Annotated in this window: 55 protein-coding genes, 1 tRNA gene and 1 pseudogene (1 of these 57 cut by a window edge); 32 read left to right on the forward strand and 25 right to left on the reverse strand. The window is 64.5% G+C overall.

Annotated features, from left to right (window positions below; genetic code table 11):
- Positions 1–350: 350 nt before the first annotated feature.
- Positions 351–1235, reverse strand: coding sequence for a TIGR00730 family Rossman fold protein (locus OO12_RS19110; RefSeq protein WP_034160338.1), 885 nt, complete (start codon positions 1233–1235; stop codon positions 351–353).
- 91 nt (positions 1236–1326) lie between these two features.
- The gene (locus OO12_RS19115; RefSeq protein ID WP_443024582.1) at positions 1327–1992 is read right to left on the reverse strand and encodes an extensin family protein; all 666 of its coding nucleotides are present in this window, start codon (positions 1990–1992) and stop codon (positions 1327–1329) included.
- Between the two features lie 162 nt (positions 1993–2154).
- On the opposite strand from OO12_RS19115, the gene OO12_RS19120 reads away from it, so the two are divergent.
- From OO12_RS19120 to OO12_RS19135, 4 genes are all read left to right on the forward strand, one after another.
- Positions 2155–3318: a phosphoserine transaminase gene (locus OO12_RS19120; protein ID WP_034160340.1), complete on the forward strand. Its 1164-nt coding sequence runs from the start codon at positions 2155–2157 to the stop codon at positions 3316–3318.
- A 110-nt stretch (positions 3319–3428) separates the two neighbouring features.
- Positions 3429–5006 (forward strand): phosphoglycerate dehydrogenase, encoded by a 1578-nt coding sequence (serA, locus tag OO12_RS19125; protein ID WP_034160341.1) that lies wholly within the window; start codon positions 3429–3431, stop codon positions 5004–5006.
- Between the two features lie 59 nt (positions 5007–5065).
- On the forward strand, positions 5066–6172 hold the full coding sequence (locus tag OO12_RS19130; RefSeq protein ID WP_034160342.1) for an ATP phosphoribosyltransferase regulatory subunit: 1107 nt from the start codon (positions 5066–5068) through the stop codon (positions 6170–6172).
- 9 nt (positions 6173–6181) lie between these two features.
- On the forward strand, positions 6182–7471 hold the full coding sequence (locus OO12_RS19135) for an adenylosuccinate synthase (RefSeq protein ID WP_034160343.1): 1290 nt from the start codon (positions 6182–6184) through the stop codon (positions 7469–7471).
- Between the two features lie 42 nt (positions 7472–7513).
- On the opposite strand, the gene OO12_RS19140 is transcribed toward OO12_RS19135, so the two are convergent.
- The 3 genes from OO12_RS19140 to OO12_RS19150 all read right to left on the reverse strand — a co-directional run bounded on the left by OO12_RS19140 (position 7514) and on the right by OO12_RS19150 (position 11201).
- Positions 7514–7723 (reverse strand): hypothetical protein, encoded by a 210-nt coding sequence (locus OO12_RS19140; RefSeq protein WP_034160344.1) that lies wholly within the window; start codon positions 7721–7723, stop codon positions 7514–7516.
- Positions 7724–8372: 649 nt separating this feature from the next.
- Positions 8373–9110 (reverse strand): energy transducer TonB, encoded by a 738-nt coding sequence (locus OO12_RS19145; RefSeq protein WP_034160345.1) that lies wholly within the window; start codon positions 9108–9110, stop codon positions 8373–8375.
- A gap of 6 nt (positions 9111–9116) precedes the next feature.
- Entirely contained in the window at positions 9117–11201 is a 2085-nt protein-coding gene (locus tag OO12_RS19150; RefSeq protein WP_235364885.1) for a TonB-dependent receptor domain-containing protein, read from the reverse strand.
- 204 nt (positions 11202–11405) lie between these two features.
- On the opposite strand from OO12_RS19150, the gene OO12_RS19155 reads away from it, so the two are divergent.
- The gene (locus OO12_RS19155) at positions 11406–12125 is read left to right on the forward strand and encodes a DUF4198 domain-containing protein (RefSeq protein ID WP_235364887.1); all 720 of its coding nucleotides are present in this window, start codon (positions 11406–11408) and stop codon (positions 12123–12125) included.
- Positions 12126–12156: 31 nt separating this feature from the next.
- Positions 12157–12669: a hypothetical protein gene (locus OO12_RS19160; protein ID WP_235364888.1), complete on the forward strand. Its 513-nt coding sequence runs from the start codon at positions 12157–12159 to the stop codon at positions 12667–12669.
- Between the two features lie 43 nt (positions 12670–12712).
- On the opposite strand, the gene aroC is transcribed toward OO12_RS19160, so the two are convergent.
- The 8 genes from aroC to OO12_RS19200 all read right to left on the reverse strand — a co-directional run bounded on the left by aroC (position 12713) and on the right by OO12_RS19200 (position 21630).
- Positions 12713–13780: a chorismate synthase gene (gene aroC / locus OO12_RS19165; RefSeq protein ID WP_034160347.1), complete on the reverse strand. Its 1068-nt coding sequence runs from the start codon at positions 13778–13780 to the stop codon at positions 12713–12715.
- Complete coding sequence (locus tag OO12_RS19170) at positions 13777–14148, reverse strand: VOC family protein (protein WP_034160348.1); 372 nt, start codon at positions 14146–14148, stop codon at positions 13777–13779. Before OO12_RS19170 ends, aroC begins: the two co-directional genes overlap by 4 nt.
- Positions 14145–14972 (reverse strand): enoyl-ACP reductase FabI, encoded by an 828-nt coding sequence (fabI, locus tag OO12_RS19175; RefSeq protein ID WP_082006657.1) that lies wholly within the window; start codon positions 14970–14972, stop codon positions 14145–14147. The genes OO12_RS19170 and fabI overlap by 4 nt, the downstream gene beginning before the upstream one ends.
- On the reverse strand, positions 14969–15931 hold the full coding sequence (locus tag OO12_RS19180; protein WP_034160350.1) for a YihY/virulence factor BrkB family protein: 963 nt from the start codon (positions 15929–15931) through the stop codon (positions 14969–14971). The genes fabI and OO12_RS19180 overlap by 4 nt, the downstream gene beginning before the upstream one ends.
- A gap of 8 nt (positions 15932–15939) precedes the next feature.
- The gene (locus tag OO12_RS19185; protein WP_034160351.1) at positions 15940–16887 is read right to left on the reverse strand and encodes a DnaJ C-terminal domain-containing protein; all 948 of its coding nucleotides are present in this window, start codon (positions 16885–16887) and stop codon (positions 15940–15942) included.
- Between the two features lie 76 nt (positions 16888–16963).
- Positions 16964–17854 (reverse strand): transglutaminase family protein, encoded by an 891-nt coding sequence (locus OO12_RS19190; protein WP_034160352.1) that lies wholly within the window; start codon positions 17852–17854, stop codon positions 16964–16966.
- A gap of 118 nt (positions 17855–17972) precedes the next feature.
- Positions 17973–20456: a circularly permuted type 2 ATP-grasp protein gene (locus OO12_RS19195; RefSeq protein WP_034160353.1), complete on the reverse strand. Its 2484-nt coding sequence runs from the start codon at positions 20454–20456 to the stop codon at positions 17973–17975.
- Between the two features lie 592 nt (positions 20457–21048).
- On the reverse strand, positions 21049–21630 hold the full coding sequence (locus OO12_RS19200) for a TetR/AcrR family transcriptional regulator (RefSeq protein WP_082006658.1): 582 nt from the start codon (positions 21628–21630) through the stop codon (positions 21049–21051).
- Between the two features lie 70 nt (positions 21631–21700).
- On the opposite strand from OO12_RS19200, the gene OO12_RS19205 reads away from it, so the two are divergent.
- The gene (locus tag OO12_RS19205; RefSeq protein ID WP_034160355.1) at positions 21701–23131 is read left to right on the forward strand and encodes an 8'-apo-carotenoid 13,14-cleaving dioxygenase; all 1431 of its coding nucleotides are present in this window, start codon (positions 21701–21703) and stop codon (positions 23129–23131) included.
- 240 nt (positions 23132–23371) lie between these two features.
- Positions 23372–23761 carry a VOC family protein gene (locus tag OO12_RS19210; protein ID WP_034160356.1) on the forward strand — a complete coding sequence of 130 codons (390 nt, stop codon included), beginning with the start codon at positions 23372–23374 and terminating at the stop codon, positions 23759–23761.
- An 87-nt stretch (positions 23762–23848) separates the two neighbouring features.
- Here the strand turns inward: OO12_RS19210 and ligD are convergent, their stop codons facing one another.
- The gene (gene ligD / locus OO12_RS19215; RefSeq protein WP_034160357.1) at positions 23849–26341 is read right to left on the reverse strand and encodes a DNA ligase D; all 2493 of its coding nucleotides are present in this window, start codon (positions 26339–26341) and stop codon (positions 23849–23851) included.
- A gap of 102 nt (positions 26342–26443) precedes the next feature.
- Positions 26444–27307 (reverse strand): non-homologous end joining protein Ku, encoded by an 864-nt coding sequence (gene ku, locus OO12_RS19220; protein WP_034160358.1) that lies wholly within the window; start codon positions 27305–27307, stop codon positions 26444–26446.
- A gap of 111 nt (positions 27308–27418) precedes the next feature.
- Between ku and pdxH the strand changes: the two genes are divergently transcribed.
- The 3 genes from pdxH to OO12_RS19235 are packed head-to-tail and all read left to right on the forward strand — an operon-like array spanning position 27419 to position 29743.
- Positions 27419–27997 carry a pyridoxamine 5'-phosphate oxidase gene (gene pdxH, locus OO12_RS19225; RefSeq protein WP_034160359.1) on the forward strand — a complete coding sequence of 193 codons (579 nt, stop codon included), beginning with the start codon at positions 27419–27421 and terminating at the stop codon, positions 27995–27997.
- Positions 27994–28938: a cation diffusion facilitator family transporter gene (locus OO12_RS19230; RefSeq protein ID WP_034160360.1), complete on the forward strand. Its 945-nt coding sequence runs from the start codon at positions 27994–27996 to the stop codon at positions 28936–28938. Before pdxH ends, OO12_RS19230 begins: the two co-directional genes overlap by 4 nt.
- Positions 28939–28948: 10 nt before the next feature.
- On the forward strand, positions 28949–29743 hold the full coding sequence (locus OO12_RS19235; RefSeq protein WP_034160386.1) for a PhzF family phenazine biosynthesis protein: 795 nt from the start codon (positions 28949–28951) through the stop codon (positions 29741–29743).
- A 19-nt stretch (positions 29744–29762) separates the two neighbouring features.
- On the opposite strand, the gene OO12_RS19240 is transcribed toward OO12_RS19235, so the two are convergent.
- Positions 29763–30866, reverse strand: coding sequence for a serine hydrolase domain-containing protein (locus tag OO12_RS19240; protein WP_034160387.1), 1104 nt, complete (start codon positions 30864–30866; stop codon positions 29763–29765).
- Positions 30867–30891: 25 nt separating this feature from the next.
- On the opposite strand from OO12_RS19240, the gene OO12_RS19245 reads away from it, so the two are divergent.
- Positions 30892–31233 (forward strand): hypothetical protein, encoded by a 342-nt coding sequence (locus OO12_RS19245; protein ID WP_034160361.1) that lies wholly within the window; start codon positions 30892–30894, stop codon positions 31231–31233.
- 9 nt (positions 31234–31242) lie between these two features.
- On the opposite strand, the gene mnmA is transcribed toward OO12_RS19245, so the two are convergent.
- Positions 31243–32352: a tRNA 2-thiouridine(34) synthase MnmA gene (gene mnmA / locus OO12_RS19250; RefSeq protein ID WP_034160388.1), complete on the reverse strand. Its 1110-nt coding sequence runs from the start codon at positions 32350–32352 to the stop codon at positions 31243–31245.
- A gap of 140 nt (positions 32353–32492) precedes the next feature.
- Between mnmA and OO12_RS19255 the strand changes: the two genes are divergently transcribed.
- From OO12_RS19255 to OO12_RS19265, 3 genes are all read left to right on the forward strand, one after another.
- A complete protein-coding gene (locus OO12_RS19255) occupies positions 32493–32723 on the forward strand; it encodes a hypothetical protein (protein ID WP_034160362.1) in 231 nt (76 codons plus the stop codon).
- A gap of 104 nt (positions 32724–32827) precedes the next feature.
- On the forward strand, positions 32828–33127 hold the full coding sequence (sciP, locus tag OO12_RS19260) for a CtrA inhibitor SciP (protein ID WP_034160363.1): 300 nt from the start codon (positions 32828–32830) through the stop codon (positions 33125–33127).
- 94 nt (positions 33128–33221) lie between these two features.
- Positions 33222–33467 carry a GlsB/YeaQ/YmgE family stress response membrane protein gene (locus tag OO12_RS19265; RefSeq protein WP_034160364.1) on the forward strand — a complete coding sequence of 82 codons (246 nt, stop codon included), beginning with the start codon at positions 33222–33224 and terminating at the stop codon, positions 33465–33467.
- Positions 33468–33526: 59 nt separating this feature from the next.
- On the opposite strand, the gene OO12_RS19270 is transcribed toward OO12_RS19265, so the two are convergent.
- Both OO12_RS19270 and OO12_RS19275 read right to left on the reverse strand, forming a co-directional pair.
- Positions 33527–34246 (reverse strand): SIMPL domain-containing protein, encoded by a 720-nt coding sequence (locus OO12_RS19270; RefSeq protein ID WP_034160365.1) that lies wholly within the window; start codon positions 34244–34246, stop codon positions 33527–33529.
- Between the two features lie 94 nt (positions 34247–34340).
- Entirely contained in the window at positions 34341–34601 is a 261-nt protein-coding gene (locus OO12_RS19275) for a GlsB/YeaQ/YmgE family stress response membrane protein (protein ID WP_034160366.1), read from the reverse strand.
- Between the two features lie 238 nt (positions 34602–34839).
- Here OO12_RS19275 and OO12_RS19280 point away from each other — a divergent pair, with 238 nt between their 5' ends.
- The 3 genes from OO12_RS19280 (at position 34840) to OO12_RS19290 (ending at position 40534) form a co-directional block, all read left to right on the forward strand.
- The gene (locus OO12_RS19280; protein WP_034160367.1) at positions 34840–36021 is read left to right on the forward strand and encodes an efflux RND transporter periplasmic adaptor subunit; all 1182 of its coding nucleotides are present in this window, start codon (positions 34840–34842) and stop codon (positions 36019–36021) included.
- A gap of 5 nt (positions 36022–36026) precedes the next feature.
- Positions 36027–39185: an efflux RND transporter permease subunit gene (locus tag OO12_RS19285; RefSeq protein WP_034160368.1), complete on the forward strand. Its 3159-nt coding sequence runs from the start codon at positions 36027–36029 to the stop codon at positions 39183–39185.
- Positions 39186–39253: 68 nt separating this feature from the next.
- Complete coding sequence (locus OO12_RS19290; protein WP_034160369.1) at positions 39254–40534, forward strand: DUF445 domain-containing protein; 1281 nt, start codon at positions 39254–39256, stop codon at positions 40532–40534.
- 86 nt (positions 40535–40620) lie between these two features.
- On the opposite strand, the gene OO12_RS19295 is transcribed toward OO12_RS19290, so the two are convergent.
- Complete coding sequence (locus OO12_RS19295; RefSeq protein WP_235364890.1) at positions 40621–41304, reverse strand: HAD family hydrolase; 684 nt, start codon at positions 41302–41304, stop codon at positions 40621–40623.
- 62 nt (positions 41305–41366) lie between these two features.
- Between OO12_RS19295 and OO12_RS19300 the strand changes: the two genes are divergently transcribed.
- Genes OO12_RS19300 through OO12_RS19315 form a run of 4 tightly spaced genes read left to right on the forward strand, consistent with a single transcriptional unit; the run spans position 41367 to position 44891 of the window.
- Positions 41367–42476: an MlaE family ABC transporter permease gene (locus tag OO12_RS19300; RefSeq protein ID WP_034160370.1), complete on the forward strand. Its 1110-nt coding sequence runs from the start codon at positions 41367–41369 to the stop codon at positions 42474–42476.
- The gene (locus OO12_RS19305; protein ID WP_052216065.1) at positions 42473–43333 is read left to right on the forward strand and encodes an ABC transporter ATP-binding protein; all 861 of its coding nucleotides are present in this window, start codon (positions 42473–42475) and stop codon (positions 43331–43333) included. Before OO12_RS19300 ends, OO12_RS19305 begins: the two co-directional genes overlap by 4 nt.
- Positions 43333–44301, forward strand: coding sequence for an MlaD family protein (locus tag OO12_RS19310; RefSeq protein ID WP_034160371.1), 969 nt, complete (start codon positions 43333–43335; stop codon positions 44299–44301). The genes OO12_RS19305 and OO12_RS19310 overlap by 1 nt, the downstream gene beginning before the upstream one ends.
- Positions 44302–44309: 8 nt before the next feature.
- Positions 44310–44891, forward strand: coding sequence for an ABC-type transport auxiliary lipoprotein family protein (locus tag OO12_RS19315; RefSeq protein WP_034160372.1), 582 nt, complete (start codon positions 44310–44312; stop codon positions 44889–44891).
- Between the two features lie 3 nt (positions 44892–44894).
- On the opposite strand, the gene OO12_RS19320 is transcribed toward OO12_RS19315, so the two are convergent.
- Entirely contained in the window at positions 44895–45758 is an 864-nt protein-coding gene (locus OO12_RS19320; protein WP_034160373.1) for a peptidylprolyl isomerase, read from the reverse strand.
- 100 nt (positions 45759–45858) lie between these two features.
- Here OO12_RS19320 and OO12_RS19325 point away from each other — a divergent pair.
- Positions 45859–45949, forward strand: a tRNA-Ser gene (locus OO12_RS19325).
- A 105-nt stretch (positions 45950–46054) separates the two neighbouring features.
- Here OO12_RS19325 and OO12_RS19330 read toward each other — a convergent pair.
- Positions 46055–46969, reverse strand: a complete 915-nt coding sequence (locus OO12_RS19330; protein ID WP_034160374.1) for an AbiTii domain-containing protein — start codon at positions 46967–46969, stop codon at positions 46055–46057.
- Between the two features lie 143 nt (positions 46970–47112).
- Here OO12_RS19330 and OO12_RS28940 point away from each other — a divergent pair, with 143 nt between their 5' ends.
- A complete protein-coding gene (locus OO12_RS28940) occupies positions 47113–47736 on the forward strand; it encodes a hypothetical protein (RefSeq protein ID WP_200887517.1) in 624 nt (207 codons plus the stop codon).
- Positions 47737–47764: 28 nt separating this feature from the next.
- On the opposite strand, the pseudogene OO12_RS28190 reads toward OO12_RS28940, so the two are convergent.
- The 3 genes and pseudogenes from OO12_RS28190 to OO12_RS19345 form a co-directional block, all read right to left on the reverse strand.
- A pseudogene (locus OO12_RS28190) lies at positions 47765–47872 on the reverse strand (P-type conjugative transfer ATPase TrbB); the annotation flags it as partial.
- A 301-nt stretch (positions 47873–48173) separates the two neighbouring features.
- Positions 48174–49067 (reverse strand): carboxylating nicotinate-nucleotide diphosphorylase, encoded by an 894-nt coding sequence (nadC, locus tag OO12_RS19340; RefSeq protein WP_443024583.1) that lies wholly within the window; start codon positions 49065–49067, stop codon positions 48174–48176.
- A gap of 128 nt (positions 49068–49195) precedes the next feature.
- Positions 49196–49759 carry a carboxymuconolactone decarboxylase family protein gene (locus OO12_RS19345; protein ID WP_235364891.1) on the reverse strand — a complete coding sequence of 188 codons (564 nt, stop codon included), beginning with the start codon at positions 49757–49759 and terminating at the stop codon, positions 49196–49198.
- A 73-nt stretch (positions 49760–49832) separates the two neighbouring features.
- Here OO12_RS19345 and OO12_RS19350 point away from each other — a divergent pair, with 73 nt between their 5' ends.
- The 8 genes from OO12_RS19350 to OO12_RS19385 all read left to right on the forward strand — a co-directional run.
- Positions 49833–50165: a winged helix-turn-helix transcriptional regulator gene (locus OO12_RS19350; protein ID WP_034160377.1), complete on the forward strand. Its 333-nt coding sequence runs from the start codon at positions 49833–49835 to the stop codon at positions 50163–50165.
- Positions 50166–50372: 207 nt separating this feature from the next.
- Entirely contained in the window at positions 50373–51002 is a 630-nt protein-coding gene (locus OO12_RS27085; RefSeq protein ID WP_052216067.1) for an energy transducer TonB, read from the forward strand.
- Positions 50999–51712, forward strand: coding sequence for a secretin and TonB N-terminal domain-containing protein (locus OO12_RS28695; protein WP_052216068.1), 714 nt, complete (start codon positions 50999–51001; stop codon positions 51710–51712). The genes OO12_RS27085 and OO12_RS28695 overlap by 4 nt, the downstream gene beginning before the upstream one ends.
- Positions 51713–51759: 47 nt before the next feature.
- Positions 51760–52305 carry an RNA polymerase sigma factor gene (locus OO12_RS19365; RefSeq protein ID WP_034160378.1) on the forward strand — a complete coding sequence of 182 codons (546 nt, stop codon included), beginning with the start codon at positions 51760–51762 and terminating at the stop codon, positions 52303–52305.
- Between the two features lie 58 nt (positions 52306–52363).
- Positions 52364–53344 (forward strand): FecR family protein, encoded by a 981-nt coding sequence (locus OO12_RS19370; protein ID WP_160296850.1) that lies wholly within the window; start codon positions 52364–52366, stop codon positions 53342–53344.
- Between the two features lie 73 nt (positions 53345–53417).
- Positions 53418–53840 carry a helix-turn-helix transcriptional regulator gene (locus OO12_RS19375; RefSeq protein WP_034160380.1) on the forward strand — a complete coding sequence of 141 codons (423 nt, stop codon included), beginning with the start codon at positions 53418–53420 and terminating at the stop codon, positions 53838–53840.
- Positions 53841–54282: 442 nt separating this feature from the next.
- Positions 54283–55881 (forward strand): ShlB/FhaC/HecB family hemolysin secretion/activation protein, encoded by a 1599-nt coding sequence (locus OO12_RS19380; RefSeq protein WP_034160381.1) that lies wholly within the window; start codon positions 54283–54285, stop codon positions 55879–55881.
- Positions 55881–56770 carry the 5' portion of a DUF2341 domain-containing protein gene (locus tag OO12_RS19385; protein ID WP_052216069.1) on the forward strand. The gene runs 856 nt beyond the window's last position, so only the first 890 of its 1746 coding nucleotides appear in the window; the start codon lies at positions 55881–55883; its stop codon lies beyond the right edge, outside the window. Before OO12_RS19380 ends, OO12_RS19385 begins: the two co-directional genes overlap by 1 nt.

Consider the following 56770-nt stretch of genomic DNA (forward strand, 5'->3'; position numbering starts at 1 on the left):
ATATTATATGGCGCGAGATCGAGGCGGCGGCCTGAATAAGCGACATGGATATGTTACATACCGGTGTAACATATCTCCTCCCGCCCCTTCCCGGCAATGCGGTCGCCGGCGGCGATTCAACCGTCACTCGGGGTGGGGCATGTCATCCCGTGCCGGAATACCGGCGCGTTCTTTCTTATCGTCCGAAACAGGAGTGCCGCGGCGTCAGCGGCGTCAGCGGCGTCAGCGGCGTCAGCGGCGTCAGCGGCGCCACCGGCTCGCGCATGATCGGCGCAAACAGCGCTTCGACGGCCCCGGATCTGGTCCGGGGCCGTCGAAGCGAGGTAATTCCCCTAAAAATGCTGCTGCCGCTAGTCGAGCACCACGCCGGTCTCGGGCCGTTCGCGATAGAAGTCGCGAACGACCTGCCAGCCTTCTTCGGCGGTTTCGACGAATTTGAAGATGCTCATGTCGCGCGGCGACACCACGCCTTCCTCGACCAGCGCCTCGAAATTGACCACCCGGTTCCAGAAGTCCCGGCCATAGAGCAGCACCGGGATCGGCTGGATCTTGCCGGTCTGGATCAGGGTGAGCAGTTCGAACAGTTCGTCGAACGTGCCGAACCCGCCCGGGAAGGCGGCGAGCGCGCGGGCGTGGAGCAGGAAGTGCATCTTGCGCAGCGCGAAATAATGGAACTGAACGCTCAAGGATGGCGTCACATAGGGATTGGGCGCCTGCTCATGCGGCAGGACGATGTTGAGGCCGATCGATTCCTGGCCGACATCGGCGGCACCGCGATTGGCCGCTTCCATGATCGACGGGCCGCCGCCCGAGCAGACCACGAAATGGCGCTTGCCCTCGGTATCGCGAGGAAACTGGCTGGCTTTGGCGGCGAGTTCGCGCGCGACGTCGTAATATTTCGACTTGGCGATCAGGCTCTCGGCGATACGGATCGCCTCTTCGCCCTGCGCCAGTTCGAGCAATGCCTGTGCCTTGGCCGGTTCGGGGATTCGCGCCGAGCCGTAGAAGACGAAGGTTGAGGCGATATTGGCCTCGTCGAGCACCAACTGGGTCTTGAGCAGCTCAAGCTGGAAACGGACCGGACGCAAATCCTCGCGCAGCAGGAAATCAAGGTCCTGGAAGGCGAGCTTGTAAGCCGGATTTTCGGTTTGCGGGGTGCTGATGCCGGTCTTGGCGGTTTCGGCATCCTGGCGGGCGCGCGGAAAGACCCGCGACGGTACATGTGTATCACTCATCCCGGCACTTTAGAGCAAAGTGGCGGAGGTTAGAAGCGTTGTAGATTTGCCGGGTCGGATTCAGCCAAGGGCGTCGCCGCCAAAAACCAACTCAGCGGCAGAAGTTGGCGTGATCATCCTCGAGGTGCAGATGGTTGTAGTGCACCGCATTATAATCCGGGCTGAGCACCGTGCCGAGCCGCTTGCAGGCGGAGGCGCGGACCGTGCGCAGGAACGCCTGCACATCGCGGTCGTCCGATCGCCAGCCCTGCTCGATGCTGATGCGCCGCCCGTCGCGCAGCACAAAGGCCGAGACATCGACCGCATTAGCGATGGCGTGGCCCGATAATCGGCTGCTATTGCCCGCGCTGCCGACGATCTTGCGGCAGGCATAGGTGCCATAGGTTTCGATCTTCACCAGGTCGCTGCCGAGCATTTGCCGCGCGGCGGGCGCGACGCCATTGCGTGCCCAGCCGACAAAGGCCAGGGCAAGGCCGCAGCGCATGCCCTTTATGCCGGTCACCGGTACGCCGATATCGATCAGCTGCACCGTGCCGACCATGTTGCAGCCGCCGCCAAAGTCGCGATCGGGCAAGGGGCTGAACTGGATATTGTCGCGCGACAGATCCGCATAGCAGGCGCGTGTCTCGCGCGACGTCGGGAGGTCTACCCTCGCCGGCTGCGTGTCGCGCCGCGGTGCCGGGCGATCGTTGTCGCCGCCGCCGAACAGGCAGCCGGACAGCAATAGGGGGAGGAGCAGAACGAGCGCGCGATTCACTCGATTCGGCATAGCGCCGGCGCGATAAACGTCCAGCGGTCGAAGCGCTGTAATCGTTGTGCGGTGCGGAAAGTCCGATTGACACAAGACGCCACATCGCTAGGGCCGTCGACGGGCCACGCGGTCCCAACGCCGCGCGTGCTCTCTGTAAGGAGAGACTACATGACTGAGTTACCTGCGCACACTGCGCATGCTACGCTTGCGCAACCCGAACAGCCCGCTGTTCTCCCTGCGCGTCCCTATTTTTCCTCCGGTCCCTGCGCCAAGCCTCCCGGCTGGGCCGCCGCCAATCTGGCCACCGAATCGCTTGGGCGCTCACATCGCTCGAAGATCGGCAAGACCCGGCTGCAATATTGCATCGACCTGATGCGCGAACTGCTCAAGCTGCCCGACACCCACCGTATCGGCATCGTCCCCGGCTCCGACACCGGCGCGTTCGAGATGGCGATGTGGACCATGCTCGGCGCGAAGCCGGTCACCGCGCTGGCTTGGGAAAGCTTTGGCGAAGGCTGGGTGACCGATGCGGTCAAGCAGCTCGGGCTCGATCCCACCATCGTCCGTGCCGATTACGGCCAGCTGCCCGATCTGGGTCAGGTCGACTGGTCGAATGACGTGCTGTTCACCTGGAACGGCACCACGTCGGGCGTGCGCGTGCCGAATGGCGACTGGATTGCCGACGATCGTGCGGGTCTGAGCTTCGCCGACGCGACCAGCGCGGTGTTCGCTTATGACATTCCGTGGGACAAGATCGATGTCGCGACCTTCTCGTGGCAGAAAGTGCTGGGCGGCGAAGGCGGTCATGGCGTCCTGATCCTTGGTGCCCGCGCGGTCGGGCGGCTCGAAAATTACACGCCGAAATGGCCGCTGCCCAAGGTCTTCCGCCTGGTGTCGAAGGGCAAGCTGACCGAAGGCGTGTTCAAGGGCGAGACGATCAACACCCCGTCGATGCTCGCGGTCGAGGACGCCATTGCGGCGCTCGAATGGGGCAAGTCGGTCGGCGGCGCCGAAGGGCTGATCGCGCGGTCGGATGCCAATGCGGCGGCGCTCGACAAGATCGTGTCCGAGCGTTCATGGCTTGGCCATCTTGCTGCGGACGAAGCGTCGCGGTCGAAGACCAGCGTCTGCCTGACCGTCGAAGGTGCCGATGAGGCGATGATCAAGGCGTTCGCCGGCCTGCTCGAAAAGGCCGGCGCGGCCTATGACATCGCCGGCTATCGCGATGCCCCGGCCGGCCTGCGCATCTGGTGTGGTGCGACCGTCGACACCGCGGACATCGTCGCGCTCGGCCCATGGCTCGACTGGGCCTACGCGACCGTCACTGCCTGATCCTTCCCGTCATTCCCGCGAAAGCGGGAATCCCGCTGCCTTTCCCCGGACCGAAGAAGCGGGATCCCGCTTTCGTGGGGATGACGAAGACACAGAAAGCTACCCAAACCATGCCTAAAGTCCTCATTTCCGACCAGATGGATCCCAAAGCCGCGCAGATCTTCCGCGAACGCGGCGTCGAGGTCGACGAGATCACCGGCAAGACCCCGGAAGAACTGATCGCGATCATCGGCGACTATGATGGTCTTGCGATCCGCAGCTCGACCAAGGTGACCAAGGCGATCCTCGCCGCGGCGAAGAACCTCAAGGTGATCGGCCGTGCCGGGATCGGCGTCGACAATGTCGATATCCCCGCCGCGTCAGCGCAGGGCGTCGTCGTCATGAACACCCCGTTCGGCAATTCGATCACCACGGCGGAACATGCCATCGCGCTGATGTTCGCGCTTGCCCGCCAGCTGCCCGAAGCCGACGCGTCGACTCAAGCGGGCAAGTGGGAGAAGAACCGCTTCATGGGCGTCGAGCTGACCAGCAAGACGCTCGGCCTGATCGGTGCGGGCAATATCGGCTCGATCGTCGCCGATCGTGCGCGCGGACTGCGCATGAAGGTCGTCGCGTTCGATCCGTTCCTGACCCCGGAGCGCGCGATCGAAATGGGCGTGGAGAAAGTCACGCTCGAGGATCTGCTCGCGCGCGCCGATTTCATCACGTTGCACACACCGCTGACCGACCAGACGCGCAACATCCTGTCGGCGGAGAATCTGGCGAAGACCAAGCCGGGCGTGCGCATCATCAATTGCGCGCGGGGCGGACTGATCGACGAAGTGGCGCTGAAAGCGGGACTCGATTCGGGCCATATCGGTGGAGCGGCGCTCGACGTGTTCGTGACCGAGCCGGCCAAGGAAAGCCCGTTGTTCGGCACGGCGAACTTCGTGTCCACGCCGCATCTCGGCGCGTCGACCAATGAGGCGCAAGTCAATGTCGCGATCCAGGTCGCCGAGCAGATGGCCGATTATCTGGTGTCGGGCGGCGTGACCAATGCGCTCAACGTCCCGAGCCTGTCGGCTGAGGAAGCGCCGAAACTGAAGCCGTACATGGCGCTGGCCGAAAAGCTCGGCAGCCTGATCGGGCAGCTGGCGCACGGCGCGCTGTCGGGCATCGCGATCGAGGTCGAGGGCGCTGCCGCGTCGCTTAACCAGAAGCCGATCACCAGCGCCGTGCTCGCCGGGCTGATGCGCGTCCACACCGACACGGTGAATATGGTCAATGCGCCCTATCTGGCCAAGGAGCGCGGGATCGACGTGCGCGAGGTACGCCATGACCGCGAAGGCGATTACCACACGCTGCTGCGCGTGACGGTGAAGACCGATGCGGGCGACCGGTCGGTCGCGGGCACCTTGTTCGGCGATGCCGCGCCGCGTCTGGTCGAACTGTTCGGCATCAAGGTCGAAGCCGATCTCGCCGGCAATATGCTCTATGTCGTCAATGAGGACGCGCCCGGCTTTATCGGCCGGCTCGGCTCGCTGCTCGGCGAGGCGGAGGTCAATATCGGCACTTTCCACCTCGGTCGGCGCAATGCCGGCGGCGAGGCGATTCTGCTGCTGTCGGTCGACGAGCCGGTGACGCAGGACCTGCTTGCCAAGGTACGCGGCCTGTCGGGCGTGCGCACCGCAATGGGGCTGTCCTTCTGAACCTCAACCGGCATTCCGGCTTTGCGCCGGAATGCCGGTTAGTGCAGAGGGCTTCCGACATGACCCACGCACTGCTTCCCGAAGGTTTTCGTGACCGGCTGCCGCCGTTCGCCGATGCCGCCGCGCGTCTCGAACAGGCGATCCTCGGGGCGGCGCATTCCCATGGCTATGAGCGTGTCGATCCGGCGCTGGCCGAGTTCGAGGCAGGGCTGGCCGGCCGGCTCAAATCCGCACGGACCCAGGACGCGGTGCGCTTCGTCGATCCGGTCAGCCAGGCAACGCTGGCGATCCGCCCCGACATGACGGCGCAGATCGGGCGAATCGCGGCGACGCGCATGGGCCATCATCCGCGCCCGGTGCGGCTCGCTTATGCGGGGCCGGTGCTCAAGCTGCGTGCATCGCAGCTTCGTCCCGAGCGTGAACTGCGCCAGATCGGCTGCGAGCTGATTGGACTCGATACCGTCGCCGCGGCGCGCGAGATCGTCGAGGTCGTGGTCGAGGCGCTGGCCGCGGCAGGGGTCACTGGGGTGTCGATCGATTTCACCTTGCCCGACCTGGTCGATGTCCTTGCCGCCGGACCATTTCCGGTCGATGCGGGGCAGATCGATGCGTTGCGCGACCGGCTCGATGCCAAGGATGCCGGCGGCGTCGCGGCGATCGCGCCGGCCTATCTGCCGTTGATCGAGGCGGCTGGACCGTTCGAGGCGGCGCATAATCGGCTTTGCGCGTTCGACGCGGGCGGGACATTGACCTCGCGACTCGATGGATTGTGGAGCATCGCCGGGGGGCTCAAGGGCCGCGTCGCGCTGACGCTTGACCCGACCGAACGGCACGGGTTCGAGTATCAGACCTGGCTTGGCTTCTCGATCTTCGCCGATGGCGTGCTTGGCGAGATCGGGCGCGGCGGCAGCTACACCATCGTTCATGAGGACGGCGCCGAAGAAGCGGCGATCGGTTTCTCGCTCTATGCCGATGCGATCGTTGCGGCCGGGCTTGGCGATATCGATCGCCGCCGCCTGTTCGTTCCGCTCGGTACCGATCCTGCGCTGTCCGCCGCAATGCGTGGCCAGGGCTGGGTCGCCGTCACCGCGCTCGAAGCCGGCGATACGCCGGAAGCGCAACTCTGCACTCACATACTGGTCGGCAGCGAAGCCCGCCCACTCTAAGGATCTACCATGGCAAATGTAGCGGTCATCGGCGCCCAATGGGGCGATGAAGGCAAGGGCAAGATCGTCGACTGGCTGGCCGAGCGTGCCGATGTCGTGGTCCGTTTCCAGGGCGGGCACAATGCCGGCCATACGCTGGTCGTTGGCGAGAAGGTCTATAAGCTGTCGCTGCTGCCTTCGGGCATTGTGCGCGGGACGCCCTCGGTGATCGGCAATGGCGTGGTGCTCGATCCCTGGGCGCTCAAGGCCGAAGTCGAGAAGCTTGCCGGGCAGGGCGTGACGATCACCCCCGACACGCTGATGATCGCCGACAATTGCGCGCTGATCCTGCCGTTCCACCGCGATCTCGATTCGCTGCGCGAGGATGCGAGCGGCGCAGGCAAGATCGGCACGACGCGGCGCGGCATTGGCCCGGCCTATGAGGACAAGGTCGGCCGGCGCGCGATCCGCGTCTGCGACCTGGCGCATCTCGATGCGCTCGATGCGCAGCTCGACCGGCTCACCGCGCATCACGATGCGCTGCGTGCCGGGTTCGGCGAGCCGCCGATCGATCGCGCCGCGCTGGTCGAGGAACTGCGCGCGATCGCCGATTTCGTGCTGTCCTTCGCCAAGCCGGTATGGCGCAATCTCAACGAGGCGCGGTCGCGCGGCAAGCGCATCCTGTTCGAAGGCGCGCAGGGCGTGCTGCTCGATGTCGATCACGGCACCTATCCGTTCGTCACCTCGTCGAACACGATTTCCGGCACGGCGGCGGGTGGATCGGGGCTTGGCCCCAGCGCGGTCGGTTTCGTGCTCGGCATCGCCAAAGCTTATACGACACGAGTCGGTTCGGGGCCGTTCCCGACCGAGCTGGAGGACGAGACCGGCGAGCGGCTGGGCCAGCGCGGGCATGAATTCGGCACCGTCACTGGACGCAAGCGCCGTTGTGGCTGGTTCGATGCGGTGCTGGTGCGGCAATCTGCGGCGGTCGGCGGCATCACCGGCATTGCGCTGACCAAGATCGACGTGCTCGACGGCTTCGACGAAGTGAAGATCTGCACCGGATACCGGCTCGGCGAAGAGACACTGAACTATTTCCCGGCGCATGCCGCCGACCAGGCCCGGGTCGTGCCGATCTATGAGAGCATGCCGGGCTGGAGCGAGACCACGGCGGGTGCGCGCAGCTGGGCCGATTTGCCGGCGCAGGCGATCAAATATATCCGCCGCATCGAGGAGTTGATCCATTGTCCGGTGGCTCTGGTCTCGACCAGTCCGGAGCGCGAGGACACGATCCTGGTCCGCGATCCCTTCGCGGATTGAAACGTCCGGTCCTTCACATCCTCCGTGAAGGACCGGAAAAGCCTATTTCGGTTCGGTGCCGTTCGGCGCCGGAGTGGTCGGTCTGGTGGCAGCGTTGTCCATCGGCATGTCGTTGGTCATCGGCGTTTCGACTATCGCGTTGTTGGTTATGATGTTGTTGGTGGTCGACTGGCCTGGTGCGGTGGTCATGTTGGCCAGCGCGGCGGTCGACAGGCCAAGAACGGCCACACTCATCATCGTGGTAATACGCATAGGTCCAGCTCCCGTTATACCCTCCTGATCGAGGGATCTGGAAAGGAACGGCCCGGGTCGGGATACGGTCCGGTGTGGTGCTCGTCCTGTCGTAAGATTCGAACAATTTTCCCGTGAGGCAACTGCTTTTTCGGCTATATTGAGCCGAGCGTCGCAATTTCTGATCGACGCCACCTGGATTGGCAGGCGTCATTCGATCGGCGCGGCGAATTCGATACGACTCCAATGTTGATGGAAAGCGTACCTCAACGTTGGCAGGCGCGGTCATCCAGTGTCAGCGTTAGGCCACGTATCGACGCGTGAACCGTATCGCCCACGCGGCAGTTGAGGCGCGCAGCCAAAACGGATTTTGCTCCGAGGATGCCATTCTGACTTCGCGCTGTGACCACCACTTCGTCGGCATCCCATTTCGGGTTTATTTGCGGCGCAATACTGACCACGACCGCCCAAGTCTCGCGTTTCGGCTGTTCGGAGCAGGCCGTTAAAGCAAAGGTCCCTGCCAGCAGACTTAGTCGAACCGTTCGCATGGCCCATAGTGAGTGGTTTCGGGAGCGTCCGCAACTGTCCAATCGCGGCTGCGACCCGTTTCTGGAAAAGGGCTCTAGCGTGGGCGAACGGCAGGATTCGAGCCGCCTTCTGCCCGGCCAGTTTAAGTCGGTAAACGCCATTCCAGCGGTACGGTGAATTCGATGCGGGTGCCCGGCACTTCCTGCGGGGCGGCGGGATAGGGGGAGGCGCGTGACAGCATTGCTTGTCCCTCTTCGTCGAGCGCGGGAAAGCCCGAGCGTTCGATCACCCGGCCCTCGAGCAACTGGCCCTGGCGATCGAGGGTGAAGCGGACCCGCACCACGCCTTCCTCCCGCCGCATGCGCGAGCGGCGCGGATAGGTCTTGTGCGCGTAGAGCCAGGAGCGAATCCTGGCGGCATAGCTGCGGCTGTTGCCGGCCGGTGCGCTGCTGTCGAAGCTGTCCGCTGCGCCCTTGCGCGGCGGCGGTGCGGTGCTCGCCGCGGCGTCTGCCGATGCTACCGATGCCGCCGGGGCGGGTTCGGATACCGCGGCGGGTTGTGCCGCGGCATGGGCGGCCACGACCGACAGGGCGGGCGGGGTGACTGGCAGTGGCGGGGCCGGCAGAATGGCCTTGGCGTTTGGGAGAGGTACGGGCGGCGGAACCGGAGCGGCGGGTTGCGGCTGCTCCTGTTCCGCCTGCTGGTCGTCTTGCGCGTCTTCCGCCCCTAACGGCACGGCCAGCGACATGACCGTCAACGCGGCCGCCTCCTTGCGCGCGCGCTGCTGGCCGATGCCGAGTTGCAGCAGCCCGAGCAGCAACAGCCCGTTGACCGCCAGCGAACAGATGGCGGGAAGGCCAAGGTGGAAAGACCCCTTCATCGCCCGCTAGAAGGTCTTTGCGACCGTGAACTTGAACGTCTGTCCCTCGGCTGCGAGCGACGACAGATGGCGTCGGAACGCCTTGTCGAAGACATTGTCGGCGGCGATGCGGAATTCGAACCCTTCGGCCGCGCCGCTCCGCGGCTTGAATGCGAAGAACAGGTTGTGGACGTTATAGCCCGGCGTCGCCAATCCGGATCCCGCCGATGAGAAAGCCCCGGTGTTGACCTTGTTCTGGCGTTCGGCGAACTCGCCGGTCCAGCCGCCCGACAAGCCGGTTCTGGCATCGGCATAACCGAGCGTCAGGCGATAATCATTGGCCGGGATGGTGTTCAGATATTTGCCCGTCAGCCGATCCTTGCCGTTGATGAAGGACATGTTGCCGCGCGCGAAGAAACCGCCAATGCCATATTCCGCCTCGACCTCGACGCCGGTGAAGCGCGAGCGGCCGACATTGGTGAAATAGGGTGTTCCGGCGACCCCGGCGGCGTTGATGATCAGGTCCTTCACATTGTTGCGGAAGACCGTGGTCTTCAGCCGCAGCTTGTCGGTTCGTCCGGCCAGTCCGTCGAACGACAGCGTGAAGCCCGCTTCGTAATTGTCGGACGTTTCGGGGCGCAGATCGGGGTTCGACGGGCGCGTCGCGCTGCGCGTGAAGATCTCGTCGATATTGGGCATGCGCACCGTGCGTGCGGCCGACCCGAAGACACCGAGCCAGTCAGTGAGCGAATAGATCGCCGCGATCTTGGGCGACACGCCGCTGTCCTTCACGCGCCTGGTCAGCACGGTGCCGCCGACGACCGTCGCGCCGGGCTTCAGGTCGGTCCAGTCGACCCGTGCGCCGGGGATGATCATCAGTTTGTCCGACCAGGAAATTTCGAGCTGCGCGAACAGGCCGTATTTGGTCATATCGCCTTCGGGATGCGTGCCCGCGCCCGGCGTCACCGTGCCGTTGAAGGCCACGCGCGGGTTGCGGCGCTGCTGTTCGTTCCATTGCGCACCGACGATCAGGAAGCTGGTCCAGTCGCCGCCCAGGTCGAACTTGCTGGTGTTCTGCAGCCTGCCCTGCCAGCCCTTATAGGAAAAGTCGGAATGATCGAGATTGGCGCCGAGGAACGTCGTCTCGGTCTGGTGCACCAGCGTATTGGTGTAGGACAGCTGCGCCTCGACATTGAGCAGCTTGCTGCCGTCGAAATCGTTGACATAGCCAAGCACTGCGGTCTTGTCGTGGACGCGGCGGCGCATCAGCGAACTGCCGGTCGCGGCCGAAATCTGGTCATAGACTTGCGGCCCGTCGCTCACCCAGTCCTGATAGGAAGCAAAGATCGCATGCTTGCGATTGCCGCCGATCGAGACGCGGCCCTTGAGCAGGAAATTGTCCGACTGGGCGGAGGAGGCTGGCACGACCTTGCCGTTGCCGTCCTTGTAATCCTTGCTGCGCCGGTAGTTGTAATTGCCCAGCAACTCTACGCCGCTCAGTGGCTCGACCGCGACGATGCCCGACAGGGTATGACCTTCGGCATTGGTTTCGGTCGCGGCCTTCAGCCTGACCGCGAGCGGGTCGCCATCCTTGAGAAAGTCCGACGCGTCCTTGGTGGTGAAGTTGATCACTCCAGCCAAGGCGCCCGCGCCGTACAGCGTGGAGGAGGCCGGGCCACGCAGCACCTCGACCCGCTTGTACAGTTCGGGCTCGCTGAAAAAGGCGCCCATGCGATATTGTTCGTAGAATTTGGTCACGCCATCGACCGTGATCAGGATGCGATTGTCGGAATCGCCGATCGCGGTGCCCATGCCGCGAATGTTGAAGCCCTGTCCCAGCGCGCCGACGCCGCCTTGGACATTCACGCCCGGTATTCCTTCCAGCAGGTCGCCCATGGTGCTTGCCTGGGTCTGGTCGATATCGTCCTGATCGAGCACGGTGACGGCCTGGGGCGTGTCGATCGCGACCTTTTCGGCGCCAGCGGAAATGACGAGGCGGTCGAGCGAGAGCTGAGTGGTCTCTGCATCCGCAGCCGCGCTGTCCTGTGCATGAGCGGGCGCTGCAAGTGTCAGCAGTGCGATGCCCGCGAGAAGCGGCGCTTTCCTGTTCATCATCATTGGTCCCCGGATCGTCCGGGCCGTTGGTTCGACCCGGACCGCGGCGCTCACCTACAGGGAAAATACGATATTGCAAGTGATTCTCAATATCGATATTGAGCAGGCCGAAGGGGATATTTCATGAAGCCGTTGATGAATTCCGTCGCCTTGGCCGCAATGGCCATGGCAGTTTTTGGGGGCGCCGCCGCTAGCGCCCATATGCCCTATGTTCTCCCGACGTCGTTCGATGTGGGTAAGGGCGATCACGTAACGGTTGAATCATCCTTCGCGGAGGATGCGTTCGTGCCGGAAGTGGCGATGCGCGACGCGCCCTTCCATCTGCTCGGGCCGGACGGCGCACGCGGTGATGTCGGACCCGTGACCTATTTGCGCGACCTGTCGATCTTCGAGGCGGACCTCAAGCGCGACGGCACTTACCGCATCACCACCGGGCAGCGCGCGGGTCGCAAGGGCACGATGTATCGCGAGGGCGAGAAATGGGTGGTGCGCGGTGAAGGCGGCGGCGCGGTGCCGAACGGCGTCACGCTGGTCGAGGTGCAGAGCATGACGCTGGCCGATGCCTATGTGACACGCGGCCAGCCGACCCAAGCGGCACTCAAGCCGATCGGGGCTGCGCTGGAAATCCAGGCGGTGACTCATCCCAACAGCATCAGTGCGGGCGCTGCGGCCAGTTTCGTGCTGCTGTTCGACGGCAAGCCGCTGGCCGATGCCGATGTGACCTTGTTCCGCAGCGCGGGCGTGCATGACGGCCGCAAGGTCGCAGCGCAGACCAAGAGCGACAATGCCGGCCGCTTCACCCTCAAGCCCGACGATGCCGGCACCTATCTGATCCTGGTGCGCCACCGCAGCGCGGCGCCGGCCGGGGCTGAAACGCCCTGGCGCAGCTACACCTATACACTTGCCTTCGATGCGGCCTGAACCGCGCGCCCTTTTCACAGGAGTCATGACAATGAAATCGATCTTCACCGCGGCGGCGGTCGCCACCGTCATTCTTGCCGCACCGCTCGCCGCCGCGCCGCATGACGGCAAAAACTTCATCGCCGACTATGATATGAATGGCGATGGCCAGGTGACTCGCGCTGAATTCGATGCGGTCCGCACCGCGCGGTTCAATGCCACCGACAGCAACAAGGATGGCTGGGTTTCAGATGCGGAGTATCTCGCCGAATATTCCGCGCGGCTCGAAAAGCAGCTCGCCGCGTCTACGCTCAGCGAGGAGAAGAAGACCGAAGAGCGTCAGCGCCAGATCCGCCAGACCCATGTCCGCTTCGGCGTGCTGGACAAGGACAAGGATCAGAAAATGCAGAAGGCGGAATATGACGCGTCGGGTGAACGCTCCTTTGCAGGAATGGACGATGACAAGAATGCCGTGGTGACGGCCACCGATGTCGCGGCCGTGGCGTCCAAACAGGCCGCCCGCGACGCCGCACGGGCCACAGCCGATGGTGCCACCACCGGGTGATGCCGGCTCCCCGGTCCGGGCCGGGGAACAGCATCCTATCGCTTCAGCCGCATTGGGCGCGGTGGAGCAATTTCTGGTCGGCCAGCACCAGCGCGACCATTGCCTCGACCACCGGGGCGCCGCGAATGCCGACACAGGGATCGTGGCGGCCCTTGGTGGCGATTTCGGTCGCTTCGCCATTGCGGTCGATCGTTTCGACCGGCGTCAGGATCGAGCTGGTCGGCTTGAATGCGACGCGCAGGCGCACCGGCTGGCCGGTCGCGATCCCGCCGGCAATGCCGCCGGCATGGTTGGCGAGGAATTCGGGGCCGTCCGGGCCGGGGCGCATGGCGTCGGCATTATCCTCACCGCGCAATTTCGCCGCATCGAAGCCGTCGCCGATCTCGACGCCCTTGACCGCATTGATGCTCATGCATGCCGAGGCGAGTTCGGCATCGAGCTTGGCATAAAGCGGCGCGCCCCAGCCGGCGGGAACGCCGGTCGCTTCGCACGCGATCACCGCGCCGAGCGACGATCCCGCCTTGCGCGCGCCATCGACCAGCGCTTCCCAGCGCGCCGCAGCGGCAGCATCGGGGCAGAAAAAGGGATTGGCGTCGATCTGGTGCGCATCGAAATTGGCCGGGTCGATCGCGTCGCCGCCGATCGCCTCGACCCAGGCGCGAATCCGGACTTCGGGGATGACCAGCCGCGCAACCGCGCCGGCGGCGACCCGCGCCGCCGTCTCGCGCGCGGAGGATCGTCCGCCGCCGCGATAGTCGCGAAAGCCGTATTTCGCATCATAGGCATAGTCGGCATGGCCCGGGCGATAGGCCAAGGCGACGTTGGAATAATCCTTCGAGCGCTGGTCGACATTCTCGATCATCAGGCTGATCGGCGTGCCTGTGGTCCGGCCCTCGAACACGCCGGACAGGATGCGGACCTGATCGGGTTCCTGACGCTGCGTGGTGAAGCGCGAGGTGCCCGGGCGGCGTTTGTCGAGGAAAGGCTGGATATCCGCCTCCGACAGGCTCAGCCCCGGCGGGCAGCCATCGACCACCGCGCCGAGCGCGGGTCCATGCGATTCGCCCCAGGTGGTGAACCGGAACACCCGACCGAAGGTATTGAAGCTCATGCGCTGGTTCCGGTATCGATCAGTTCGAGCCGATTGCCGAACGGATCTTCGGTGAAGAAGCGCCGATGGCCGCCGACGGGCGAGTCAGTACGGATGGGATAGCCGGCAGCCGTCAGTCGCGCCTCGAGCACGGCAAGATCATCCGTGGCGAGCGCGATATGCGCCTTCTTCGCTGCCGTGAAGTCCGGATCGACGCCAAGATGAAGCTGCTGGTCGCCAAGCGCGAACCAGCATCCGCCGCGTCCCACCAGTTCCGCCGGCTTGGGCAATTCCGTCAGTTCGAGCACGTCCCCGAAAAAGCGGCGGGCCGCCGCTTCGCCGCCCGCCGGAACGGCGATCTGAACATGGTCGAGCGTCAGCGCCATCATGCCAGTGCGATATCAGGCGCGTCCTCGGCCTTCATGCCGATCACATTATAGCCGGCATCGACATGATGCGTTTCGCCGGTCACGCCGCTGGCGAGATCGCTGAGCAGATACAGCGCCGAGCCGCCGACATCCTCGATCGTCACGTTGCGCTTCAATGGGCTGTTGAGCTCGTTCCATTTCAGGATCAGGCGGAAATCGCCGATGCCCGATGCGGCGAGCGTCTTGATCGGCCCGGCCGAGATCGCATTGACGCGGATATTGTCGCGGCCGAGATCGACCGCGAGATATTGCACGCTGGTCTCGAGCGCCGCCTTGGCCACGCCCATCACGTTATAATGGGGGATGACCTTTTCCGCGCCATAATAGCTGAGCGTCAGCAGACTGCCGCCGTTCGGCATCAGTTTCGCCGCGCGCTGCGCGACCGCGACGAACGAATAGACCGAGACGTTCATGGTCATCAGGAAATTGTCGAGGCTGGTATCGACATAGCCGCCGCGCAATTCGTTCTTGTCGGAAAAACCGATCGCATGGACCACGAAGTCGATGGTCGGCCATACCTCGCCAAGCCTGGCGAAGGTCATGTCCAGCGCGGCCATGTCGGACACATCGCAATCGATCAGGAACGGGCCGTTGGTTCCGTCCGTGCCGGCGTTGCCGAGCGATTCGGCAAGCGGGCGCACCCGCTTCTCCATCGCTTCGCCCTGGTAGCTAAAGGCCAGTTCCGCACCGGCTTCGCTCAATTTCTTGGCGATCCCCCAGGCGAGCGAACGATCATTGGCGAGGCCCATGATCAGCCCGCGCTTGCCCTTCATCAAATCATTCACGCCGTCGTCGCCTCCTGTGTGTCGCGACCCTCCTCTACTCCGTCATCATCGCTTTCGGCTAGAGCCGCATTCAACTGCGCGCCGACAACAAGACCCAAACCGACAAAGAAAAAGAAAATCAGCGCAATCATCACGCCCGCGAGACTGCCATATGTCCGGTCATAACTGCCCAATGTGCCCAGGATCGGCGGCAGCAACGCCGTCACCAGCAGCCACCAGCCGGCGGTGAAGGCCGCGCCGGGCCATTTCGGGCATTTGCTCTCGCGATACTTTCGCGGGGTGAGCGAATAGAACAGCATGTAGAGCGCGACGAACAGCGCGATGGCCGGCGCGATCCGGGTCAGCGACACGATATTCGCCGCCCCCGCCGCGAAGGGCAGGACGCGCAGGATGAATTGTTCGACCGCCAGCAGCATGACCTGGAAGCTGAACGCGATCAGCGTGAGGATCAGCGAGGCGAGGATCAGCCCGATCGACCAGAGCCGGTACTGCCAGAAGGGGCGGACGAACTGCACGCCATAGGCGCGGCGCAATATGTCGCGGATCGTCTCGGTAAAGCTCGCCGTGGTCCACAGCCCGACGATCGCGCCGAACCACAGCAGCGACCCCGACCGGGCGTTCAGCACGTCATGGATCGGCGTCTGCAGCACCGCGGCGACGCCCGGCGGGACGGTGTGGAGAAAGGCGTTGACGGTGTGCAGCCCTTCCTCGGTCCGCCCGAACAGCCGCGCCACCGCCGCCGCGACGATGAAGAAGGGAAAGAGCGTCAGCAGCGACAGATAGGCAAGGTTGCCGGCATGGACGAAGCCGTCGTTGAACACGCCGACCGCGACGCGCTTGACCACTTCGCGCGCGTAACTGCCGGGTCGGACAAAAGCGAGATGACGGCTCAGCCTGAGGCGTCCCCCATCGTGCCGCTTGAGGCGCTGCTCGGGGGATTCGGGTGAGACGTCCTTCACGATTGGGCTTAGACGCCCATGCCGCCACGCGGGTTCCCGGTATCGCGATCCTTCCAGCCACGCACGAATTCGACCAGCGCGTCATCGCCGACCGGCAGGTCGACCATCAGCGTGACGAGCTGATCGCCGCGCGTGCCGCCCTTGCCGTGAAAACCGCGGCCGCGCAGGCGCAAGGTCTTGCCCGAGGTCGAGCCGGCCGGAACGGTCAGCATTACCGCGCCCTCGACCGTCGGCACGCGCACCGACGCGCCAAGCACCGCTTCCGACAGGCTGATCGGCAAGTCGATCCGCACATCGTCGCCGACGCGGGTGAAGAAGCGATGCGACTGGACGGCGATGGTGACGATGCCGTCGCCGGCCCCGCCCGCACCGATCTGGCCCTTGCCCGCGAGCCGCATCTGCGTGCCGTTCTCGACCCCGGCGGGAAGCTTGAGGTCGATCGTCTTGCCATCGGCGAGCGCGATGCGCTGCGGCGCCAGCGTTGCCGCATCGACGAACGGCACGGTCAATTTATAGGCGATGTTCGCGCCCTTGGGCTGAGGCTTGTTGCGCCCGAAGCCGCCAAAGCCGCTGGCGAAACCGCCGCGCCCGGACGACTGGCCGAACAACCCCTCGAACAGGTCGTTGACGTCGGACGGGTCGCCGCCAAAGCCGAAATCGGCGCCGCCGCCCGGCCCAGGCTTGAAGCCGCCCTGGCCACCGCCGCCATTGCCGAAGCCGAAGGGCGACGCCGGATTGCCGTCGCCGTCGATCTCACCGCGATCGAAGCGCGCGCGCTTGTCCTTGTCGTTGAGCAGGTCATAGGCGTTGGTCGCCTGCGAAAAGCGCTCGGTCGCCTTGGGGTTGTCCTTGTTGCGATCGGGATGGAGCTCCTTGGCGAGCTTCCGATAGGCTTTCTTGATGTCGGCCTCGCTGGCGGTGCGCGGCACACCCAGCGTTGCGTAAGGATCGGCCATTGTGGCTCCGGTGGTTCAGGTCTTCGGGATCTATTTGGGGTATTCGGCGGATGAGTGCAATTCGCGCGGGCTTTAATCAGGCCATGGCGGCGATCACCGGCGCGACATCCACGCTGACATCCATCTTCTGCGCGCCCGACCCGAGCACGATGCCGTCGATCGGCGCGATCTCGGCATAGTCGCGACCGATCGCCATGACGATATGGTCGCCGGCCATCCAGATGCCGTTGGTCGGATCGACCCCGACCCAGCCAAGATCGGGTCCGCACCATAGCAGCACCCAGGCATGAGTCGCGTCGGCGCCGACCAGCCGGTCCTGACCCGGCGGCGGAATGGTGCGGATATAGCCCGAGGCATAGGCGGCGGGCAGGCCGGCGGCGCGCAGGCCGGTGATCATGATCTGCGCGAAGTCCTGGCACACGCCGCGACGCTTGAGGAACGCGTCGTGCGGCGGCGTGTCGACCAGAGTCGCTTCGGCGTCGAAGTCGAACTCCCGCTGGATGCGCCGGGCGAGCGCGATCGCGGCGTCGAGGCAGGGCCGGTCGGGATCGAGGTCGATCGCACACCATTCGGCGATGTCATGGTCGAGCGGGATCAGCGGCGAGGGGAACATATAGCTGGCCGGGCCGGCGGGAGAGGCGTCGCGGCTGGCGCGCGCGGCGGCGGCGATCCGCGCCAGGCTGGGGTCGCCGGGCGCGGGCATCGGCACCGGGCGGTCGACCGCGATGCGCGAGACGCTTTCGATGACGAGATGGCGCACCGGCTCCTCGACCACCAGCCGCATGACATTGGCGAGACCGGCCTCGGCACGGGCGGGCGCATAACGACCGGAGGGCGAGATGCCGAGGCGGTAGCTCTCCAGCGTCTGGCCGGACCAGTGGATCGGTTTCAGCCGCAGATTGCAGCGCGCGAACTTCACGCTGGCGCCGTAATCGAACCGGGTGACGTGGCGGATGTCGTAGATCATTGGGGCGCTGTCTCGCTCAGTGCTGTCATCCCCGCGAAAGCGGGGATCCCGCTTCTGCTGAGACATCTGAGAAGAAGCGGGATCCCCGCTTTCGCGGGGATGACGGTGGGAATTAACGTCATGCCAGCGTCATTCCCGCCGCGCGCAAGGGTTCGGCACCCTGCAGGAAATAGCGCCGCGCGATCGCGTCGGAGAGGGTGAACAGGCCGCGTTCGAGATCGCCCAGCACCTCTTCGTCAAGGCTCGCCGCGGTGGCGGTCGACACGATCGCGACCAGCCGGGCGGCGAGCGCCTGTTGCGGCTCGTTCATGCCATCATCCTCGAGCACCGGCAGCGCGCGGAGATGGTCGCAGAGATGATCGACCTGGAAGGCCAGCGACCGCGGATTGCCCGGATCGAGCGCGACCAGATCGACCACCGGGATACGCGCGATGCCGGTCAGATAGCGCTGGCGATAGCTGATCTGGCTGTCGGCGAGGTCGAGCAGAGTCGACAAATCGTCGATGCTGCCGTGCGGCATGCCGAAAGCGCGTAGCGCCCGGGTCACGGCGAGCGCACGTTCGATCCGGCGGCCGAGATCATGGAAGCGCCAAGCCGCGGTCCGGCCCATATGCTCGGCCGACAGGCCCGACAGCGCGGCATAACGGCGCTGCAGCGATCCGGCACGGTCGAGCATGCCGCCCCGCGTCGGGAAGGGCGCGTCGAGCAGCTTGACCATGTCGGCCGACAGCCGGTCGCGCGAGCCTTGCCCGATGCCGCAGGCCAGCCGGTTGATCGCGCGGACGCTATGCCATTGCGCGTCGGCCTCCAGCGCGGTTCGGGTAAAGGTGGCGAGGTCGGCGCGGCGCAGGCTGGCCGGATGCGGCGCGCCGCCACCGTTCACGACCAGGCCGACCAGCCGTCCGACGGTCTGCGGCCCGAGCGCCGCGCCGGCATCGGCATCGATCGAATTGCCCAGCATCACGCGGATCACGTTGAGCAGCGCCTGGCCGCGTTCGAGATAGCGGCCGAGCCAGAAGAAATTATCCGCGACGCGGCTCGGCAAGGTGCCGGGATTGCGCCGGACATGGACCGAATCGGTCGCCGGCAGCAGCGAGACGGGCGCGACCGTCTCGGCGCCATGGACGACGACGTCGGCCGACCAGCTGCCTTCGCCCATCACCGATGCGCGGGGATCGGGATGCTCGCCGATGCGGGCGAAGCCGCCGGGCATCACCGTCCAGCCGCCGTCCGCACCGCGCGCGGCGAACACGCGCAGCGTGAAGGGGCGGGCGACCAGCGCGGCATCGGCGACGACCGGCATGGTCGACAGCCGGACGATTTCCTGGCCGACATAATCCTGCGGCCGGCGCACCATGTCCGCCATCAGTGCCGCGCGCGCCGCGCCGGTGATCTCCGACCCCGGCAGCGGCTCGCCGCCGGGCAGGCCGAGCGGCGCGACCCCGAAGGCGGGGCCGATCAGCATCGAATCGAAATCCTCGATCACATGCGCGCGTTCATTGTCCTGGCCGCACCACCAGGTGGCGATATTGGGCAGCAACAGGTCGCGCCCGGTCAGGCGCATCGCGAGTTGCGGCAGGAACGCGCCGAATGCGGGCGATTCGAGCACGCCGACGCCCGGCGCATTGGAGATGACCACTTCGCCCGCCGCCATCGCATCGACCAGGCCGGCGACGCCGATCTTCGAATGCGAATCGAACGCCAGCGGATCGAGCATGCGCGGGTCGGCACGATGCCACAGCGCATCGACTCGCTTCAGCCCGCCGATCGTGCGGACATACAGCTTGTCCTCAAGCACCGCGAGATCGGCGCCCTCGACCAGCAACAGGCCGAGATAGCGCGCGAGATGCGCCTGTTCGGTATAGCTTGGGCTGAACCGCCCCGGGGTGAGCAGGCCGATGCGCGGTTCGACACGGCGGCACATCGCGGCGAGCCCGTCGCGGAATGCCGCGAAAAAGGGTGCGTGGCGCTCGACATTGAGCCGGGACTGCAGCCCGCCCAATGTGCGCGACACGGCCAGCCGGTTCTCCAGCGCGTACCCGGCGCCGGCGGGCGCGCGGAGATGATCGGCCAGCACGCGCCATTCGCCGGTCGGCCCGCGCCCGAGGTCGATCGCGATGAAGTGCAACTGATGGCCGCCGGGCGGCACCAGCCCGGCCATCGGGCGCAGGAAGAACGGGCTGCCGCCAACCAGCGCGGCGGGAATCAGCCCGCGTTCGACCAGTTTCGCATCGCCATAGAGATCCTCGAGAATGCTCTCCATCAATTCGGCGCGCTGGACGACGCCAGCCGAAATGCCCTGCCATTCCTTGCTGTCGATCAGCAGCGGGACGGGCGAAACCGGCCAGGGACGCTCCTCGCTTTCACCGATGATGCGGAAGCCGGTGCCGATATCCTCGGCATGGCGCTGTGCGCGTTCGCGGGCATGGGCGAGGTCGTCGCCGGCGACGGCGGCCAGTTCCTCGAACATCGCGGTCCAGGCCGGATCGTCGTGATTCGCGCAAAGCACGTCACCCTGGAGCTTCTGACCGCAATAGTCGGCGATCCACCGCGCGGCATGCGTGCCTGGATCGAGCAGGGAAGGCGCGGCAAGGGTGGCCATGGGCTCTACCGGTCGCGCCCTGCTGGGCCGCGTCTTGGATCTGTCCGCGCCATTGTCGTTCCCCGCACTTCATGGCGACTCGACCACAATCCCTTCGCGGGTGCAACAAGCTTGTCGCTGGCGTTGCGGTCCCGGCGGCCGGCGCCGATTCTCATTTGATTCGCGATCCGTCCCGAAATCGCCCCGCAATCGCAGCCCCGGGCGCGTCCGACCGCCGCCCAAACTCCCGCAGCTGCGGGAGTTGTTGCGGGAGTTTCTGGGGGAAAATGGTTTTTGAGGGTTCTGCGGGAGTCTGCGGGAAAAGCTGCGGGAGTTTTGATGGATCCGCACGGGAGTTTTTCCACTGTGCTGCGGGAGTAACGGGAAATGGAGCGGGGGGACTCATGGCCTGATCTTTTTCCGGTTCTGTTCGATTCAAACGGTTCGTCGGATGAGCGTATCGGTGACGTGCGCCGCACTCACGCCGGAGAACCGATCTGCCCGGGAAGCGATATGACACTGCCCATTGGCGATGTGAATCGAACGCGCGGACCGTGGTGCCGCGCGGCACCGTTCATCGCGCCGGCAACGGCGTATCCGCCGCGATTGCCGATCAGCCCTGAATCGCGTCGGTGACGATCACCCGGTCGATCAGCGTGTCGTCGACCGGCACCTGGCCGTCGAGCATCAGCATCGCCAGCCCGTGTGCGATCGCCCAGGCCTGAAGCGCGATCACTTGCGCATCGCCGCCTTTGCCCTTTGCCAGCAACGCCGCGTTGGCGCGCAGGAACGCCATCGCGTCATCCTCATGACTTTTGGGTTGCAGCTGGATCGAGGCGGGATTGGCGAAGATCAATCGGAACAGGGCCGGATTGGCGAGCGCGAACCGGACATAGGCTGCCCCGGTCGCGCCGAACCCGGCGACGCCGCCGCCCGCCGCATCCGATGCGGCGTGCTGCACGACCGCCAGCCGCGCCAGTCCATCGGCGGCAAGCGCCGCCATCAGCGCGCCCTTGTCGGGGAAATGGCGATAGACCGCGGTCGCGCTGACCCCGACCGCGCGCGCCACCTCGCGCAGCGACAGGTCGTCCGCGGTGCGCGTCTCGAGCAGGGTGAGGCCGGCGTCGATCAGCGCCGCGCGCAGATCGCCATGGTGATAGGCCTTTTTCGGCGCCGCAGTTTCCAATGTTGACACCGTTACCTTTTACATCCTATGTGAACACCGTCAACTTCTGGACATGCACGTCCGCAATTGGGAGGCCATAATGGCAGGCATGATCGAAACCGCAATCCGCAGCACGGTGACCAAGGGGATCGGCGTTGTCGCCGAATTCAACCGCAAGCGGCTGGATACCGATGTCGACCATCCCTTCCTGACCGGCATCCACCAGCCAATGGCCGAGGAACTGACGCTGGAGGATCTGCCGGTGACGGGCACGATCCCGGCGATCCTCGATGGCCGCTATCTGCGCATCGGCCCGAACCCGGTCGCCCCCGATCCGGCCGGTTATCACTGGTTCACCGGCGACGGCATGGTTCATGGCCTGGCGATACGGGAGGGCAAGGCGCTGTGGTATCGCAACCGCTGGATCAAGTCGCTGCGGGTCGCGAGCGGCCTGGGCACGCCCGCCGCACCGGGGCCGCGCCATGGCGGTTTCGACACGGTGAACACCAATGTGCTGGCGATCGGCGACCGCACCTTCGCGCTGGTCGAGGCCGGGAGCTATCCGGTCGAGCTGTCGGACACGCTGGACGAGCAGACCTACAACCCGTTCGACGATACGCTGATGGGCAGCTTCACCGCGCATCCGCACCGCGACGCGCTGACCGGCGAACAGCATGCCATTGCCTATGAAGCGACCGATCCCGAGACGATCCGCCACATCGTCATTTCGCCCGAGGGGCGGGTGGTGCGTGAGGAACCGATCAAGGTGAAGTACGGACCCTCGATCCATGATTGCGCCATTACCGCGCGGTTCGCGGTGATCCTCGACTTGCCGGTGACCTTCTCGATGAAGTCGCTGATCGCCGGGCACAGCTTCCCCTATCGCTGGAATCCCGACCACCAGGCGCGGATCGGTCTGTTGCCGCGAAACGGCCGGGGCAGCGAGACGATCTGGGTCAATGTCGATCCCTGCTATATCTTCCACGTCGCCAATGCGTTCGACTTGCCCGATGGGCGGGTGGTGCTGGATGCGGTGGTCTATGGCACGATGTTCGCCGACAGCAATCTTGGCCCGGACGCCATGTCGCGCGGGCTGGAACGCTGGACGATCGATCCGGCGACCGGCACGGTCGAGCGCCGCACGATCGACGCCACGCCGCAGGAATTTCCCCGCCCCGACGAACGCCGGTTCGGCCGGCCCTATCGCTATGCCTATACGCTGGGCCTGCCCGAGCATGCCGACAGCTTCATTGGCGCGACCTTCATCCTGAAGCATGACCTGGAGACGGGCGGGCGCGAGGTGCATGATTTCGGTGCGGGCCGGTATCCGGGCGAATTCGTCTTCGTACCGGCCGGCGACGATGCGGCCGAGGATGAAGGCTGGCTGATCGGCCTGGTCGTCGACTTGCCGCACCAGACCACTGATCTGGTCATTCTCGACGCCCGGTCCTTCGCGGGCGAACCGGTGGCGAGCATTCACTTGCCGCACCGGGTCCCGCCGGGCTTTCACGGCAATTGGCTGGCGGCCTGAGGGCGCGGATAGGCTGAGCGTCACCGGTCTTCCCGTTCGTTTGAGCGAAGTCGAGAAACTGTGCGCAGCTTTGTGGCCTGTTTCTCGACTTCGCTCGAAACGAACGGGGGAGGAGAGGTCGTATTCCGCGACATGGTCGTGTCGTCGCGATCCGGTGGTTGACGGAAAACACCGGTTTCCCGACGCCTGATCCTGTGTTAGATGTTCCCTCTATGTTCTATGACAGGCGGGAGCGAGCCAATGTCTTTAAGCTATGTGATGATCGGGTCGAATGACGTCACCAGAGCGCGGACCTATTTCGATGCGGTGTTGCCACTGATCGGTGGGGCGATTGTCGCCGATTATATGCCGCACGCCTTTTGCTATGGGTTGCGCGGCGGCGGACGGGTTTGGGTCGCACCGCCACATGACCAGGATGTTGCGACGCCGGGCAACGGCAATATGGTCGGGTTGCTGTGCGAAAGCGAAGCCGACGTGCAGGCGGTACATGCGGCGGCGCTGGCCAATGGCGGCACCAATGAGGGCGATCCGGGTCCCCGCCCGCAATATGGCCCCGACTTTTACGGCGCCTATGTCCGGGACCTTGATGGCAACAAGATGAGCTTCGTCTATTTCGGTGGATCGGAATAAGGCTCGCGCCGGGCGTTGATCTCCCTGCCATCGACCGTCGAAGCGCTGAGTGATGCGCTCACCAACCCCTGAGGCTGCAATTTCCGGTCACAGATCGGGCAGGACCTGGTCGGCGGTTCCCCAGCCAGCCAGCGCACGCACAGCGGCGCGCTCGACCAACTCGTCGGCATCGCGAACGCCCCAGCGATTGGCGCGATCGAGGTCACGAAGCTCGCTCCAGCTGACCGGCGCCGCGACCGGCGCGCCGGAACGGGCGCGGGCGGCATAAGGCATGATCGCGGTGCTGCCGCGCTGGTTGCGCAGCCAGTCGATGAAGATGCGGCCCTTGCGCTTGGCCTTGGACATGGTCGCGACGAACCGCTCGGGCTCGGCCTCGGCCAGTGCCCGGGAGAAGCGGTCGGCGAAATCCTTGACCGCCGGCCATTCCGCGTCGGGCCGCAGCGGCACGATCACATGCACCCCCTTGCCGCCGGTCAGCATCGGAAAGCTGGTCAGGCCCATCTCGGCAAGATGCTCCTTCAGATCCGCCGCCGCCTTCTTGACGAGGTCGAAGCCGAGCCCTTCGTCGGGATCGAGATCGAACACCATGCGGTCGGGCTTTTCGAGCGTGGCGACCGACGATCCCCAGCCATGGAATTCGATCGTGCCCATCTGCACGCAGGTCACCAGCCCGTCGGCATCATCGACATAGAGGTAATCCTCGGTCGATCCGTCCTTCTCGCGGATCGGCACCTGATGGACAGGGTCGCCGAAACTGCCCGCATCATGTTTCTGGAAGAAGCAGCGCTTGCCGCGCCCTTGCGGGCAGCGCACCAGGCTGATCGGGCGGTTGGCGGTCCAGGGCAGCATGAGTCCGGCGACCTGCGCATAATAATCGGCGAGGTCGCCCTTGGTGACATCCGAATCCGGAAAGATCAGCCGGTCGCGGCTGCTGACCGTCACATGGATTTCGGGCGCGGCGGGAATCGTGGCGGGGGTTTCGGCGATCACATCGCCGGCCGCCTTGTCTTCGCGCAGCCCGAGAAAGCTCGAATGGCGTAGCACGCCATCGGGCGTGGTTTCGGCATAGGCGATCTCGGCGACGAGTTTCGGCGTCACCCAATGCGCGCCACGGACGGCGGCGCGGGGCGCCTCGACCGTCGGCGTCTTGCGTTCGATCTTGCGCAGCCTGGCGAGCAGGTCGCTCATCAGGTCGGTGCTGAAGCCGGTCCCGACCTTGCCGGCATAGGCCAGGCCGTTGGGGCCGTTCACCCCCAGCAGCAGCGAGCGGAACCCGCGCGACGTGTCGCTCGGGGTCCAGCCGATGATGACGAATTCCTGGCGGTGCGTGCATTTGGTCTTGAGCCACGCTTTGGTGCGGGCGCCGCGATACGGCGCGTCGGCGCGTTTCGACACCACGCCTTCATAGCCCTCGCGGCACATCGTCTCGAACAATTGCTCGCCGCTGCCGAGGATATGCTCGGAAAATTGCAGCCGCGCATCGGCGCCGTCGATCAGCGGACGCAGCCTTTCCTTGCGCTGCACATTGGGCAGGCCGGTCAGGTCTTCGCCATCGAGTTCGAGCAGGTCGAAGGCGAACAGGGTCATGTCGCCGCCCGCAGCAATGGCGTCCTTCAGGGTGGAGAAATCGGGCTTGCCATGCTTGAAGGCGACGATCTCGCCGTCGATCAGGGCGTTCTCGACCGGGATTTTCGCGGCGGCTTTGGCAATCGCGGCGAACTTGTCGGTCCAGTCGAGGCCAGTGCGGGTGAAGACCTTGGCCTTGCCCTTCGCGATCGAGATGAGCGCGCGATAGCCGTCATATTTGACTTCGTGCAGCCATTGGCTGCCTGTCGGGACGGTGTCGACCAATGTGCAGAGCTGGAGGTCGCGAAATCCCGGAACTCCGCCGTCATTCCCGCGAAGGCGGGAATCCCGCTTCTTCTCGACGGTGGAAAGGGAGCGGGATCCCCGCTTTCGCGGGGATGACGGAGAGGGGAGCTTCTTCACCTTCTTCCCTTCCGCAATCTCGATCATCGTCCGGCCCGTCGACACGCTGGTCAGTTCGGTCTCGACCAGCACATCCGCACCGCCCGCCTCGGCATCGTCGATCTTCCTGAGCAGCCAGTTCTCGCGCTTTTCCTTGCCGCGCGGGCGCAGGCGGATGAGCAGCCATTCGCCCTTCATCCGCTCGCCATCGAGCATGAAATGGAGATGGCCCCCCTTTATATCACCGTCGATGTCCTTCGCGCTCTTGCCCTTTACCGGCGCCCAGGTGCCGCGATCCCATAGCATCACCGTGCCGCCGCCATATTCGCCCGCCGGGATGACGCCCTCGAACGTCGCATAGGACATCGGATGATCCTCGGTGCGGACCGCGAGGCGTTTCTGGTCGGGATCGAGGCTGGGGCCGCGCGTCACCGCCCAGCTTTTCAGCACGCCATCGACCTCGAGACGGAAATCCCAGTGCAGCCGGGTCGCGTCATGTTTCTGGACCATGAAGCTGTTGCCGTTTCCGGGCGCGAGCGTGCCGGCCGGTTCCGCCGTCTTCGCGAAATCGCGCTTGGCGTTGTAGATTGCGAGGGGATCGGTCCTGGCCATCGACCTTCCTGTCATTCTCGCGACAGCGGGAATCCCGCTGGCTTGCCCCGCCCGACGCAGAAGAAGCGGGATTCCCGCTTTCGCGGGAATGACGGGCGAGGATCAGGCACGTTTCTTCGCCGGTGCGCGCCTGGCCGGCGTTTTCTTCGCCGCCGGTGTCGCCGCCGTGCCGCCCGATTTCTCCATCGATTTCTTGAGCGCCGCCATCAGGTCGACGACATTGGAGCCCGAGCGCTTCGGCGCATCACCGCCATCATCCTCGATGATCTTGCGGCCCTTCGATTTGCGCTTGCGCTCGATCAGATCCTTCAGCGCATCGACATAGCGGTCATGGAATTCCTGCGGGTGGAACGCGCCCGATTTCTTGGCGATCAGCGCTTCGGCCAGATCCATCAGGTCGGCGTCGGGTTTGGTGTCGGGGATGTCGCGGAAATAGCCCTGCGCCTTGTTGACCTCATCGGCATAGCGCAACGTCTCCAGCACCATGCCGCGTCCGCATGGCTTCAGGCTGACGACATATTCGCGACCGCGCATGGCAAGCTGGCCCAGCCCGACCTTCTTCGTGCGGCGCAGCGCTTCGCGCAGCACGATGAACGCTTCTTCGGCCAGGTCGTCGGCTGGCACGACGAAATAGGGCTTTTCATAATAGAGCACGTCGATCGCGTCGGCGTCGACGAACTGAGTGAGCTCAAGCGTCTTTTTCGAGTCGAGCTTCACCGCATCGATCTCGTCCTGCTCGAGCAGCACGAAATTGCCCTTTTGATATTCGAAGCCCTTCATGATCTCGTCGGTGTCGACCGGGCCGATACCGGTCACGACCTTTTCATAATGGATCGGCTTGCCGGTCGGCTCATGGATCTGCTTGAAACTGATCTGCGCGCCCGATTTGGTCGCGGCATAGATCTCGACCGGGATCGAGACCAAAGCGAGCCTGATCTGTCCTTGCCAATAGGCGCGTGCGGCCATGCCCGGTTCCTTTGTTGCGGAGCCGATTCAATCCCTCAACGGCAGAGTCGTTCCGTCGTTTCGATCCGTGCGCAGGTTTCGCCCAGGCCAAAGCTTCGCTAAAGGCCGGGCATGACCACCGATCCATTTGTCCTGTTCGAGTCCTGGTTCGCCGAAGCGCGCAAGACCGAGCCGAACGATTCCAACGCGGTGGCGCTCGCCACCGCTGACGGAAACGGGCGTCCGGCGCTGCGCATGGTGCTGCTCAAGGGACATGGTCCGGACGGATTCGTCTTCTACACCAACCAGCAGAGCCGCAAGGCGGACGATCTTGCGGCCAATGCCCAGGCCGCCTTGCTGTTCCACTGGAAATCGCTGCGCCGCCAGATCCGCATCGAGGGCAATGTCGCGCCGGTGACGGATGCGGAAGCGGATGCCTATTTCGCCACGCGCGGGCGCGATTCGCAGCTTGGCGCCTGGGCGTCGGACCAGTCGCGCCCGCTCGACGCGCGCGCGACGTTCGAAGCGCGCTTTGCCGAGATGGAGGCGCGCTTTGCCGGTGGCGATGTGCCGCGGCCGCCGCATTGGTCGGGTTATCGCATCACCCCCTTGCGGATCGAATTCTGGCAGGATCGCGAACACCGCCTGCACGAACGCCGCCTGTTCACCCGCGTGGCTGATGGCTGGAACGAAGGGTTGCTCTACCCATGACCGAGGACCAGCGCCGCGCCATTCCCTTCGCCGTGCGCGCCGCGCTTGCCAGCGTCGGCATGGCCTGTTTCCTGCTGCTGCTGAAGGGGTTCGCCGCCTGGCATACCGGATCGGTGGCGATGCTCGGCTCGCTGGCCGATACCGGGCTCGACCTACTTGCGTCACTGGTCACGCTGTACGGCGTCAAGCTTGCCGCCGAACCCGCCGATCACGATCACCGCTTCGGCCATGGCAAGGCGGAAGCGCTGGCGGCCTTGTTCCAGGTCATGCTGATCACCGCCTCGGCCGCCGCGATCGCGTGGCGCGCGGTGCTGAGCTTTGGCGATACGACGCCGACCCGGGACGCCGATTTCGGTATCGTCGTGTCGGTCGTCGCGATCCTCGCGACGCTCATCCTGCTGATCTATCAGCGCCGCATCATCCGCCGCACCGGGTCGGTCGCGATCATGGCGGACAATATGCATTACCAGTCCGACGTGCTGCTCAACGGATCGGTCATCGTCGCGTTGATCCTCGACCAGTATTTCGGCCTGCACGGCGCCGATCCGCTGATGGGCATCGCGATCGCGCTCTGGCTTGGCTGGGGCGCGTTCCGCGCGTCGAGCAACGCGATCGACCAGTTGATGGACAAGGAATGGCCCGAAGTGGAGCGCGCGCGCTTCATCGAGGTCGCGGCGCGCCAGCCGGGCATCAAGGGCATTCACGATTTTCGCACCCGCCGCTCGGGCAGTCATGACTTTGCGCAATTCCATATGGAGGTCGGGCGCGACCTGACGATGATTGCCGCGCATGACATCGTCGAGGGGGTCGAGCGTGCGCTGCGCGCCGCCTATCCCAAGGTCGAAGTGCTGATCCATCTCGATCCCGAAGGCCATGTCGATACCGACAATCCGCTGGTCGAGGCCGATGTCACGCCGCACTGGTTCGGCAAGCGCCTGTGAGGTCGTCGCGATGAGAATTCCCTTCGCGCAGATCGATGCCTTTGCCGGCCAGGTGTTCCAGGGCAATCCGGCGGCGGTGATGCCGCTGGCGGCGTGGCTCGACGATGCGGTGCTGCAGCGAATCGCCGAAGAAAATAATCTCAGCGAGACCGCCTTCATCGTGCCCGATGCACGTGGCGAGAGCGATTTCGAACTGCGCTGGTTCACGCCGGGGGCGGAGATCGCCCTGTGCGGCCATGCAACGCTCGCCAGCGGCCATTTCGTGCTTGCGTCGGATAGCATGATCGACCGGGTGCGGTTCCGCACCCGTCAGGCGGGCATATTGGAGGTCGCCCGCGATGGCGACGGTTATGCGCTGGCCTTGCCGGCCTGGGCCCCGGTCGCGAAGGACATGGCGGATATCGTTGCCGCGCTGGGCGTGACGCCGGTCGAGACGCTTTGGTACGACAAGGGCTATGCGCTGGTGATCCTCGAAAATGAGGCTGCGGTTCGCGCCGTCGCGCCCGACCTGCGCGCGCTGGCCGCCACCGGGCCGATCGTCGCGATCGTCTCCGCGCCCGGCGTGGCGACCGATATCGTCAGCCGTGTCTTCACCCCCGCCTTTGCGATCGACGAGGATCCGGTGACCGGCTCCGCGCATGCGGTGATGGTGCCCTATTGGGCGCAGCGGCTTGGCCGCGACAGCTTTACCGCCTTTCAGGCGAGCCGGCGCGGCGGCCATCTGACGTGCCGGCTGGATCGCGATCGTGTGATCCTTGGCGGGCGCTGCACGACGGTGATCGAGGGGACGTTCTTTCTCGACTGATCGCCGGGATGGGGGCTGCTCAGCGCCGATCGAACCCTGCCAGGACGTCGCCCAGCGTTTGCATCAGCGCCGGGTTCTTATGGTCGGGCGTATGGCCGAGTCGCACCACGACCACGCCCCGCCCCGGGCCGCTATCGGGGCTGGCGATCACCAGCTGGCCGAGATGTCCGTCGGCCGCGACCGCGCTGGCCGGGCCCTTGCCGGGGAACAATGCGCTATGCCCGCCGGCGCCGCCTGGCCGGTTCAGCCAGGTCTGGCCGCCATATTCGGGATTGGTCGGCGACGGCGCTTTCATGAAGGCGAGCCAGTCGGGCGCGATCACCTGGGTGCCGTCGGCTGCCTTGCCGTCGAGCAGCAACCCGCCGATCCGGCCCCAGTCGGGCAGGCTCATATGCAGGATTGATCCGCCGATCTGCGTTCCAGCACCGTCGAATTCGAGCACTGCGCTATGGATGCCGGCGGGCCCGAAAATCCGTTCGTTGGCGAAAGCGGTATAGGCCCTTGCGCGGACCTGCGGGTCGCGGTTGTCGGTCAGCGTGCGGGTGACGATCTCGGCCAGGATCAACGTCGTCAGCGAGCTGTATTTGAAGGTCGAGCCCGGCTTCGTCTCCAACGGGTGCGCGATCGCCGCGGCGGCCATGGCGTCGGTATGGGCCACGAACAAGGTCTGGTTGGTGTCGGATCGCTCGACCGGATCGCCGACCTCGATATGCGCCAGTCCCGACGACATGTTGAGCAAGTGGCGCAAGGTGATCGCGGCGCGCGGATCGCCCGGCTTGTGCCATTCTGCAATCGGGGCGGGCGCGTCGAGCGCCAGCCGCCCGTCGCTGACCAGTTCGCCGACCAGCATCCCGGTGATGGTCTTCGCCATCGACCAGCTGATGAAGCGGTTGGCGTCGGAATAGCCCGGCGCATAGGCTTTCAGCACCGGGCAGCCATTGGCGGTGATGAGCACGGCGCGCGTTTCCGGATGGGCGCTGAACAATGATTTCACCGGCGCGAGCGAGCGGCCGAGCGTGGCGCCGGGGCATGGGCTGATCGAATAAATCGGTGTGCCGGTATCGCTGTCGGCGCCGGCCAGCAGCAGTGGCACCAGAGCGAGGAGGACGGCCTTGCGCATCATGGGCGTAACGATAGGGTGCAGGCCGATGAAGGCAAGCCGCATCATGCTCTGGACGATCCCCGTGCTGCTGGTCGCGCTGCTCGTCGGTGGCTGGCTCTATGCACGGGCAATGACCCCGCAACTGGAACTCGGCACGGCCTATGCGGCACGCGTCGCGTGCGCGTGCCGTTATATCGGCAATCGCGACCTGAAGAGCTGCCGGGGCGATTTCGAACCGGGCATGGAAGTGATCCAGCTTTCCGACGATCCGGCAACCCGAACGGTGACCGCCTGGGTGCCGCTGGTGGCGCGCCGGTCGGCGCGGTTCGATCCGGTGCTCGGCTGCCAGCCTGAACCGTTCAAAGGGACGCCGCTGAAGCTGCGCTGATCCGCCGTCTCAGGCGATCGCCAGTTCAGCCCGTTCGGTTTCCGCGATCCAGCCGCCGCCCAGGACGCGGTCGCCCGCATAAAGAACCGCCGCCTGACCCGGCGCGACGCCATATTCCGGCGTATCGAACATCACCCGGTCGCGCTCCAGCCACGCCGGCACCAGTTTCGCCATCGACCTGACCTTGGCGGTCATCGGGCCGGTATGATCGCCGCCGATCCAGTTGATCTCGGTCAGGCGCGCGGCGTCGACCGCCAGTGCGGTGCGTGGGCCGACCACGACGCGGCGCGCCTCGGCCTCGAGCCGGACGACATAGAGCGGCTCGGGCGTGCCGCCGATCTCCAGCCCGCGGCGCTGGCCGACGGTGAAATGAATCAGGCCGCGATGTTCGCCGAGTTTGCGCCCCGCCTCATCGACAATGTCGCCGCTGGTGTCGGCTTCGGGGCGCAGTTTCTTGACCAGCGACGCATAATCGCCGTCGGGCACGAAGCAGATATCCTGGCTGTCGGGCTTGGCCGCGACGCCCAGGCCCAGCTCGGCGGCCAGCTCGCGCACCCGCGCCTTGGGCAGGCCGCCCAGCGGAAAGCGCAGATAGTCGAGCTGATCCTGGGTCGTCGCGAACAGGAAATAGCTTTGGTCGCGCGCCGGATCGACCGCGCGGTGCAATTCCGCGCCGGTCGGTCCTTCGATGCGGCGGACATAATGGCCGGTGGCGAGACAATCCGCGCCAAGATCGCGCGCCATCGCGAACAGGTCGGTGAATTTCGGCCCCATATTGCAGCGCACGCACGGGATCGGGGTGCGCCCGGCGAGATATTCATCGGCAAAGCCGTCGATCACATCGGCGCGAAAGCTCGATTCATGGTCATAGACATAATGGGCGATGCCCAGCCGGTCGCACACCGCGCGCGCGTCGCGAATGTCGCGGCCGGCGCAGCAGGACCCGGCGCGGCCGACCGCTTCGCCATGATCATAGAGCTGTAGCGTGATCCCGATCGTCTCCGCGCCGGTGCGTGCGGCGAGCGCGGCGACGACCGAACTGTCGACGCCGCCGGACATGGCGACGACGATGCGCTTGCCCCTGAGGTTTCCCCCGAGCTGGAAATCGCCTTCGGTGATCATGGTGCTGCACATAGGGATCGGGGTGTCCCATTGCAAAACACATGCTTTCCAAAGGATTTTCGAGAGCTTTACCGGACCTTTAGAGGTCGGGGTCTAACAGGGCTGTCCAACGCCGATTCGTTGCAGAGGACGCCTGAGTGGATTTGAGTTTTTCCCGTTTCGAGCACGACGCTTCCGTTGCCATCCTGCCGCCCGACCTGGCGGTGATGATGGTCGGGATCGCCGCGCGCCAGGCGGCGAGCCCCACCGCATTGTTCCACTCGCGCCTGCCGGCAACGACGGTTGCCGCCGCCAATCTGTTCGCGCCGCTGCATGGCGCGTTCAATGCCGCGATGGCCGCCGCGCTCGTGCGATGGAGAGAGATATGAAGACGCTGTTTACCGAGCCGCTTTAGCCGGCGTTCAAGTCCGCAGCGTAATTGCCGTTATTGAGATTGATGAGAGGGGGCCCCCCGCCCCGATCGAGGTTGAGAATGATCGAAAACCAGAAAATACGTCCAGCCAAGGTTATCGGCCCACTCGGTGAGCCGCTGACGCTGGACAGTCTGCCCCCGCCGGAAACGACGCGCTGGGTCGTGCGCCGCAAGGCCGAGGTCGTGGCCGCGGTCAATGGCGGCCTGCTGACCGTCGACGAAGTCTGCGCGCGCTACAATCTGACGGTCGAGGAATTCGCCGGCTGGCAGCGGGCGATCGATCGTTCCGGCATGCCGGGTCTGCGGGTCACGCGAATCCAGCATTATCGCTCGCTGTACGAGCGCCAGCAGAAATATTGAGCGAGTAAAAGTTAAACCGCTACCGGAACAATCCGTCCGGTTACGAGTCTTTCCTCCACGGCCTGTTTAAACGGGCGCAACGGAGGCAAGTCGCATGAATTTCATTCTTTGGCTGATCGTCGGCGGCATCATCGGCTGGTTGGCGAGCATCGTGATGCGCACTGATGGCCAACAGGGCATTATCCTGAACGTCGTTGTCGGTATCATCGGATCATATATCGGTGGCTGGCTGTTCGGGCCCTATATCGGTACCGGCTTTTACGGCCTGATATCGGCATTTCTGGGCGCGGTGATCCTGCTGGCGATCGTTAACCTGATCCGCCGCGGCAGCGTTCGCTGAACGACCGCCACGGTCGGAAAATCACGGGCCGCCCGACACTGTCGGGCGGCCCGTTTCGTTTATTTCAGCAGGAACCGCACGCTGAGCGTCACCGTCACATCGGTTTCGCCCGCCGCGATCTGAGTCGAGGCGTCCTTCGCCATTGCGGCCCGGGCATACATGACCGGCGGGGGTGATCCACCAGGGTTCTCGCCATTTTCCGAGATCGACACGATCCGCGACACGGTCATGCCGGCGGCGCGTGCATAGAGTTCTGCGCGGGCGCGGGCTTTCTTGACGGCGTCGGTGCGGGCTTCGTCGAGCGCGGCGTTGGGGTTGTCGATCGCCAGGTTGGGGCCGTCAATCTGGTTCGCGCCTTCCTTGACCAGTGCATCAAGGATCGCGCCAGACTTGGCAATGTCGCGAAATCGCACCGCCACCGTATTGGTTGCCTGATAGCCGGTCACCACTGGCGCCTGATTCTCGGCATAGCGATATTGCGGGCTCAGGCCGACATTCGACGTGCTCACGTCACGCGCTTCGATGCCGGCGCGCTTCAGCGCCGCGAGAACGCGCGTCATCGCCTGCGCATTGTCGCCGATCGCGGCGCCGGCGGTTGCTGCCTGGGTCACGACCCCGGCGCGAATCGTTGCGACGTCCGGCACGCGGGTCGTTTGGCCCGTTGCGGTCACATCCAATATGGTTCCATCTGGCAGGATCACCGGGGCTGTCTGCGCGCCGGCTGGCGCGAAGGCTAGGGGCAATGCGGCGAGTGCCACTGCGGTCGCGATCAACTTCATTCCTAAACTCCCGTTATCAGACAGACCGGTCGGCCTGCGCGGTGTGCTGTGACGCCCCGCAGGCCAACCTAAGCTGAACGAACAGACGAAAAGATCAGCGCACCCGGCGTGTCATTATTAGCCGGTACAACGCCAGCAATACGATCGCGCCCCCCGTTGCCGCAGCGTAATTCTGCCATCCGCCAACGATTTGCCAGCCCATTGACTGTGCGATGAACCCGGCGAGCAGCGCTCCGGCAATACCGATCAGAATTGTGACGATGAAACCACCCGGGTCTTTGCCGGGCATGATGATCTTGCCAAGGATACCGGCCACCAGGCCAATCAACAGCCAACCAAGAATGGTACGATCCATCGCTTCACTCCCAAGGTTATCGGCCCGCCGCGTCGCGAGTCCGCGGCGGAAGGTTGTCCTCAACCCCAGGCAATGCAACACGTTTCTTCACCGCAACGGTTGCCGCGTCTTGCGGCAGGAGGCAAAAAAGGGCAGGAGCCGCGCCGGTGAAAACGGCCTATTGAGGTCGGTGACTTATTTCGCTAATACAGTCCTGCGAATTGGGCCAGCGAATGGCCGGGACGGGAAAGTGGATCAGATGAACTACGAAGCGGCAACGTTCGACAATGACGGACGTCTGGCACTGCCCGGTGGCGGAGAAGCGCGATCGAATCGCCTGTGGTGGATCGTCGGCGCGGTCGCCGTCGTGCTGCTTGCCGTCGCTGCCTGGTTCATGTTCTTCACCAAGAAGCCCGAGGTCAAGCATGTCGAGCAGCTGCCCAACGTGACCGTCGCCGTGCCGGGCGTCAAGCTGGTCCCGCGCGTCCTGTCGGCGACCGGTTCGCTGGCCGCGCGGCGCGAAATGCCCGTCGGCGTTGCGGGCGAAGGCGGCCTGGTGACGCGCGTGCTGGTCGAGCCCGGACAGTGGGTCGGCGCGGGGCAAGTGCTCGCCACGGTCGACCGCTCGGTCCAGACCCAGACCGCGGCATCGCTCGCGGCGCAGATCAATGTCGCGCGCGCCGATGCGGCGATCGCCCAGTCCGAACTCGACCGCGCGAAGCAGCTGGTCGATCGCGGCTTCATCTCCAAGGCCGATCTGGAACGCAAGACCGCGACCCGCGATGCGGCGCTGGCCCGCGTCCGCGTCAGCCAGGCGGCGCTCGGCGAACAGAGCGCGCGCAATGGCCGGCTCGACATCCGGGCGCCGGCGGCGGGCCTTGTGCTGACGCGCGATGTCGAACCGGGCCAGATCGTCACCGCCGGGTCGGGCACCCTGTTCCGCATGGCCAAGGGCGGCGAGATGGAAATGCGCGCCGCACTCAGCGAAGCCGACCTGACCGGCCTCACGGTCGGCGTGCAGGCCAAGGTGACGCCGGTCGGTGGCGCGCAAAGCTTCACCGGCGAAGTGTGGCAGGTGTCGCCGATCATCGATCCGCAGACCCGCCAGGGTATTGCCCGCATTGCGCTGACCTATAATCCGGCGCTGCGTCCGGGCGGTTTCGCCGCGGCGGAGATCACCAGCGGTTCGGCCACGTCCCCGCAGCTGCCGGAATCGGCGGTGCTGAGTGACGATCGCGGCAATTTCGTCTATGTCATCGGCAAGGGCGACAAGATCGAACGTCGCGAAGTGAAGGTCGGCGCGGTGACCGATTCAGGCGTGGCGATTGCATCGGGACTGTCCGGCACGGAGCGCGTCGTGCTCTCCGCCGGCGCTTTCCTCAATCCGGGGCAGAAGGTGGCGCCGGTCGTCGCCAAGAGCGCCGTCAGGACCGGGGGCTGATCGATATGAATTTCCGGAACATCTCGGCCTGGTCGATCCGCAACCCGGTACCGTCGATCGTGCTGTTCATCGCGCTGTCGATCGCCGGCGTGTTCAGCTTCATGGGCATGCAGGTCAATAACAGCCCGGACATCGACTTTCCGGTCGCGATCGTCGTCATCAGCCAGCCGGGGGCCGCGCCGTCCGAGCTGGAAACCCAGGTCACGCAGCGCGTGGAATCCGCCGTGCGCAGCCTGCAGGGCATTGACGAGATCAATTCGACGGTGACCGAGGGCAGCTCGCAAACCGTCATCCAGCTCAATATCGGGACACCGATCGATCGCGCCGTCATCGATATTCGCGACGCGATCACCCAGATTCGCAGCGACTTGCCCGACGGCATTCTGGAGCCGCAAATCTATCGCGCGAATACCAGTGGCGACGATCTCGCCAGCTATTCCGCGATCACCTCCGACATGACGATCGAGCAGCTCAGCTGGTATATCGACAATACCGTGAGCAAGGAGCTGCTGTCGGTTCCGGGCATGGCGACGGTCAGCCGTAATGGCGGCGTCAACCGCGAAATCCGCATCATCCTCGATCCGCTCAAGCTTCAGGCGCATGGGCTGACGGCAAGCCAGGTCAACCAGCAGCTCCGCCAGGTCAATCTCAATGCGGCCGGTGGCCGCGCCGAGATCGCCGGATCGGAGCAATCGGTTCGAGTCCTTGGTAACGCCAAGAACGCCTATGAACTGGGTCAGACGCAGATTTCGGTCGGAGGCGGACGTACCGTGCGTCTCACCGATCTGGGCCGCGTACGCGACCTTTATGCCGAACAACGCTCGGCGTCGGACTTTGACGGCAAGCAAGTCGTCACCTTCGATTTCCAGCGCGCCAAGGGGGCGTCGGACGTTGCCGTCTTCCACGCCGCCGAGAAGAAGCTGGCGGACCTGCAGAAGCGCAATCCGAAGGTCCAGTTCAAGCTGATCTTCAACGAAACCCAATATGCCGAATCGCAATATCACAGCGCGATCGAGGCGCTGATCGAAGGTGCGCTGCTCGCGGTCCTGGTGGTGTTCCTGTTCCTGCGCGACTGGCGCGCGACGGTCATTTCCGCGCTGGCCATTCCGCTGTCGGCGATTCCGACCTTCTGGTTCATGGAGTTGATGGGATTCAACCTCAACCAGATGACCTTGCTTGCGCTCAGCCTGGTCGCCGGCGTGCTGGTCGATGATGCGATCGTCGAGATCGAGAATATCGTCCGGCACATGCGCATGGGCAAGACCGCCTATCAGGCGTCGATCGACGCTGCCGACGAGATCGGTCTTGCCGTGCTTGCCACCACCATGGCGATCGTCGCGGTGTTCCTGCCGGTTGGCCTGATGCCCGGCGTGTCGGGGCAGTTCTTCAAGAATTTCGGCCTGACCGTCGTCGCCGCGGTGCTGATGAGCCTGGCCGTCGCGCGCTTGCTGACGCCAATGATCGCGGCTTATTTCCTCAAGGCCTTCGGTCACGCCGAACATGGCGAGGGGCGGCTGATGCAGGCCTATCTCACCACGCTCAAATGGACGCTGCGGCATCGCTGGTCGGCGGTGGTCGGCGGCATGAGCGCGCTCGCGCTGACCGTGGTGTGCTTCTATTTCCTGCCCATGACCTTCCAGCCCGATCAGGATCAGGATGCGACCACCGCGCTGATCGAAATGGTGCCGGGGACGACGCTCGATCAGACCAGCAGGGTCGTCAAGCAAGTCGCCGATATCCTCGCCGCGGAAAAGCCGGCGGTGAAATCGGTCTATTCGCGCTCGTTCGTCGGCAATGGCCGCGTGACTGCCCTGTTCAACAAGGACAAGGGCATGACCAGCACGCAGTTCGAGCAGAAGCTCGCGCCGAAGCTCAATGCGATTGCCGATGCGCGCGTCACCTTCCGCTCGCAAAATGGCTGGGGCGGCAGCGGCCGTGCCTTGACCATCGTGCTGGGCGGCGACGATCCCAAGCTGCTCAACGAGACCGCGATCAAGCTGGTGCGCGACATGGCGAAACTGCCGATCCTGGTCGCACCGCGAATCAGCGGCGATCTGCAGCGGCCGGAAATCGTCATCAAGCCGCGGCTCGACCTGGCCGCCAATCTCGGCGTCACCACGGCCGCGCTGTCGAGTGCGATCCGCATCGCGACGCTTGGCGATATCGATCAGAACAGCGCCAAATTCTCGCTCTCGGATCGTCAGGTGCCGATCCGCGTCGCGCTCGACGCGAATGCGCGCGAACGCCTGTCGACGATCCAGAACCTGCCGGTCGCCACGGCGACGGGCGGCTCGGTGCCGCTCAATGTGATCGCCGATATCGGCTTCGGCGCCGGACCGACCAAGATCGAGCGCGTCGCGCAGCAGCGCCAGATCACCGTCGGCACCGACCTTGCCCCGGGCGTGGTCAGCGGCACGGCGCAAAAGGCCATTCACGACCTGCCGACGATGAAGAATCTCCCGATCGGCGTTGGCGAGCTGGCGCTGGGTCAGACCAAATGGCAGGCGGAGATGATCAAGAACTTCATCACCGCGGTGATTGCCGGCGTCGGCCTGGTGTTTGCGGTGCTGGTGCTGCTCTATCGTCGCGTCCTGCCGCCTTTGGTCAATATGGGGTCGCTGCTGCTGGCGCCGCTCGGCGGTCTGCTCGCGCTGCTTGCCACCAACAACCCGCTGTCGATGCCGGTGTTCATTGGCTTGCTGATGCTGCTTGGCATCGTCGCCAAGAACTCGATCCTGCTGATCGACTTCGCGCTCGAGGAAATCGAGAAGGGCGTGGAGGTCACGACCGCGATCATCGATGCCGGGCACAAGCGCGCCCAGCCGATCGTCATGACCACCGTCGCGATGGTCGCGGGCATGGTCCCGACCGCATTGTCGCTGGGTGGTGACGGATCATGGCGTGCACCGATGGGCATCACCGTGATCGGTGGCCTGACCTTGTCGACGATCCTCACCTTGCTGATCGTACCGGCGAGCTTCAGCCTGGCGGTTGGGATCGAGAAATGGATCGGCCCGAAACTGCGCCGTGGGTTGCTGACCTACCAGCCGGGAGACGACGGCCTGCCGGTGATCGATCATGATCAGCCGCAATTGCCGCCGCGTCCGGCCGGTCGGATTGCCGGACCCCAGCCTGGTGACGATCTGCCGCATCCAGCGGAGTAAATGCGCGATGTGGGCGTTAAAAGCTCTTCACACTTGAACAATCCCCGGTTTCGGGGATTGTTTCACCCATGAAGCTGCTCGCCCGTGCATCCCGCAACGCAGAAGCCGTGCCTGTCGGGCTGCGCCGGATGCGAATCGTCGCGACCGGATTGCTGGTCGCGATGGCGGCATTGTTCCTGGCGACGCGCGCGCTCGACAATGTTGCGGGATTCGGGGGGCATCCGGCGCTCGGCTTTGTTCGCGCCTTTGCCGAGGCGGCAATGGTCGGTGGTCTTGCCGACTGGTTCGCGGTCACTGCCTTGTTCCGCCATCCGCTCGGCCTGCCGATCCCGCACACGGCGATCATCCCGCGCAACAAGGATCGGATCGGCGATACGCTGGCGCAGTTCCTGCGCGACAATTTCCTCATCCCCGGGGTGGTCGCACGGCGGATGCGGCAACTGGACGTCGCTTCGGCCGCCGGGCGCTGGCTGGCCGCGCCGGCCGGGAGCGAAGGCCGGTTGCGGCGTGGCGCGTCGGGTCTGGTTGCGAACATGCTCGAATCCTTCGATCCGCAGCGGCTGGGCGGCATGGTCAAGACGGCGATCGGGCAACGCTTGCGCACGCTCGAAATATCACCGCTGCTCGGTCAGGCGCTGACCGCCGCGATCGCGGAGAAGCGCCATTTGCCGCTGCTCGACGGGATCATCCGCTGGGCGGCGCAAGTGCTCAGTTCCAACGAGCATCTGGTGCGCGCGATGGTGCATGAGCGCGCCGGGTCGCTGCTGCGCTGGACCGGGCTCGATGAAACGCTGGCCGACAAGATCATCGCCGGGCTCGACGGACTGGTCAACGACATGGCCGAGGACCCTCAGCATCCGCTCCGCGCCAAGGCGGAGGAAGGGTTGGAGGTGCTCGCCTATGACCTGCAATATGATCCGAAGATGCGCGCGCGGGTCAAGGCGCTGAAGGCCGATCTGATCGACAATCCGGCGATGCAGCGCTGGCTCGATGGGATGTGGGAAAGTGCCCGCGCCAGCCTGCTCAAGGTCGCGCGCGACCCCAATGCCGCGATGAGCGGCAAGTTTGGCGACATGTTGCGGCAATTGGGCACGACCTTGCAGGAAGACCCCCGGTTGCGCGCAACCATCAACCGCTTCACGCGCAGGGCCGCGGTAGGAATGGCCGCGGATTATGGCGATGGCATCGTCCGGCTGGTGTCGGAAACGGTCCGTGGCTGGGATGCGCGCACGATCACGCGGCGCCTGGAAAATGCCGTCGGGCGCGATCTGCAATATATCCGCGTGAACGGCACATTGGTCGGCGGGCTGGTCGGGCTGGTCATCCATGCCGTGGATACGCTGTTTTGAGACACAGGGTTTTAAGACTGGAGGTCTTGAGACGGGAGGTCTTGAGACGGGGGTTCCTGAGATGCGGGGCTCCGCGACCTGCGGCGTTACCAGTCGAGGATCGCCCAGCCCCTGGCGGTGGCCAGCGTGCGAAGCGGGCCATGCGGGTGGACCGCAAACGCCGTGTCCGCCCAGTCGAGCGTCGGCGCATCGGAGACATGATCGGAATAGAAGCGAATCTCCGCATCCGCGCGCTCGATGCCCTGGGCGGCGAGCCATGCCTTGATCATGCGCAGCTTTGCCGGGCCGTAGCAATTCTCCCCGTCGATCAGTGCTCGCAGGCGCCCATCCGCGGTCTTGCGCGATCCGGTCGCGATCACCGCGTCGAACCCCAGCCGCTCGGCGATCGCGGTGACATAGAAATGATAGGAGGCGGTCGCCATGACCAGCCGATACCCCGCCGCCCGATCGGCCTCGATTCGCGTGCGCGCGCCGGCGAACAGGCCCTGGGCGATGATGCGGTCGGCGAATCGCGCGGCGGCGTCGGCGGCGTCTTCGGAAGACATCGTGCCGCCGATCAGCAAACGCTGAGTCACTTGTTTCAATCGCGCCCGGTCGAGCAGTTTCAATCCGTAGGCGCCGACCGCCAGGCCCGCGACCGGCAGCAGGGCCAGCCGCCACGGCGCGTACGCGCGCGCCGCGCCGATCAGGAAGCCTGTCCAGGTCGGCGCGACGGTAATCGTCTTGTCCATGTCGTAAATGGCGATGCGGTGCGTGGCGTTACTCGGCATCCTGTCGTCCTACACAGCATACGTCTTGCCGATCCAGCGCGATTGCACCAAGGATGGGCCGGATGAACGCACAGGCCGCCTTCACGCACGAACGCGCCGGTGACGGCGACATTCTGCGCTTCTCCGGCAATCTATCCCTCGCGCGCATCGGCGATCTGCCGGAGCGGCTGCGTGCCTATTCGGGGCCGGTCGACCGACTCGACCTGAGCGATATCGAACGCATCGATACGGTCGGCGCCTGGGTGGTGCATCGCTTCGCGATCGAACATGACGCGAAGATCGAGGGGCTCGACGCCGATGGCGAACATCTCCTCGCCCAGGTCAAGGCGGCCGATCAGAATGTCTCGATGCGCCCGGCGCATGTCGGCAGCTTTACCCGAGTCCTTGGCGAAATCGGCCAGGCGACATCGATCGCGCTGAAAACCACTGTCGGCCTGCTCGGCTTCATGGGCGCGACGGTGATCGCGCTCGGCACGGTCATCCGTCACCCGAGCCGTTTCCGTTTCAACGCGACGGTGCAGCGTTTCGAAGTGGTCGGCGTGTCCGCGCTCGGCATCATCGGGCTGATGAGCTTCCTGATCGGCATCGTGATCGCGCAGCAAGGCGCGGTGCAGCTGCGACAGTTCGGCGCCGAAGTGTTCACGATCAATCTGGTCGGGCGGCTGACGCTGCGCGAACTGGGCGTGCTGATGACCGCGATCATGGTGGCGGGACGATCGGGTTCGGCCTTTGCGGCGCAGATCGGCACGATGAAGCTGACCGAGGAAATCGACGCCATGCGCACGATCGGCGTCTCGCCGATGGAGGCGCTGGTGCTGCCGCGCACGCTCGCGGTGGTGCTGATGATGCCGCTGCTCGGCTTCTATGCCTCGCTGATCGCGATGATCGGCGGCTGCCTGCTATGCTGGGTTTCGCTTGGTATCCCGCCGGTCACCTTTATCCAGCGCATTCGCGAAGTCGTGCCGATCACCGATCTGTATGTCGGGCTGGTCAAGGCGCCGGTGTTCGGGGCGATCATCGCCATTGCCGGCTGTTTCCAGGGCATGATGGTCGAGTCCGACGCCGAACAGGTCGGCCTGCGCACCACATCGGCGGTGGTGCAGGCGATCTTCCTGGTCATCGTGCTCGATGCCTTTTTCGCGGTCTTCTTCACCTGGTTGGGGTGGACATGAGCGCGGCCCAGACATCCGAAACGGTCATCACCGTCCATGGGCTGAAGAACAGCTTTGGCGATCAGCTGGTTCATGACGGGCTGGACCTCGAGGTCCGGCGCGGCGAGATTTTTGGCGTGGTCGGCGGATCCGGTACCGGCAAGTCGGTGTTGATGCGCTCGATCGTCGGTCTGCAGACCCCCGATGAAGGCGAGATCACCGTGTTCGGTGAGCCGACGATCGGTCGCGATGAGACCGAGGCAGTCGATATCCGCAAGCGCTGGGGCGTGCTGTTCCAGGGCGGCGCGCTCTTCTCCACGTTGACGGTGGCCGAGAATATCCAGGTGCCGTTGCGCGAATTCTATCCCAGGCTCGACCCGTCGCTGCTTGACGAGATCGCGGCGTACAAGGTGGTGATGAGTGGCCTGTCCGCTGATGCCGGACCCAAATATCCCGCCGAATTGTCGGGTGGCATGCGCAAGCGCGCCGGCCTGGCGCGCGCGCTGGCGCTCGATCCCGAATTGCTGTTTCTCGATGAGCCGACCGCCGGGCTCGACCCGATCGGCGCGGCGGCGTTCGACGAACTGACCAAGGGGTTGCAGAAGACGCTGGGCCTGACCGTATTCCTGATCACCCATGATCTCGATACGCTGTACGCGATTTGCGACCGGGTCGCGGTGCTCGCCGACAAGAAGGTGATTGCGGTGGGCACGATTCCGGAGCTTCTCGCGTTGGACCATCCATGGATCCAGGAATATTTCAACGGCCCGCGTGGCCGCAACGCGACCGCATCGGTCAAACGCGCGGCAGATGAGCGGGCGGCTGGGCAGGAACAAGACGAACAAGCACAAGACGAGCAAGCAGGGGCTAGGCGCTGATGGAAACCCGTTCGAACCATGTTCTGGTCGGTGCCGTGGTGCTGATCCTGCTCGCTGTGCTGGCGCTGTTCACGGTGTGGATCGCGCGCCTCAACGGCTCGGCCGAGAAGGAGTATGATATCTTCTTCAAACAGTCGGTCGATGGTCTCAACAAGGGATCGGCGGTGGCCTTTTCGGGCGTGCCGGCGGGGCAGGTGAAGGAGATCTCGCTGTGGAAGCCGGACCCGCAGTTCGTGCGCGTGCGCATTTCGGTCAATGACGACACGCCGGTGCTGGAAGGCACCACCGCGACCATTCAGGGCGTCGGCTTCACTGGCGTCAGCCAGATCCAGCTCGACGGCGCGGTCAAGAATGCGCCGGCGATCAGCTGTCCGAAGCTCGAGCCGGAGAAATCCTGCCCTTATGGCGTACCGGTCATCCCCCCCAAACAGGGCGGCCTGGGCGCGATCCTCAGCTCGGCGCCGCAATTGCTCGAGCGCTTTTCGACGTTGACCGAGCGGCTGACCGAGATGCTGTCGGACAAGAATCAGAAATCGATCACCGGTATCCTGGCCAACACCAACCGGCTGACCGGCGCGCTGGCCGATCGCGGCCCTGAGATCGCGGCGACGCTTGCCGAGACGCGCCTTGCGATCAAGCAGGCGGGCGACGCGGCACAGCAGGTCGGCCAGCTTGCCGGCTCGACCAACGCGATGATCAATGAGGATGTCCGCCCCGCGACGCAGAATCTCAGCAAGGCGGTCGCCGCCGCGCAACGCAGCATGGAATCGCTCGATGCCGTGATCAGCGATGCGCGTCCCGGGGTGCAGGCCTTTTCGAAGCAGACCATGCCGGAAGTCGGCTTGCTCGTCCGCGATCTGCGCCAGATGTCGGCCGCGCTGACCTCGGTTGCCGAGAAGATCGACCAGGGCGGTGCCGGTGCACTGGTCGGTTCGCCGAAACTTCCCGACTATAAGCCCAGCAAGTGAGGCGCCCCATGAAGAAGCCGCTTATCATCGCCGCCCTGCTGCCGCTGTCCGCCTGCATCAGTTTCGGCGCCAAGCCGCCCCCCGTGTTGCTGACGATCAGCTCGGCATCGGCCGTACCGATCGGACAAGTGCAGGATTCGTCGAAGAGCGCGACGATCACCATCCTCGTGCCCGTGGTGTCGCAGGCGCTCGCCACCACCCGCGTGCCGGTGCAGGCAAGCGACACCGCGATCGCTTATGTCGCCAAGGCGCAATGGGTCGAACAGCCCGCCCGCTTGTTCGCGCGATTGCTGTCCGACACGGTCGGTGCAAAGACCGGGCGCGTGGTGTTGAGCAATGCGCAATCCTTCGCCGATCCCGGCGCACGCCTGTCGGGCGAATTGCGCGGCTTCGGTGTCGATGCGACGACCAAGGAAGCCGTGGTGACTTATGATGCCGCGCTGATCCGCGGGCCGGCCAGCGCAGTCGAGAAGCGCCGCTTCGAAGCGCGCGTCCCTGTCGCCGTGGTCGAGGCGAGTGCGGTCGGTGTCGGGCTCAACCGGGCGGCCAACCAGGTTGCCGGCGAAGTCGCCGACTGGGTCGGACGCTGAGCGTCAGCGCGCCGGCGCGGGCCGCGTTGCCAGCGGCACTTCGCACAGTTCGACGCCGCCCGATCCGATCGTTGGCGGCGCGGGATTTTCGCGCAGCTTGATGTAGGCGGCGAAGCGCGCATTATCGGTCGAGCGATATTCGAACTTCGGTCGCTCGGCGGCGGGAATGTCGCTGGCCAGCCGGACCGAGACGATCCCCGACCGTTCGGCTTCGGTGGCATAGACACCCATCGCCGCATCGCTGCGCGGCAGGGCCGAGAGATATTTCATGCCCTCGATGATTCGTCCGACCACGGTGTAGTTGCGGTCGAGCCGCCGCGCCGACTGGCCGATCGGCGTGAACAGTTCGGCACCGCTGCCGGTATCGGGAGACGGTCCGCGGGCGACGCCGACCATGCCGTAGCAATGCGTCAGCCACGCCGCCTTGCCATTCGTCGCGATCGGCCAGCCATCGGCGCTGAAACCCGATGCGGTCGAGTGCGAATCCGCTTTGGCCAATCGCTGCGCGACGGTGAAACCGGCGATCTCATATTCCGCTGCCGGTGTCTCGACCACGCCGGCCGGGAGCTTTTTCGTCTCGGTCGCATCACCCCATTGCGCGACCCAGTTTTCCTGCACGCGGTACACGCTTGCCGCGTCCCACCAGCCGGCTTTGACCAGCGTGCGGATATTGGCGACATGCTCGGGCGCGTAACGCGCGGCGAGCCGGATCACCACCTTGCGGTTGCCGCTCAGGGTCATCACCAGCAGTTCATCGTCGGGGATCGCGCGCCAATCCTGCGCGGCGACGTCCGACGGCAATGGGGCCGGCGATGTGGGCGGTGCGGCCTGGGCCAGGACGAGCAAAGGGAGCAGGGAAATCAGCATGGCCGTGAATGTGCACGGAGCATGACGGCGATGCAATCGCTCACGGGTTGCGCGGCGCCGCAACAGGCCCTAGGGCAGCGCCTTCCTGTCCGGGAAATGCGGAGCGGTGGCCGAGTGGTCGAAGGCGCTCGCCTGGAAAGTGAGTATACGCCAAAAGCGTATCGAGGGTTCGAATCCCTCCCGCTCCGCCACATACTATTGAAATTAAACGATGATTTCCCGATTGGGGGTCGCCGTCCACCCTCTTGTCCGCCATAAATTATTTGCTTGGATGTGGGCGTTGATGGGCGTTTTCGTCATGCCGGGGGCATCCCCAAATAAGTCATCACGGCCTTCGTTGCTGCATTTTTTGCGAGTTCGACCGCCGCCTTGCCGCCTTCGGTGGCAACGTAGGTGCCCGCTTTCGCCAGCCATCCTTTGACCTTTTCGCCGTATCCTTTGTCTGCACCTTCGGCCTTGTCGGCGCTGATGGCGCTTTCGAGTTCGGTAACGTGTGTTTGATCCACGCCGATCGCGGACAGCGCGCTGGACAGCGAAAAGAAGTCACCTTGCACGACGGTCTGTTCGCCGATGAACTGAACATTGCCTGCGATCGTAGGCGAAATGATGTTGTTGCCGCCATATATGATGGTCTGCACGGCGTTGTTCACGGCTTCAGGAGGCGCGGCCTGCGAAGACGGTTCGGCGTCTCCTAGCTCTTTCTGCAATTCCAACGCGAATTGAAGGATGCGGGTGCGAACGGTGTCCAACAGGCCGTTCACCGCGTTGATCGGGATTTCCTGCCACGCCCGATTTAGGTGCCAATCGGTGCTGAACTTTTTGCTGTAGAAGGCCACCAAGTCTGCGGGCCATTCCAGCATCACCCGCCCATTCGGTTCGCCCACGACCAAGGTTTCGAGGGATGCGATAGTGCCTAGCAGCGACGCGCTTGTGGCCCACCATTGATGCTCTTTCTGCATCACGCTCGCTTGTAACGGCTGATCGTTCATTTGGCCGACGATGCTAACAAACACGCCTTTCGCGCTAATGTTCATCTGACGATAGGGCGGTAGCTGGTCGTCGCCGTCGTACCCGTTCAACTCGTGAAGCACCCATGTCTTCAATTCGTCATTCTGAAGCCGTTCGCCGACGATCAACAGTTTGCGAAGCAACGTCGCGAGCTTCACGTTGTCGTCAATCGCCCCATCTACGATATCGCCAACGATCCCCACGCTCTTATCCAATCGTCATTCGACCGGCCTGTATATCGGTGCGGTAACGACCCAATGGAAGCCCGCCGTGTGGCAACCAATCGCGTGGTAGCTACACCGCCAGCGCCTGCAACGGCGCCGTTCGTTTACATCGGCGATTTTGGTTGGCAGAAGACGGCGTGCCAACGGTGATCCTGCTCCCTTTCGGTGTGTTCTTCGCCTGCTGCATTTTGCAGTTTTGGTATATGAAAAAGGTGCGGGATGCTTTGATTGATCGACATCCCGAAGCCTATCTTGCCGCCGGAAAATCGAGCATTTTTCCAATGCAGGGCATGGAGAAGTTCACGAGAGGAAATGGCTATAAAGAGCTTAATGACGAAATATTGAACCGACATGTCCGCAATCTTAAGCGACTTAAGATCGTGGCGTACGCGTCTTGGGCTATTTATGGCATTTGTCTTTTCACCATGCCATTCAGTGCGCCAAAACTCTCTGTTTCACTCGCTAATGGGTCTTTTTCGAATAGTTGTTGCGGGATGCTTGTTTTGAAAGACGGGCATATGATCGTGTCTAAGCAACAAATCAGTTACGTTGTCGAGAGCGACAAAGAAGGCCCGTATGTTTTGCCATCGTTTTATGTGGGTGCCTCTTCGCGCGGATTTGTGGTGCGTGAGAAGGGTTTTTCATTGAAACTGCATTTCAATGATGCCGCTCGACCTAGCGAAATTGAACTGATGGATGACAGCGACGGTAGCACGTTCACGTTTCAGCGGCTGAACGACAAATGATTGGTTCGGCGGAACCGAGGTCCGCAGCGCCAAGCCTGTCCAGGCGCAGCGCCCCAGCCGGGTTGACCATGATCTCGATGACGCGCGGATCGGCCAGCGCCTCGGCGATTGCCGGCCCCGTCGCGGTGCGCGGCATCGCACGCCGACGGTCCGCGGAAATGCCGCCGGTCACTGGCCCGGCTCCGTGACGCCGATAGCCCCGCGCCCGGCGGCTGTCTGTCGACCAACTTGTGCGATGAAGGCGTCGAGCCGCTTGGCGGCGATGGCCCGACCGGCTTGGTCGTTCTCGGCGAGCGGCGCATCGATCGCGAGTTCGTATCGGACGAACAGGGCCAGCGTTTCGAGCTGGATATGACTATCGCGCTCCAGCCTTCCGATCGCGGCGGTAACCCGCGAAGCCGACCTGCCGCTGCGATGCTATCCGGGGGAGCGCGCTCTCAGGCTATCGTAAAATCCAACCCAATATCGGCGGCGGGGGCCGACTGAGTCGGCCTCCCGACGCTCACATAGGTCACGCCTGTTTCGGCAATACCGCGGATATTTTCGAGCGTGACTCCACCCGACGCCTCAGTCGGTACGCGGCCCCCGACAAGAGTAACCGCACCGCGCAGCACAGCGGGCTCCATATTGTCGAGCAACAAGTGCGTCGCACCCGCCGCTATGGCTGGTTCGATCTGGTCTACCAGATCAACCTCAACGCTGATCTGCGTGATACCGGCTGCTCTCACAGCGCCTACCGCCTGCCCAATGGACTGAGCCACCGCAATATGGTTGTCCTTTATCATCACGGCATCCCATAATCCCAAGCGATAGTTCTTCGCTCCGCCTGTGCGGGTGGCATATTTCTCCAGCAGGCGCAGACCGGGAGTGGTTTTGCGCGTGTCAAGGAGGACCGCTCCAGTTCCCTCGATCCGACGAACATAATCGCGCGTCAGGGTCGCGATGCCGGTCAGGTGCTGCACCACATTCAAGGCCGAGCGTTCGGCGGTCAGCAAGGCTCGCGCATTGCCCCTGAGCCGCATCAATTCCGTGCCGGGTGGCACCTCTTCACCTTCGGCGACCAGCAACTCGATTTTCACATCCGGGTCGAGTGCCTGAAAAAAAGCGGCCGCTATGGGTAAGCCCGCCACGACAATCGCGTCCCGACTGCCCATCACGCCAGTGAAAACGGCATCGCTGGGAATTACGCTTTCGCATGTCAGGTCATGCCCGCCAGCGCCGGGAGGCCCGCCCAAATCTTCGGAGAGTGTCGCGACGACGAAGGCGTCAACATCGAAATCGGGGATAAGGGTCATGGCAGTTCGTTGTTTTCCCAAAGCATCAATATGCATGAAGCCCTCATGCCTATCATGCAGCGCTATCGCGGTCGGCTTTCATTTTCCAATGAGTGCCCGCTGGAGAGGCCGGCCATTGCAAGCGCAGGCAGCGTCAGAAACGTGCCGCCGCCGAGGAGCATGCCTCACGTCCGGTATTCGGCGAACTTCGCGCCGTCCGCCTCCAGCGGGAGGTCCAGTCCATTGGCGAGGTAAGATACGGTGCGATAGAATCCCGCCAGCATGATGATCTCGAGTATCTGATCATCGCCATAGTGCGTGCGCAGATTCCCGAACTCCTCGTCGGTGAGCGTCGCGCGCTCGTGCAAAGCGTCCACGGTGGCGATCAGCGTGGCCTCTGCCGCTGTCCAATGGCCGGCATTCGCGGGCACGGCCAGCAACTCGGCAATGTCGATCGCGGTGATCCGCGCCTTCTCCGCGAACTTCGCGATGTGCACGCCCCATTCGTATTCGCAGCCGGTCCGCGCGCAGGTTCGGTCAATCACGATCTCTCGCTCGCGCAGGGTGAGGAGTCTGCCGTCCAGGAGTGAGCCGGCCCTGAACTTTGACCACGCCCGCTCGCTTGATGCCATGGTTGTGAAGAGGAGGAGTGGGGCGATTCCAGCCGGCATGATGGCGTCGAACGACTGCTGGACTGGGCTGGGATAGGGTTGTTGCAGGGGTGAGATGCGTTGCACGGCCGCCTCCATGTGCTATCGAAACGGTAGCAACAAATATATGCTACTAAAATAATAGCAACGAATAATTTCGAGGAGTGTCGTCTTGGTCGATCAAAAACTGGACCCGACCGTTCGCAGGCCGATCATGGCGCTGCTCGAACTGCTCGGTCGACGCTGGGCGCTACGCATCTTGTGGGAACTGCGGGATCGACCCCTCACTTCGCGCGCGTTGCGGGCGGCCGCCGAGATATCGCCCACGGTCCTGCAGTCGCGCGTAAACGAGCTGCGCGAGGCCGGAATAGTGACCCATTCGGCCGGGGAAGGCTATTTACTGACGCCGCTCGGACACGAGATGCTTGAGGCCTTCGCGCCGCTACATAGCTTCGCCGAAAAGTGGGCCTCCGCGCAAATCGGCCGCACCAAGCCGGAAGCCTGACGCCGGACGGCCAGCTCCGTCAGCCATGCGGCGACTGTCATATACTGATCAAGCTCTCGTCCTTTGGATAAATTCGCTACGCTCAGCAGCTGTTCCGCTTTGAGTTCGGCGCACGCTGATCAAGCCAATCCGTCATCGCGATGTCACGCAAAGGGACAATAGGGTCGGTTTTTTATCGGTGGCTAGACTCAGTGATATGGGAAGCGCGTGGAAAAGGGCCGCAGGTCGCAGATAACCGCTTGGCTCGCCTCCGGGGCGCTGCATCTCCTGTTAGCGGCGGCGCTGATGCTGGTGCTGCGTCCCGGGGGAGAGCGCCATGCAAAGACAGGCGGACAACCCTTGGTCGTCAGCCTCTTGCCGCTCGATGCGCAGGAAGCCGGTGGTCAACCGCCAACGGCATCGGGCGAGACAAGGCCGATGCCAGCGACGCAGCTGTCGCCGCTCGTCCCGAAACAGGCGCGCTCGCAAGAGGCGACCAGTCATATCGCCGCGCCGTCGACGGTCGAGCCGGGGACATCCGGCGACCTAGCGTCTCGGGTATCGTCCGGTGCGGATGCCCAGACCTATCAGCAGGCATTGCTGGTCCATATCGAACGCTATCGCCGCTATCCCGATTCCGCGCGCCGCGAGCATGTGGAGGGGGTGGTTCTTCTGCGCTTCCTGATGGACCGGAACGGCAAGGTCCTCGACGCCTGGATCGACCGCAGTTCGGGGTTCACCATCCTCGATACGGAAGCGGTAGCGGCGGTGAAGCGTGCTCAACCCTTGCCGGTGATCCCTGCCAGCCTGCCCGACAGGCTGGGCATCGCGCTGCCGATATCATTCAGCCTGCAGTGACTGGGGGCGATCGGCAGGTCGGCGCGAGGCTGGCTGGCCTCCTTCTCCTGGCACTGCCCGGCGCGGCGTTGCTGCCCGCACCGTCTTTCGCTCAGTCCGATGCCCAATTGCCGCAGCAGCATTATGACATTCCCGCCCAACGGCTGGACACCGCGCTCGCGCGTTTTGCGCAGATCAGCCATGTCGACATCATCTATGACGACAATCTGGCCGCAAACCGGCGGTCGGCCGCGGTCCTTGGCAGCTTCACGCCGCAACAGGCATTGGCGCGGCTGCTGGTGGAGACTGGCCTTTCGTCGCGCTTCACCCGGTCCAACGCGGCGCTGGTCTATGCTCCGCGGTCAGGCCCTTCGATCGGATACCGGCCCGACAGTGCCGATCCGGTGCTGACGCTTGATGTCATGCAGGTGCGGTCGACGCCGCTTGTCGGCACGCCGCCCAGGGCATCGTTCGACGCCTATGGACGGCACGTGCTGACGACGATCGATCATTTGCTCCGTCCCGATGCGGCTCAGGGCAAGCGTACCTACCGCGCCGTGATGCGCTTGTGGATCGGTCGGGACGGTGCGGTGGAGCGCCTCGATTTCGCCCAAGGTAGCGGTAACAAGCTGGCTGATCAGGAGATGATGACCGGGATCGCGGCGCTGCAATTCGGTCGGCCGCCAGTGGAGATGCCGCAGCCGATCCGCGTCCAGATCGAGGCCCGATAGATGGTGTCGCGCCATGGAGTTGCCGCGGGCCGGGGCGGGAAGCGGCCATGACGGACGCGATCCGCGCCGTGCTGCGTCGCTCGCTGCGCACGAGCTACCGCGACCTCATTCAGAGGCTGACGCGAAAACTCGGATCGCCCGACCTTGCGCAGGAAGCGCTGCACGAAACCTGGCTGCGGCTGGAGCGGCCCGGCGCGTTGAGCGACGTCGCCAATCCAGAAGCCTATCTCTACCGCTCCGCGCTCAATGCCGCCACCAACATCCGCGTCTCGGAAGGCCGTCGGCTGAACGCCATGGAGATCGAGGTCGCGCTGGATATCCCGGACGAGGCGCCGGGCCCCGATGTCATCGCTGAAGGGCGAGCGGATTTTACCCGCCTCGAACGGGCGCTGGCCGATCTTCCCGAGCGTCAGCGCGCCGTACTCTGTGCCTCGCTGCTGGAGACGATTTCCTATGAAGCCCTTGCCGCGCGGCACGGCGTGACCGTCCGCACGATCCATAGCGATATCCGGCATGCGGTCGAGCATTGCGCCGATCGGCTCGGGGTCGAAACAATTTTCACTTTCGACCGTCGTCGATTGTCTAGGAAGTAGAAAGGTGCGCCATCGTGAGACTTCCGCCCCGCCATCTTCTGCCCCTGACGGCGCGCGCGTGAACGGAGCCGATGGCCCCCGCACGCCGATGACGCCGCTTGCGCGGGAGGCATTGGATTGGGTCGTCCATATCAGTTCGGGCGCGGCGACCGTGCGCGATGCGACGACCCTTGCGGCATGGCGTGCCAGCAGTGCCGAGCATGAAACGGCATTCCGCGAGGCGGTGCGGGTGCGCAGCGGCTTGCAGTCGATGCTTGAAGCCCGCGAGGCCGAACGGCGGGAGGCGGATAGGGTGATCGAGTTTCGGCCGCGCCACGGGCTCGTCAGCCGGCGCGCCTTCGTCATGGGCGGCGCAATCGCGGCATCGGTCGCCGGCGCGGTCATGGTCGCGCGCCCGCCGCTGGATCTATGGCCTTCCTATGCCGAACTGATGGCCGATTACCGCACCGCCCCCGGGGAGCGGCGCACGATCGGCCCGGTGGCGGGCGTCAGCATTGAAATGAACACGCGCACCAGCATCGGCAAGCGGTGGGACGGCGACGGTATCGACCTGATCAGCGGCGAGGCATTCGTGACCATCGCGCGGGACGCCGCATTCACGGCTGTGGCGGATGGCGGCGTTGTCACCGCGTCAAAGGCTGAGTTCAATCTCCGCAATATCGACGGACAGGTGTGCGTGACCTGCATGGCGGGCCAGGTAACGGTGGCGAGCGGCGACGCGCGCGCGGATTTGTCCGCCGGCCATCAGCTCATCTATTCCGCCCACGGCTTTGGCGCGGTCGAACAGACGAATGAGAGTACCGCGACGGGGTGGCGGTCCGGTTTGCTGATCTTCAAGGGCGAGCCGCTCAGTCAGGTCGTGGCCGAGATCAACCGCTATCGCGCGGGCCGGATCGTGCTGACCGACGGCAGTCTTGCCCGCCATCCCGTCAGTGCGGTGTTCCATCTCGATCAGATGGCCAATGCCGTCACCCAGGTCGAGCAATTGCTCGGTGTTCGCGGCACCCATCTTCCGGGCGGCGTGGTCCTGATCGGCTAGGCGCTGGGATGGCGGAAAGTTTTTTTTCAGAAATCCGCGACGCCGATTGTCTCCTCATTGAAGGGAGTGCGCCATGGATCAAGCCACGTCGGAACTGAACGGGTCCCGAGCTGATCGCGTTGCCACGGCCCGGCCCGGCAATGCCGGGGTACTCCCCTTTGCCCGTGCCGTGAACGAGGCGATGCGGCACGTGCAGGATGATCATGGCAAGCCCTGGGATGCGGATCGGCTTGCATCCGCCGTTGGTGTCACGGGACCGACGTTGCGCAAGAATTTCAAGGCCAGTCTCGGTGTGACCGTGACCGAATATGTCTCCGCGGTGCGGCTGGAATGGGCCCATGAGCGCTTGTCGAGCGGGCGCGAGTACCGATCCATTGCCGACCTTGCCATCGCAGCGGGTTTTCGCAGTTCGACAATGTTCACGCGCGCTTATCTGCGCCGCTTCGGCGAGGCACCCAGCCGGACACGGGCGCTGTCGGTCCGCGTGATGACTTGATCCGCAGCTAATAGAAGCTGCATTGCAAATATATCTTCAGATATTGTGCAGTTATATCGCACGATATGGTTCAATATTGTGAATAGTTCCGATGTATTTTCGTTTCGTAGGCTATAGCCTGACGGAGCGTGATGGCTATTTATGCCAGAGTGATTGCAATCAATTGTAATAGAATTGACGCTATACCCGTACAATACCGGCAAAAGCGTGAAGCTGATCTAATATATAGCCAGTTCATGCTTGAGTCTCATTCGCGGGGCATGCCAAGGGCGCGGCGACAAACGGGGCGCTGCGGTGCCGCATCGCGGCTGAAGCCTGTTGCGCACGTCGATGATTCTGTCCGTCGCCCGGCTTTGAGCCGTGGCGGCCGATGGCGGGGGACATGATTTTGATGAGGGCAAGGGATCGATGGCGCGGGTGCGCGAGCGTCACGGCGCTCGCCATGATGCTGGGCCTGGCGCCGGTGCCGGCATGTGCGTTGGGCGTGGCGGAACAGGACGCCGCGCCGTTGGCGCCCGCGGCGGCTGAGGTGAAGCCCTTCGAGATTCGCGCCTTTGCGGTGCGCGGGAACAAGGTGCTTTCGCCCGACAAGGTGGAACGCGCAGTCTATCCGTTCACCGGGCCAGGCAAGACGCCGGCCGATGTCGAGAGCGCCCGCGCTGCGTTGCAAAAGGCGTTCGAGGATGCCGGCTATATCGCCGTGTCGGTGTTCATTCCCGAACAGGGAACCGAAGGCGGCCTGATCAGCCTTGAGGTGCAGCCGCAGGCGATCGGCCAGGTGCTGGTCGAGGGTGCGAAGAATCCCGATGCGATCCGTGCGCAAGCGCCGTCGCTGACACCGGGCAAGACGCCGAATCTGCCGGCATTTCAGCGCGACGTAGTCGCGATGAACCAGCGGTCGAACCGACGGGTGACGCCGGAACTGCGCGCGGGCACCGCGCCGGGAACGCTCGATGTGCTGTTGAAGGTCGAGGAGAGCTCCGCCTTCCACGCGTCGACCGAGATCAACAATTTCTCATCGGCGGCGACGACCGACCTGCGTGTCTCCGGCACGCTGCGCTACGACAATCTGTGGGGGCGCGGCGACAGCCTGTCGATCTCCGCGCAGACCGCGCCCAGACGGCATAATGACGGCACGGTCCTGTCGGGCAATTATATGATGCGGCTGGGCAGCGGCACGCAGTTGCTGCTCTACGCCGTGCATTCCGACAGCGACATTGCGGTGGTCGGCGGCACCAGCGTCATCGGCAAGGGCAATATCTTCGGCGGACGGCTGATCCGGTCGCTCGGCACCGGAGAGGGTTTCTACCATTCGCTGACCATCGGCGTCGACTGGAAGGATTTTCTGGAAGACCTGCGCCTTGGCTCGGATCGCAACGCGATCCCGATCAAATATCTGCCGGTGACCGCGTCATGGCGGGGCGACTGGAGCAGCGACAAGCAAACCTCCAATGTCACCCTATCCGGCATATTCGGCACGCGCGGTATCGGCACGGGCGGCGGCTTCTCGTCCGATGGCTGCGTGAAGGATCTCGATCACTTCGATTGCAAGCGCTTTCAGGCGAAGCCCAATTTCGTGATCTTCAAGGGCGAGGCCGAAAGCACGGTGGATGTGTTCCGCAGCTTTCAGGTCAATGCCCGCCTCTCCGGCCAATGGTCGCCCGACCCGCTCATTTCCAACGAAGGTTTCAGCCTTGGCGGCATGTCGAGCGTGCGGGGTTATTATGAGAGCGAGGCGCTGGCCGATTATGGCTTTGCCTATCAGACCGAGCTGCGCTCGCCGAATCTCGCCTCGCGCTTCGGCAAGCCGATCGACGAACTGCGCTTCCACGCATTCTGGGACATGGGCTGGGGCGGCATCCATCAAGCGCTCCAGGCGCAGGATGATCGCTTCCGGCTGATGACGCTGGGCGTGGGCGGGCGGGTCAGGCTCTTCAAATATTTCAACGGTGCCGTCGATGTCGGCACGCCGCTGATTTCCGCACCGGACAGCAAGTCCGGCGATGTTTTCGCACGCTTCCGCATCTGGGGGGAATTCTGATGTCTCTGATCAACCGCATGAAACAATGCGTCATTGGGGGCGTCATCGCCGCCGCGGCGCTCACCGCTTTCGCCACACCGGCTTATGCCTGGTGGGAGCCGGGCTATGCCTATCGCACGAAGATCAACCTGAACGCCGCGGCGGCGGGGATCACGGGTGAGGTCGCGCGGGCGCCAGTGCTGGTGCGGCTGCACACGGGTAATTTCAGCTTCAAGGATGTGAAGGCGGACGGGTCGGACCTGCGCTTCGTGGCGGGCGACGACCGCACGCCGCTGAAGTTCCATATCGAGAAGTGGAGCCCGGCCGAAGAACAGGCGCTGATATGGGTCGATGTGTCGGGGATCAAGCCCGGCGCCGCACAGGCGATCTATGCCTATTATGGCAACAAGGATGCAAAGCCCGGCCAGGATGCCGCGGGCAGTTTCGGCGGCTATAAGGCGGTCTATCATTTCGACGCGGCCGGTGCTCCGCGCGATGCGACCGCCAATGGCGCGAACGCCAGCGGCGGTGAAGGGCGCAATGCCGGTGGCCTGATCGGCCAGAGCCTGAAGCTCGACGGTACCGCGCTCAGCCTGCCGGCGTCGCTGTTCAGCGCCGGCCCGCTCAGCACCAGCTTCTGGGTCAAGCCGGGCGTAGCGGACGGCCAGCTCCTGACCGTGCCGGGCAGTGCCTCGCTGGTGCTGGCCGGCGGCAGGCTGTTCCTCGAGGTGAGTGGTCAGCGCAGTGCAGGGACACCGCTTGCCGCCGGTACCTGGGCACATGTCGCGCTCAGCTCGGACGGTACGAAGACAAGCCTGTTCGTCAACGGCCAGCCCGCCGGCGAAGTAACCGGTGCGCTGACTGCTGCGACCGGCCCGGCATTGCTGGGCCAGGGCTTGACCGGCGAGGT

Source organism: Sphingomonas sp. ERG5 (assembly GCF_000803065.1).
GTDB lineage: Bacteria > Pseudomonadota > Alphaproteobacteria > Sphingomonadales > Sphingomonadaceae > Sphingomonas.

Bases quoted from the DNA above. Each gene is read 5' to 3' on its own strand.
- OO12_RS19110 (WP_034160338.1), bottom strand. From the start codon at position 1,235: ATGAGTGATACACATGTACCGTCGCGGGTCTTTCCGCGCGCCCGCCAG.
- OO12_RS19120 (WP_034160340.1), top strand. From the start codon at position 2,155: ATGACTGAGTTACCTGCGCACACTGCGCATGCTACGCTTGCGCAACCC.
- serA (WP_034160341.1), top strand. From the start codon at position 3,429: ATGCCTAAAGTCCTCATTTCCGACCAGATGGATCCCAAAGCCGCGCAG.
- OO12_RS19130 (WP_034160342.1), top strand. From the start codon at position 5,066: ATGACCCACGCACTGCTTCCCGAAGGTTTTCGTGACCGGCTGCCGCCG.
- OO12_RS19135 (WP_034160343.1), top strand. From the start codon at position 6,182: ATGGCAAATGTAGCGGTCATCGGCGCCCAATGGGGCGATGAAGGCAAG.
- OO12_RS19140 (WP_034160344.1), bottom strand. From the start codon at position 7,723: ATGCGTATTACCACGATGATGAGTGTGGCCGTTCTTGGCCTGTCGACC.
- OO12_RS19145 (WP_034160345.1), bottom strand. From the start codon at position 9,110: ATGAAGGGGTCTTTCCACCTTGGCCTTCCCGCCATCTGTTCGCTGGCG.
- OO12_RS19150 (WP_235364885.1), bottom strand. From the start codon at position 11,201: ATGAACAGGAAAGCGCCGCTTCTCGCGGGCATCGCACTGCTGACACTT.
- OO12_RS19155 (WP_235364887.1), top strand. From the start codon at position 11,406: ATGCCCTATGTTCTCCCGACGTCGTTCGATGTGGGTAAGGGCGATCAC.
- OO12_RS19160 (WP_235364888.1), top strand. From the start codon at position 12,157: ATGAAATCGATCTTCACCGCGGCGGCGGTCGCCACCGTCATTCTTGCC.
- aroC (WP_034160347.1), bottom strand. From the start codon at position 13,780: ATGAGCTTCAATACCTTCGGTCGGGTGTTCCGGTTCACCACCTGGGGC.
- OO12_RS19170 (WP_034160348.1), bottom strand. From the start codon at position 14,148: ATGATGGCGCTGACGCTCGACCATGTTCAGATCGCCGTTCCGGCGGGC.
- OO12_RS19185 (WP_034160351.1), bottom strand. From the start codon at position 16,887: ATGGCCGATCCTTACGCAACGCTGGGTGTGCCGCGCACCGCCAGCGAG.
- OO12_RS19190 (WP_034160352.1), bottom strand. From the start codon at position 17,854: ATGATCTACGACATCCGCCACGTCACCCGGTTCGATTACGGCGCCAGC.
- OO12_RS19195 (WP_034160353.1), bottom strand. From the start codon at position 20,456: ATGGCCACCCTTGCCGCGCCTTCCCTGCTCGATCCAGGCACGCATGCC.
- OO12_RS19205 (WP_034160355.1), top strand. From the start codon at position 21,701: ATGGCAGGCATGATCGAAACCGCAATCCGCAGCACGGTGACCAAGGGG.
- OO12_RS19210 (WP_034160356.1), top strand. From the start codon at position 23,372: ATGTCTTTAAGCTATGTGATGATCGGGTCGAATGACGTCACCAGAGCG.
- ligD (WP_034160357.1), bottom strand. From the start codon at position 26,341: ATGGCCAGGACCGATCCCCTCGCAATCTACAACGCCAAGCGCGATTTC.
- ku (WP_034160358.1), bottom strand. From the start codon at position 27,307: ATGGCCGCACGCGCCTATTGGCAAGGACAGATCAGGCTCGCTTTGGTC.
- pdxH (WP_034160359.1), top strand. From the start codon at position 27,419: ATGACCACCGATCCATTTGTCCTGTTCGAGTCCTGGTTCGCCGAAGCG.
- OO12_RS19230 (WP_034160360.1), top strand. From the start codon at position 27,994: ATGACCGAGGACCAGCGCCGCGCCATTCCCTTCGCCGTGCGCGCCGCG.
- OO12_RS19235 (WP_034160386.1), top strand. From the start codon at position 28,949: ATGAGAATTCCCTTCGCGCAGATCGATGCCTTTGCCGGCCAGGTGTTC.
- OO12_RS19240 (WP_034160387.1), bottom strand. From the start codon at position 30,866: ATGATGCGCAAGGCCGTCCTCCTCGCTCTGGTGCCACTGCTGCTGGCC.
- OO12_RS19245 (WP_034160361.1), top strand. From the start codon at position 30,892: ATGAAGGCAAGCCGCATCATGCTCTGGACGATCCCCGTGCTGCTGGTC.
- sciP (WP_034160363.1), top strand. From the start codon at position 32,828: ATGATCGAAAACCAGAAAATACGTCCAGCCAAGGTTATCGGCCCACTC.
- OO12_RS19265 (WP_034160364.1), top strand. From the start codon at position 33,222: ATGAATTTCATTCTTTGGCTGATCGTCGGCGGCATCATCGGCTGGTTG.
- OO12_RS19270 (WP_034160365.1), bottom strand. From the start codon at position 34,246: ATGAAGTTGATCGCGACCGCAGTGGCACTCGCCGCATTGCCCCTAGCC.
- OO12_RS19275 (WP_034160366.1), bottom strand. From the start codon at position 34,601: ATGGATCGTACCATTCTTGGTTGGCTGTTGATTGGCCTGGTGGCCGGT.
- OO12_RS19280 (WP_034160367.1), top strand. From the start codon at position 34,840: ATGAACTACGAAGCGGCAACGTTCGACAATGACGGACGTCTGGCACTG.
- OO12_RS19285 (WP_034160368.1), top strand. From the start codon at position 36,027: ATGAATTTCCGGAACATCTCGGCCTGGTCGATCCGCAACCCGGTACCG.
- OO12_RS19290 (WP_034160369.1), top strand. From the start codon at position 39,254: ATGAAGCTGCTCGCCCGTGCATCCCGCAACGCAGAAGCCGTGCCTGTC.
- OO12_RS19295 (WP_235364890.1), bottom strand. From the start codon at position 41,304: ATGCCGAGTAACGCCACGCACCGCATCGCCATTTACGACATGGACAAG.
- OO12_RS19300 (WP_034160370.1), top strand. From the start codon at position 41,367: ATGAACGCACAGGCCGCCTTCACGCACGAACGCGCCGGTGACGGCGAC.
- OO12_RS19305 (WP_052216065.1), top strand. From the start codon at position 42,473: ATGAGCGCGGCCCAGACATCCGAAACGGTCATCACCGTCCATGGGCTG.
- OO12_RS19310 (WP_034160371.1), top strand. From the start codon at position 43,333: ATGGAAACCCGTTCGAACCATGTTCTGGTCGGTGCCGTGGTGCTGATC.
- OO12_RS19315 (WP_034160372.1), top strand. From the start codon at position 44,310: ATGAAGAAGCCGCTTATCATCGCCGCCCTGCTGCCGCTGTCCGCCTGC.
- OO12_RS19320 (WP_034160373.1), bottom strand. From the start codon at position 45,758: ATGCTGATTTCCCTGCTCCCTTTGCTCGTCCTGGCCCAGGCCGCACCG.
- nadC (WP_443024583.1), bottom strand. From the start codon at position 49,067: ATGCATATTGATGCTTTGGGAAAACAACGAACTGCCATGACCCTTATC.
- OO12_RS19345 (WP_235364891.1), bottom strand. From the start codon at position 49,759: ATGGAGGCGGCCGTGCAACGCATCTCACCCCTGCAACAACCCTATCCC.
- OO12_RS19365 (WP_034160378.1), top strand. From the start codon at position 51,760: ATGACGGACGCGATCCGCGCCGTGCTGCGTCGCTCGCTGCGCACGAGC.
- OO12_RS19375 (WP_034160380.1), top strand. From the start codon at position 53,418: ATGGATCAAGCCACGTCGGAACTGAACGGGTCCCGAGCTGATCGCGTT.
- OO12_RS19380 (WP_034160381.1), top strand. From the start codon at position 54,283: ATGATGCTGGGCCTGGCGCCGGTGCCGGCATGTGCGTTGGGCGTGGCG.